Origin of the sequence: Nocardioides pymetrozini (assembly GCF_046058985.1) — a bacterium.
GTDB lineage: Bacteria > Actinomycetota > Actinomycetes > Propionibacteriales > Nocardioidaceae > Nocardioides.
Genome location: NZ_CP175556.1, coordinates 1725691 through 1780940, shown reverse-complemented (window position 1 = coordinate 1780940; position 55250 = coordinate 1725691). Strand labels below are relative to the sequence as shown.

At 73.6% G+C, this 55250-nt stretch carries 57 protein-coding genes (2 of these 57 only partly in view); 14 read left to right on the top strand and 43 right to left on the bottom strand.

The genetic code is table 11. The features are described 5' to 3' along the window. The 5 genes from priA to hisD form a co-directional block, all read right to left on the bottom strand. A protein-coding gene (priA, locus tag ACJ5H2_RS08700) for a bifunctional 1-(5-phosphoribosyl)-5-((5-phosphoribosylamino)methylideneamino)imidazole-4-carboxamide isomerase/phosphoribosylanthranilate isomerase PriA (RefSeq protein WP_408899172.1) crosses the window boundary here: on the bottom strand, positions 1 to 499 show its 5' portion. 239 nt of this gene lie to the left of the window's left edge; the window shows 499 of its 738 coding nt (coding positions 1-499); it begins with the start codon at positions 497 to 499; its stop codon lies beyond the left edge, outside the window. A gap of 26 nt (positions 500 to 525) precedes the next feature. Continuing rightward, positions 526 to 1176 carry an imidazole glycerol phosphate synthase subunit HisH gene (gene hisH, locus ACJ5H2_RS08695; RefSeq protein ID WP_408899171.1) on the bottom strand — a complete coding sequence of 217 codons (651 nt, stop codon included), beginning with the start codon at positions 1174 to 1176 and terminating at the stop codon, positions 526 to 528. Between the two features lie 117 nt (positions 1177 to 1293). Continuing rightward, entirely contained in the window at positions 1294 to 1908 is a 615-nt protein-coding gene (gene hisB, locus ACJ5H2_RS08690) for an imidazoleglycerol-phosphate dehydratase HisB (protein ID WP_408899170.1), read from the bottom strand. Continuing rightward, the gene (locus tag ACJ5H2_RS08685) at positions 1905 to 3035 is read right to left on the bottom strand and encodes a histidinol-phosphate transaminase (protein ID WP_408899169.1); all 1131 of its coding nucleotides are present in this window, start codon (positions 3033 to 3035) and stop codon (positions 1905 to 1907) included. The genes hisB and ACJ5H2_RS08685 overlap by 4 nt, the downstream gene beginning before the upstream one ends. Then, positions 3032 to 4354, bottom strand: a complete 1323-nt coding sequence (hisD, locus tag ACJ5H2_RS08680; protein WP_408899168.1) for a histidinol dehydrogenase — start codon at positions 4352 to 4354, stop codon at positions 3032 to 3034. Before hisD ends, ACJ5H2_RS08685 begins: the two co-directional genes overlap by 4 nt. A 48-nt stretch (positions 4355 to 4402) precedes the next feature. Between hisD and ACJ5H2_RS08675 the strand changes: the two genes are divergently transcribed. Further along, the gene (locus tag ACJ5H2_RS08675; RefSeq protein ID WP_408899167.1) at positions 4403 to 5068 is read left to right on the top strand and encodes an LON peptidase substrate-binding domain-containing protein; all 666 of its coding nucleotides are present in this window, start codon (positions 4403 to 4405) and stop codon (positions 5066 to 5068) included. Between the two features lie 10 nt (positions 5069 to 5078). Here ACJ5H2_RS08675 and bla (ACJ5H2_RS08670) read toward each other — a convergent pair whose 3' ends face one another. Continuing rightward, entirely contained in the window at positions 5079 to 5879 is an 801-nt protein-coding gene (bla, locus tag ACJ5H2_RS08670; protein WP_408899166.1) for a class A beta-lactamase, read from the bottom strand. Further along, entirely contained in the window at positions 5876 to 6865 is a 990-nt protein-coding gene (bla, locus tag ACJ5H2_RS08665; RefSeq protein WP_408899165.1) for a class A beta-lactamase, read from the bottom strand. Before bla (ACJ5H2_RS08665) ends, bla (ACJ5H2_RS08670) begins: the two co-directional genes overlap by 4 nt. An 81-nt stretch (positions 6866 to 6946) precedes the next feature. Between bla (ACJ5H2_RS08665) and ACJ5H2_RS08660 the strand changes: the two genes are divergently transcribed. From ACJ5H2_RS08660 to ybaK, 3 genes are read left to right on the top strand one after another with little or no spacing between them, the layout of a single operon-like run. After that, positions 6947 to 7825 (top strand): LysR family transcriptional regulator, encoded by an 879-nt coding sequence (locus ACJ5H2_RS08660; protein WP_408899164.1) that lies wholly within the window; start codon positions 6947 to 6949, stop codon positions 7823 to 7825. Beyond that, positions 7815 to 8729 (top strand): serine hydrolase, encoded by a 915-nt coding sequence (locus ACJ5H2_RS08655; protein WP_408899163.1) that lies wholly within the window; start codon positions 7815 to 7817, stop codon positions 8727 to 8729. Before ACJ5H2_RS08660 ends, ACJ5H2_RS08655 begins: the two co-directional genes overlap by 11 nt. Beyond that, a complete protein-coding gene (gene ybaK / locus ACJ5H2_RS08650) occupies positions 8729 to 9217 on the top strand; it encodes a Cys-tRNA(Pro) deacylase (RefSeq protein ID WP_408899162.1) in 489 nt (162 codons plus the stop codon). Before ACJ5H2_RS08655 ends, ybaK begins: the two co-directional genes overlap by 1 nt. Here ybaK and ACJ5H2_RS08645 read toward each other — a convergent pair. From ACJ5H2_RS08645 to mraZ, 25 genes are all read right to left on the bottom strand, one after another. Then, complete coding sequence (locus ACJ5H2_RS08645; RefSeq protein WP_408899161.1) at positions 9159 to 9731, bottom strand: hypothetical protein; 573 nt, start codon at positions 9729 to 9731, stop codon at positions 9159 to 9161. The genes ybaK and ACJ5H2_RS08645 overlap by 59 nt on opposite strands. Then, entirely contained in the window at positions 9728 to 13306 is a 3579-nt protein-coding gene (gene dnaE / locus ACJ5H2_RS08640; RefSeq protein ID WP_408899160.1) for a DNA polymerase III subunit alpha, read from the bottom strand. The genes ACJ5H2_RS08645 and dnaE overlap by 4 nt, the downstream gene beginning before the upstream one ends. A 93-nt stretch (positions 13307 to 13399) precedes the next feature. Continuing rightward, on the bottom strand, positions 13400 to 13864 hold the full coding sequence (locus ACJ5H2_RS08635; RefSeq protein WP_408899159.1) for an N-acetyltransferase family protein: 465 nt from the start codon (positions 13862 to 13864) through the stop codon (positions 13400 to 13402). A gap of 10 nt (positions 13865 to 13874) precedes the next feature. Continuing rightward, a complete protein-coding gene (locus ACJ5H2_RS08630) occupies positions 13875 to 14813 on the bottom strand; it encodes an RluA family pseudouridine synthase (RefSeq protein WP_408899158.1) in 939 nt (312 codons plus the stop codon). After that, positions 14810 to 15400, bottom strand: coding sequence for a signal peptidase II (gene lspA, locus ACJ5H2_RS08625; protein WP_408899157.1), 591 nt, complete (start codon positions 15398 to 15400; stop codon positions 14810 to 14812). The genes ACJ5H2_RS08630 and lspA overlap by 4 nt, the downstream gene beginning before the upstream one ends. Beyond that, positions 15373 to 16386, bottom strand: a complete 1014-nt coding sequence (locus ACJ5H2_RS08620; protein WP_408899156.1) for a TraR/DksA family transcriptional regulator — start codon at positions 16384 to 16386, stop codon at positions 15373 to 15375. The genes lspA and ACJ5H2_RS08620 overlap by 28 nt, the downstream gene beginning before the upstream one ends. A 180-nt stretch (positions 16387 to 16566) precedes the next feature. Further along, positions 16567 to 17343: a DivIVA domain-containing protein gene (locus ACJ5H2_RS08615; RefSeq protein WP_408899155.1), complete on the bottom strand. Its 777-nt coding sequence runs from the start codon at positions 17341 to 17343 to the stop codon at positions 16567 to 16569. A 147-nt stretch (positions 17344 to 17490) separates the two neighbouring features. Then, the gene (locus tag ACJ5H2_RS08610) at positions 17491 to 17784 is read right to left on the bottom strand and encodes a YggT family protein (protein ID WP_408899154.1); all 294 of its coding nucleotides are present in this window, start codon (positions 17782 to 17784) and stop codon (positions 17491 to 17493) included. Between the two features lie 391 nt (positions 17785 to 18175). Beyond that, entirely contained in the window at positions 18176 to 18685 is a 510-nt protein-coding gene (locus ACJ5H2_RS08605) for a cell division protein SepF (protein WP_408899153.1), read from the bottom strand. 61 nt (positions 18686 to 18746) lie between these two features. Beyond that, the gene (locus tag ACJ5H2_RS08600) at positions 18747 to 19457 is read right to left on the bottom strand and encodes a YggS family pyridoxal phosphate-dependent enzyme (protein WP_408899152.1); all 711 of its coding nucleotides are present in this window, start codon (positions 19455 to 19457) and stop codon (positions 18747 to 18749) included. Continuing rightward, positions 19454 to 20143: a polyphenol oxidase family protein gene (locus ACJ5H2_RS08595; protein WP_408899151.1), complete on the bottom strand. Its 690-nt coding sequence runs from the start codon at positions 20141 to 20143 to the stop codon at positions 19454 to 19456. Before ACJ5H2_RS08595 ends, ACJ5H2_RS08600 begins: the two co-directional genes overlap by 4 nt. 3 nt (positions 20144 to 20146) lie before the next feature. Beyond that, positions 20147 to 21337, bottom strand: a complete 1191-nt coding sequence (gene ftsZ, locus ACJ5H2_RS08590; RefSeq protein ID WP_408899150.1) for a cell division protein FtsZ — start codon at positions 21335 to 21337, stop codon at positions 20147 to 20149. A gap of 241 nt (positions 21338 to 21578) precedes the next feature. Beyond that, the gene (locus ACJ5H2_RS08585) at positions 21579 to 22337 is read right to left on the bottom strand and encodes a cell division protein FtsQ/DivIB (protein ID WP_408899149.1); all 759 of its coding nucleotides are present in this window, start codon (positions 22335 to 22337) and stop codon (positions 21579 to 21581) included. After that, positions 22324 to 23703 (bottom strand): UDP-N-acetylmuramate--L-alanine ligase, encoded by a 1380-nt coding sequence (gene murC / locus ACJ5H2_RS08580; protein ID WP_408899148.1) that lies wholly within the window; start codon positions 23701 to 23703, stop codon positions 22324 to 22326. Before murC ends, ACJ5H2_RS08585 begins: the two co-directional genes overlap by 14 nt. Then, positions 23700 to 24794, bottom strand: a complete 1095-nt coding sequence (gene murG, locus ACJ5H2_RS08575; RefSeq protein ID WP_408899147.1) for an undecaprenyldiphospho-muramoylpentapeptide beta-N-acetylglucosaminyltransferase — start codon at positions 24792 to 24794, stop codon at positions 23700 to 23702. Before murG ends, murC begins: the two co-directional genes overlap by 4 nt. A gap of 15 nt (positions 24795 to 24809) precedes the next feature. Next, on the bottom strand, positions 24810 to 26039 hold the full coding sequence (ftsW, locus tag ACJ5H2_RS08570; protein WP_408899146.1) for a putative lipid II flippase FtsW: 1230 nt from the start codon (positions 26037 to 26039) through the stop codon (positions 24810 to 24812). An 81-nt stretch (positions 26040 to 26120) separates the two neighbouring features. Beyond that, on the bottom strand, positions 26121 to 27602 hold the full coding sequence (gene murD / locus ACJ5H2_RS08565) for a UDP-N-acetylmuramoyl-L-alanine--D-glutamate ligase (RefSeq protein WP_408899145.1): 1482 nt from the start codon (positions 27600 to 27602) through the stop codon (positions 26121 to 26123). A gap of 10 nt (positions 27603 to 27612) precedes the next feature. Next, on the bottom strand, positions 27613 to 28683 hold the full coding sequence (mraY, locus tag ACJ5H2_RS08560; protein ID WP_408899144.1) for a phospho-N-acetylmuramoyl-pentapeptide-transferase: 1071 nt from the start codon (positions 28681 to 28683) through the stop codon (positions 27613 to 27615). Continuing rightward, on the bottom strand, positions 28680 to 30062 hold the full coding sequence (murF, locus tag ACJ5H2_RS08555) for a UDP-N-acetylmuramoyl-tripeptide--D-alanyl-D-alanine ligase (protein WP_408899143.1): 1383 nt from the start codon (positions 30060 to 30062) through the stop codon (positions 28680 to 28682). The genes mraY and murF overlap by 4 nt, the downstream gene beginning before the upstream one ends. Beyond that, complete coding sequence (locus ACJ5H2_RS08550) at positions 30059 to 31537, bottom strand: UDP-N-acetylmuramoyl-L-alanyl-D-glutamate--2,6-diaminopimelate ligase (RefSeq protein WP_408899607.1); 1479 nt, start codon at positions 31535 to 31537, stop codon at positions 30059 to 30061. The genes murF and ACJ5H2_RS08550 overlap by 4 nt, the downstream gene beginning before the upstream one ends. Before the next feature lie 47 nt (positions 31538 to 31584). Then, positions 31585 to 33399, bottom strand: a complete 1815-nt coding sequence (locus ACJ5H2_RS08545; protein WP_408899142.1) for a peptidoglycan D,D-transpeptidase FtsI family protein — start codon at positions 33397 to 33399, stop codon at positions 31585 to 31587. A gap of 50 nt (positions 33400 to 33449) precedes the next feature. Beyond that, positions 33450 to 33974, bottom strand: a complete 525-nt coding sequence (locus ACJ5H2_RS08540) for a hypothetical protein (RefSeq protein ID WP_408899141.1) — start codon at positions 33972 to 33974, stop codon at positions 33450 to 33452. Further along, positions 33974 to 34996, bottom strand: a complete 1023-nt coding sequence (rsmH, locus tag ACJ5H2_RS08535; RefSeq protein ID WP_408899140.1) for a 16S rRNA (cytosine(1402)-N(4))-methyltransferase RsmH — start codon at positions 34994 to 34996, stop codon at positions 33974 to 33976. Before rsmH ends, ACJ5H2_RS08540 begins: the two co-directional genes overlap by 1 nt. A 3-nt stretch (positions 34997 to 34999) precedes the next feature. Then, entirely contained in the window at positions 35000 to 35152 is a 153-nt protein-coding gene (locus tag ACJ5H2_RS08530; protein WP_408899139.1) for a hypothetical protein, read from the bottom strand. 310 nt (positions 35153 to 35462) lie between these two features. Continuing rightward, on the bottom strand, positions 35463 to 35885 hold the full coding sequence (gene mraZ, locus ACJ5H2_RS08525; protein ID WP_179730068.1) for a division/cell wall cluster transcriptional repressor MraZ: 423 nt from the start codon (positions 35883 to 35885) through the stop codon (positions 35463 to 35465). A 290-nt stretch (positions 35886 to 36175) separates the two neighbouring features. Here mraZ and ACJ5H2_RS08520 point away from each other — a divergent pair, with 290 nt between their 5' ends. From ACJ5H2_RS08520 to ACJ5H2_RS08510, 3 genes are read left to right on the top strand one after another with little or no spacing between them, the layout of a single operon-like run. Next, a complete protein-coding gene (locus ACJ5H2_RS08520; protein ID WP_408899138.1) occupies positions 36176 to 37141 on the top strand; it encodes an AAA family ATPase in 966 nt (321 codons plus the stop codon). Between the two features lie 10 nt (positions 37142 to 37151). Next, entirely contained in the window at positions 37152 to 38396 is a 1245-nt protein-coding gene (locus tag ACJ5H2_RS08515) for a DUF58 domain-containing protein (RefSeq protein ID WP_408899137.1), read from the top strand. After that, complete coding sequence (locus ACJ5H2_RS08510) at positions 38393 to 40750, top strand: transglutaminaseTgpA domain-containing protein (RefSeq protein ID WP_408899136.1); 2358 nt, start codon at positions 38393 to 38395, stop codon at positions 40748 to 40750. The genes ACJ5H2_RS08515 and ACJ5H2_RS08510 overlap by 4 nt, the downstream gene beginning before the upstream one ends. A 30-nt stretch (positions 40751 to 40780) precedes the next feature. Here the strand turns inward: ACJ5H2_RS08510 and ACJ5H2_RS08505 are convergent, their stop codons facing one another. The 5 genes from ACJ5H2_RS08505 to ACJ5H2_RS08485 all read right to left on the bottom strand — a co-directional run bounded on the left by ACJ5H2_RS08505 (position 40781) and on the right by ACJ5H2_RS08485 (position 44369). Then, positions 40781 to 41203: a DUF3040 domain-containing protein gene (locus tag ACJ5H2_RS08505; protein WP_408899135.1), complete on the bottom strand. Its 423-nt coding sequence runs from the start codon at positions 41201 to 41203 to the stop codon at positions 40781 to 40783. 119 nt (positions 41204 to 41322) lie between these two features. Beyond that, the gene (gene dinB, locus ACJ5H2_RS08500) at positions 41323 to 42528 is read right to left on the bottom strand and encodes a DNA polymerase IV (RefSeq protein WP_408899134.1); all 1206 of its coding nucleotides are present in this window, start codon (positions 42526 to 42528) and stop codon (positions 41323 to 41325) included. Positions 42529 to 42543: 15 nt separating this feature from the next. Further along, positions 42544 to 43260, bottom strand: a complete 717-nt coding sequence (locus tag ACJ5H2_RS08495; protein WP_408899133.1) for a methyltransferase domain-containing protein — start codon at positions 43258 to 43260, stop codon at positions 42544 to 42546. Between the two features lie 48 nt (positions 43261 to 43308). Further along, positions 43309 to 43767 carry an SAV_6107 family HEPN domain-containing protein gene (locus ACJ5H2_RS08490; RefSeq protein ID WP_408899132.1) on the bottom strand — a complete coding sequence of 153 codons (459 nt, stop codon included), beginning with the start codon at positions 43765 to 43767 and terminating at the stop codon, positions 43309 to 43311. A gap of 110 nt (positions 43768 to 43877) precedes the next feature. Next, positions 43878 to 44369, bottom strand: a complete 492-nt coding sequence (locus ACJ5H2_RS08485; protein ID WP_408899131.1) for a hypothetical protein — start codon at positions 44367 to 44369, stop codon at positions 43878 to 43880. Positions 44370 to 44433: 64 nt separating this feature from the next. Here ACJ5H2_RS08485 and ACJ5H2_RS08480 point away from each other — a divergent pair, with 64 nt between their 5' ends. Both ACJ5H2_RS08480 and ACJ5H2_RS08475 read left to right on the top strand, forming a co-directional pair. Next, the gene (locus ACJ5H2_RS08480) at positions 44434 to 44913 is read left to right on the top strand and encodes a YbaK/EbsC family protein (RefSeq protein ID WP_408899130.1); all 480 of its coding nucleotides are present in this window, start codon (positions 44434 to 44436) and stop codon (positions 44911 to 44913) included. Between the two features lie 4 nt (positions 44914 to 44917). Further along, positions 44918 to 46234 (top strand): phytoene desaturase family protein, encoded by a 1317-nt coding sequence (locus ACJ5H2_RS08475; protein ID WP_408899129.1) that lies wholly within the window; start codon positions 44918 to 44920, stop codon positions 46232 to 46234. Between the two features lie 10 nt (positions 46235 to 46244). Here ACJ5H2_RS08475 and metF read toward each other — a convergent pair whose 3' ends face one another. Beyond that, positions 46245 to 47135: a methylenetetrahydrofolate reductase [NAD(P)H] gene (gene metF, locus ACJ5H2_RS08470; protein ID WP_408899128.1), complete on the bottom strand. Its 891-nt coding sequence runs from the start codon at positions 47133 to 47135 to the stop codon at positions 46245 to 46247. Positions 47136 to 47211: 76 nt separating this feature from the next. Here metF and ACJ5H2_RS08465 point away from each other — a divergent pair, with 76 nt between their 5' ends. Next, positions 47212 to 48300, top strand: coding sequence for a polyprenyl synthetase family protein (locus ACJ5H2_RS08465; RefSeq protein ID WP_408899127.1), 1089 nt, complete (start codon positions 47212 to 47214; stop codon positions 48298 to 48300). A 12-nt stretch (positions 48301 to 48312) separates the two neighbouring features. Here the strand turns inward: ACJ5H2_RS08465 and ACJ5H2_RS08460 are convergent, their stop codons facing one another. The 5 genes from ACJ5H2_RS08460 to ACJ5H2_RS08440 all read right to left on the bottom strand — a co-directional run bounded on the left by ACJ5H2_RS08460 (position 48313) and on the right by ACJ5H2_RS08440 (position 51654). Beyond that, on the bottom strand, positions 48313 to 48801 hold the full coding sequence (locus ACJ5H2_RS08460) for a hypothetical protein (RefSeq protein WP_408899126.1): 489 nt from the start codon (positions 48799 to 48801) through the stop codon (positions 48313 to 48315). 39 nt (positions 48802 to 48840) lie between these two features. Beyond that, positions 48841 to 50268: a DUF222 domain-containing protein gene (locus tag ACJ5H2_RS08455; RefSeq protein ID WP_408899125.1), complete on the bottom strand. Its 1428-nt coding sequence runs from the start codon at positions 50266 to 50268 to the stop codon at positions 48841 to 48843. A 93-nt stretch (positions 50269 to 50361) separates the two neighbouring features. After that, a complete protein-coding gene (locus tag ACJ5H2_RS08450; protein WP_408899124.1) occupies positions 50362 to 50775 on the bottom strand; it encodes a barstar family protein in 414 nt (137 codons plus the stop codon). Then, positions 50772 to 51263, bottom strand: a complete 492-nt coding sequence (locus ACJ5H2_RS08445) for a ribonuclease domain-containing protein (RefSeq protein WP_408899123.1) — start codon at positions 51261 to 51263, stop codon at positions 50772 to 50774. The genes ACJ5H2_RS08450 and ACJ5H2_RS08445 overlap by 4 nt, the downstream gene beginning before the upstream one ends. Positions 51264 to 51282: 19 nt before the next feature. Continuing rightward, a complete protein-coding gene (locus ACJ5H2_RS08440) occupies positions 51283 to 51654 on the bottom strand; it encodes an Rv2175c family DNA-binding protein (RefSeq protein ID WP_408899122.1) in 372 nt (123 codons plus the stop codon). A 134-nt stretch (positions 51655 to 51788) separates the two neighbouring features. Here ACJ5H2_RS08440 and ACJ5H2_RS08435 point away from each other — a divergent pair, with 134 nt between their 5' ends. The 4 genes from ACJ5H2_RS08435 to ACJ5H2_RS08420 all read left to right on the top strand — a co-directional run. After that, positions 51789 to 52880 carry a protein kinase domain-containing protein gene (locus tag ACJ5H2_RS08435; RefSeq protein WP_408899121.1) on the top strand — a complete coding sequence of 364 codons (1092 nt, stop codon included), beginning with the start codon at positions 51789 to 51791 and terminating at the stop codon, positions 52878 to 52880. Then, positions 52880 to 53893, top strand: coding sequence for a PASTA domain-containing protein (locus ACJ5H2_RS08430; protein ID WP_408899606.1), 1014 nt, complete (start codon positions 52880 to 52882; stop codon positions 53891 to 53893). Before ACJ5H2_RS08435 ends, ACJ5H2_RS08430 begins: the two co-directional genes overlap by 1 nt. Before the next feature lie 83 nt (positions 53894 to 53976). Beyond that, positions 53977 to 54456 carry an SRPBCC family protein gene (locus ACJ5H2_RS08425; protein ID WP_408899120.1) on the top strand — a complete coding sequence of 160 codons (480 nt, stop codon included), beginning with the start codon at positions 53977 to 53979 and terminating at the stop codon, positions 54454 to 54456. A 65-nt stretch (positions 54457 to 54521) separates the two neighbouring features. Further along, on the top strand, positions 54522 to 55250 hold the 5' portion of the coding sequence (locus ACJ5H2_RS08420) for an NADase-type glycan-binding domain-containing protein (protein WP_408899119.1). 264 nt of this gene lie beyond the right edge of the window; 729 of the gene's 993 nt are visible here — the first part of the coding sequence; the start codon lies at positions 54522 to 54524; its stop codon lies off the right edge, out of view.

Below are 55250 nucleotides of genomic sequence, written 5' to 3'. Positions count from 1 at the left end.
TGACGACGTAGCGCGCACACCCCTCGGAGTCGAGGCGGGCAAGGGTCTCGTAGAGGTCACCGCCCTCCTTGGTCCAGCCGCGCGCGGCGAGCGTCCGGCCGCGGACGTCGAGGCCGACGGCCACCCGGTCGCCGTACGTCGCGATGGCCTTCGCGCACCACTCCGGCTGCTCCAGGGCGGCGGTGCCGATGTTGACCCGACGGCACCCGGTCGCCATGGCGGCCTCGAGCGACTCGTCATCACGGATGCCGCCGCTCATCTCCACCTGGATGTCGAGACGCCCGACGATCTCGGCCTGGAGCTCGCGGTTGTTGCCGTGCCCGAAGGCGGCGTCGAGGTCGACGAGGTGGATCCACTCCGCCCCGGCCTCCTGCCAGCGCAGCGCGGCCTCGATCGGGTCGCCGAACCGCTTCTCCGACCCGTCGACGCCCTGGACCAGCTGGACGGCCTGGCCTCCCTTGATGTCGACGGCAGGCAGCAGCTCGAGGTAGTCAGGCATGTCATCCTCCGAAGGGACGGGGGTGCTCACAGCGAGGTCACCCAGTTCCGCAGCAGTTGGGCGCCCGCGTCCCCCGACTTCTCCGGGTGGAACTGCGTGGCGCAGAGCGGTCCGTTCTCCACGGCCGCGACGAAGCGGTCACCGCCGTGCTCCGCCCAGGTCACGAGCGGCTGGTGGCTCTCGGGCGTGCGGTCGTTGGTGACCAGGGTCCAGTCCCGGACGCCGTAGGAGTGCACGAAGTAGAAGCGCTGGTCCTCCAGCCCGGCGAAGAGCCGGGTGCCCTCGGGAGCGGAGACGGTGTTCCAGCCCATGTGGGGGACGATCGGCGCCTGGAGGCGCTCGACGACGCCGGGCCACTCGCCGCAGCCGTCGGTCTCGACGCCGTGCTCGATGCCGCGCTCGAAGAGAATCTGCATGCCCACGCAGATCCCGAGGACCGGGCGGTTTCCGGCGAGACGGCGCGCGATGACGCGCTCGCCCCGGATCTCCCGCAGCCCGCGCATGCACGCCTCGTAGGCCCCGACGCCAGGGACGAGCAGGCCGTCGGCCTCCATCGCCGTGTCCAGGTCGCTGGTCAGGGTGACCGCCGCGCCGGCGCGCTCGACCGCGCGGACGGCGGAGCGCAGGTTCCCGGAGCCGTAGTCGAGGACGACGACGGAGGGGGTGGGGGCGGTCATCGGGCCGGGTGGGCGGCGGGGGTGGTTTCGAGGCTCGTCGCTAGCGCTCCTCGCACCTCAACCACCGGGTGGGCGGCGGGGGTGGTTTCGAGGCTCGTCGCTAGCGCTCCTCGCACCTCAACCACCGAGGCTTCCCTTCGTGGACGGGATGCCCGTCTCGCGCGGGTCGAGCGCCACCGCGTCGCGGAAGGCCCGGGCGAAGGCCTTGAACTGGGTCTCCACGATGTGGTGCGGCTCGCGGCCGGCCAGCACGCGCACGTGCAGCGCGAAGTGGCCGTGGAAGGCGATCGACTCGAAGACGTGCTGCGTGAGCGAGCCGAGATAGGAGACCCCCGACCCGCCCAGCTGGACGTACTGCTGGCCCTCGGGCTCACCGGTGTGGACGCAGTAGGGCCGTCCGGACACGTCGACGACGGCGTGCACGAGGGCCTCGTCCAACGGCACGGTCGCGTCGCCGAAGCGGCGGATGCCGACCTTGTCGCCGAGCGCCTGGCGCAGCGCCTGCCCCAGCGCGATCGCGGTGTCCTCGACGGTGTGGTGGGCGTCGATGTGGACGTCGCCGGCGGTCTGCACCGTCAGGTCGACCAGCGCGTGCCGGGCGAACGCGGTGAGCATGTGGTCGTAGAAGCCCACACCGGTGGAGATGTCGTGGCGGCCGGTGCCGTCGAGGCTCACCTCGACGACGACCTTGGACTCGCTGGTCTGCCGCTCGATCCGTGCAGTCCGGCTCATGCTCGTTCTCCGTTCACGTCGGTGAGTGCGGTCCGGAAGGCCGCCATCTCCTCGGGGGTGCCGACCGACACCCGCAGCCAGCCGTCCGGCCCGGTCTCCCGGATCAGGACTCCTCGCTCGAGGAGACCCTGCCAGACAGCATGGCGGTCGGCGAATCGTCCGAACAACACGAAGTTGGCGTCGGAGTCGGCGACGTCGTACCCCGCGCCGCGCAGCCAGTCCACGAGCGCGTCCCGCTCGCGGCGCAGCTCGTCGACCTTGCCGAGCAGCTCGGGCGCGTGGCCGAGCGCCGCCACCGCGACCGCCTGCGTGACGGCCGAGAGGTGGTAGGGCAGGCGGACGACCCGGATCGCGTCGCAGATCTCCGGCGCCGCGGCCAGATAGCCCAGGCGCAGGCCCGCTCCGGCGAAGGCCTTGCTCATCGTGCGGGTCACGACGAGGTTCCGGTACGACGGCAGCAGGTCGAGCGCGCTCGGCACGCCCTCGCGGCGGAACTCGCCGTACGCCTCGTCGACGACGACGATGCCGTTGACGTCGTCGTGCGCCGCGGCCTCGCACAGCGCGGCGACGGCCTCGGGCGGCAGGGCGGTCCCGGTCGGGTTGTTGGGGCTGGGCAGCAGGACCACGCTGGGGCGCTCGGCGCGGACCAGGGCCCGCGCGCCGTCGAGGTCGAGCGCGAAGTCCTCGGCACGACGGCCGGCGACCCAGCGGGTGTTGGTGTCGCGGGCGTACTCGGGGTACATCGAGTAGGTCGGTGCGAAGCTGACGGCCGTGCGGCCCGGGCCGCCGAAGGCCTGCAGCAGCTGCAGCATCACCTCGTTGGAGCCGTTGGCCGCCCAGACCTGCTCGGGCAGGACGCCGGCGGGGGTGTCCTTCGACAGGTACCAGGCGAGCGCCTGGCGCAAGGCGACGAACTCGCGGTCGGGATAGCGGTTGAGCGTCGCCGCCGCCTGCGCCGCGGCGGCGGCGATGTCGTCGATGCACGCCTGCGAGGGGCCGTAGGGGTTCTCGTTGACGTTGAGCTGGACCGGCACCTCGTCGATCGGCAGCTGGGGTGCGCCGTACGGCTCGATCCCCCGCAGCTCCTCGCGCAGGGGCGGCCAACCGGCGTCGGCCGGCGCGCTCATCGCGTCGACCGGACGGTGATGGCGGCACCGTGGCCGGGAAGGTCCTCCGCCTCCGCGAGCGTCACCACGTGGCCGGCCACCTCCGCGAGGGCCTGCGCCGAGTAGTCCACGACGTGGACCGACTTGGTGAACGCGCGCACCGAGAGCCCGGACGAGTGGCACGCGCAGCCCGCCGTGGGCAGCACGTGGTTGGACCCCGCGCAGTAGTCGCCCAGGCTGACCGGGGCGTGCGGTCCGACGAAGATCGCACCGGCGTTGCGGACCCGGGCCGCCCAGGCCGCGGCGTCCTCGGTGTGGATCTCGAGGTGCTCGGCGGCGTAGGCGTCGACGACCTCCAGACCCTGCTCCAGGTCCCGGACCAGCACGATGCCGGACTGGCGACCGCCGAGCGAGGTGGTGATCCGCTCGCTGTGCTTGGTCGCGGCGACCTGCTGCTCCAGCTCGCTCTCGACCTCGGCGGCGAGCCGCTCGGAGGTGGTGACGAGGACCGAGGCCGCGAGCGGGTCGTGCTCGGCCTGGCTGATCAGGTCCGCGGCGACATAGGCGGCGTTGCCGGTGTCGTCGGCGAGGATCGCGATCTCGGTCGGACCGGCCTCGGAGTCGATCCCGACCTGCCCCTTGAGGATCCGCTTCGCGGTGACGACCCAGATGTTGCCGGGGCCGGTGACCAGATCAACACGGGCGACCCGCCGGCAGGGATCTGTGTCGTTGAGGCCGTAGGCGAACATCGCGATCGCCTGGGCGCCGCCGACGGCGTACACCTCCTCGACGCCCAGCAGGGCGCACGCCGCCAGGATCGTCGGGTGGACCGAGCCGCCGAACTCCTTCTGGGGCGGGCTGGCCAGGGCGATCGACGCGACGCCGGCGGTCTGGGCGGGCACGACGTTCATCAGCACGCTCGAGACCAGCGGCGCGAGGCCGCCGGGGACGTAGAGGCCGACCCGTCCCACCGGCACCTTCCGGTGGGTGACCCGGGCTCCCGGGCCCAGGTCGGTGACGGCGTCCTGCTCGAGCTCGTTGGCACAGGTGGCGCGGAGTCGCCGGATCGACTCCTCCAGCCCGGCGCGGACGTCCGGGTCGAGCCGGTCCAGGGCCAGCTGCATCGCGGCGGGCGCGACCCGGATGTCGTCCACGCGGACGCCGTCGAACCGCTCGCCGAACTCGACGACCGCCTCGAGCCCGCGGGTGCGGACCTCCTCGCAGATCGCATGCACCGCCGGCACCGCGGCTTCGATGTCGAAGTCGGCACGGGGCACTGCCGCGCGGTAGTCGGTCTCGGGACCGGAGCCACGCAGGTCGATGCGGCGGATGAGGGACATACCCCCGATTCTACGGTCGCCGGCGGGGCCGCCCCGTAGGTTGGACACGTGACGGACCAGCTCCCGATGTTCCCGCTCAACGCGGTGCTCTATCCGGGGGTCAGCGTGCCGCTGCACGTCTTCGAGGACCGCTACCGCGCGCTCGTGCACCACCTCCTGCGCACCGACGACCCGGCGCAGCGCCTGTTCGGCTCGGTCGCGATCCGCGAGGGCTACGAGGTCGGCGACCACGGCAACCAGTCGCTCTACCGGGTCGGCGTCCGCCTCCAGCTGTCCGAGGTCGCGGCCCGCCCGGACGGCAGCTTCGACATCGTCGCCGTCGGCCGCGACCGGATCCAGCTCGACCGGCTGCTCACCACCGGCGACTACCCCGTCGGCGAGGTCACCGTGCTCACCGGCGGCGAGTCCGTCGTCCCCGACGACGTCGTCGAGCAGGCGCGGGCCACCTTCACCGCCTACCGGCACGTGCTGAGCTCCATCGCGGGCGACCCGCTGCAGGGCGCGCTGCCACGCGACCCGACCTACCTGTCGTGGACGCTCGCCGCCTGCACGCCACTGCCCATGGGCGAGCGCCAGCAGCTGCTGGAGACCGCGGAGACCGCCGAGCGCCTGTTGCTGGTCACCGACCTGCTCCGCGCGGAGCTCCGCGCGATCAACGTGATCACCTCGCTGCCGGCGACCGAGGTCGCCCGGACCCGCTGGTCTCCGAACTGACCGGTCGCCGTCAGCCCAGCACGCGCGCACACTCCGCCGCGACGGCCGCGAGCGGCTCGTTGCGTACGACGTCGTCGGGCCGATGGCCGTTGGTCAGACAGCTGATCAGCACCGGGGTGCCGGCGGGCGTCCACGCGAGGCCCACGTCGTTGCGCGCCGCGTAGTCGCCGGTGCCGGTCTTCTCCGCGATCCGCCAGCCCGCCGGGAGGCCCTTGCGCAGGGTCTGCCCACCCGTGCGGCTCGCCAGCATCCAGCCCGTGAGCCGGTCCCGGTCGGCGCGCGCCAGGGTCCGACCGAGGAGCAGGCGCGCGTAGCTGCGCCCGATCGCCCGCGGCGTGGTCGTGTCGCGGGTGGCGCCCGGCGCCCAGTGGTTCAGGTCCGGCTCCCACCGGGTCAGGCTCGTGACCCGGTCCCCGAGGTCGCGGGCCATCCGGGTGACCGCGTGCGGTCCGCCGACCAGGCCGAGCAGCCAGTTCCCGGCCGCGTTGTCGCTGTCGGCCACCGCGGCCTCGCACACCTCGGCGACGTCGGGCCGGTAGCCGGAGGCCTGCCACTGCACCATCCGGTCGGCGTACCCGACTCCGGTCACCAGCGACGGTGGCCAGTACGCCGGCCGCTCGAGCACGTCCGGGTCCGGGGTGAGCAGGCGGCCGTCGAGGACTGCGGCGGCGGCCAGCACCTTGAAGGTCGAGCACATCACGAAGCGCTCGTCCGCCCGGTGGGCCAGCGTCTGCCCGGTGGCGAGGTTCTTCGCGTACACGCCGACCCGACGGTCGTACCGCGCCTCGATGGCGGCGATCCGGGGGCTCATCGCAGGGCCTCGACGGCGACGGTGAAGGCTTCGGCCACGGGAGCGTCGAGCCGCTCCGCATCGGGCACCTCGGCCCGGGTCAGGCAGCTGACCAGGATCGGCACGTCCTGCGGCGTCCAGGCGATGCCCACGTCGTTCCTCGTGGCGTAGCCGCCGGCTCCGGTCTTGTCGGCGATGGTCCAGCCGGCGGGCAGGACCGACCGGAAGGGAGGGTCGGTGCGGTTGCCCCGCAGCCAGCCGAGCAGGAGCGAGCGCTCGGTCCGCCGCAGCTGTGTGCCGAGGGCGAGTGCGGCGAAGCTCGCCCCGAGCGCGCGCGGCGTGGTGGTGTCGAGCTCCTGGCCGGGCTGGTAGGTGCTGAGGTCCGGCTCCCAGCGGTCGAGGCGGCTGACCGGGTCGCCGAGGTCGCGGAACAGGCGGGTGACCGCCTCGGGTCCGCCGATGTGTTGGAGCACGAGGTTCGCGGCGCCGTTGTCGCTGTCGCGCACGGCGGCCTCGGCGACCTCCCGCCAGGTGGGCTGGTGGTCGTCGGCCAGCCAACGGCGCGTTGCGGGCGCCCAGATGTCACCGGCGACGAGCGACGGCGGGTAGCTCACCCGGCGCTCGAGCACCCGCGGGTCGGGAGTGACCAGGCGGCGGTCGAGGAGGGCGCCGACGGCGAAGGTCTTGAAGGTCGAGCACATCACGAAGCGCTCCTCCGCGCGGTGCGCGAGGGTGCGGCCGGTCTGCAGGTTCTGCGCGAAGACGCCCACCCTTCGGTCATGGCGCTGCTCGATCTCCCGGATGCCGGCCGGGTCGACGGTGGCGGCGCTGGGGGCCGCGCCGGGCGTCGAGGCGGGCGTCGGACCCGGGCGCGTCCCGCTCGGGGGACGCTCGGCGCCCGCGCAGGCGCCGGGCACGACGAGGCCGCCGGTCACGGCGAGGGCGGCGGCGCCGGCCAGCGCCGAGCGCCGGGTCAGGACGCGAGGAGGAGAGTGACGGTCGGTCATGACCGCGAGGATGGCAACCGGCGGACCGGCCGCACCAAGACGATCAGCCGCGGATCCATGCCCGATCGGTATGTTTCCCGCATGGATCTGGTCGAGGCGCTGCGCAGCTTCCGCGCCGTGGCGCACGAGCGCAGCTTCACCCGTGGTGCCGAGCGCTGCGGACAGCCGCAGCCCGTGGCCAGCCGCCGCATCGCCGCCCTGGAGCGCCGGCTCGGGGTCCGGCTGCTCGTGCGCACCTCCCGCCGGGTCGACCTCAGCCCGGAGGGAGAGCGGCTGCTGCCCCTCGCCGACGAGGTGCTGGCGGGCCTCGAGCGGATCGACCACCTCTTCGACGACGCGGGCCCGCGCCTCGTGATCGGCGTGCCCTGTGGCGTCGACCCGCGGGCGCGCGCCGCGGTCCGCCGCGGTCTCCCCCTGGTGCGGGTGGACTTCGTGGAGGGCGAGCCCGAGGAGCGGGCCGACGGACTGCGCACGGGCACCTGCCACCTCGCCCTGGTGGCGGCCGCGCCGGACGCCGGCGACCTCGTCGTGCCCCTCGGCCTGGCCCACGGGGACGGTGCGCCCGGCGAGCTGAGCCTCGAGGACCTGCGCCGCCCGGTCCGGCAGCGCGACCTGCCCGCGCGCGCCATCCACATCCGCGCCGAGGACGACGTGCCGGCGGTGCGCGACCCGCTGCGGGCCGGTGCGTTCGGCGCGGGCCTGCGTGCCGACCAGGTCCGCATCGCGACCCCGGACGCCGAGGCGTGGACCGGGCTCCACCAGTGGGACGACGTCGTGCTCGCCAGCGCCGCCGAGGCCCGGCGCGAGGGCGTCGCCTGGTCGGCGCTGCCGCGCCCCGGCCTCGTCCGCAGCTACCGCCTGACGGGCGAGCACGTCCTCGACGCCGCCGAGCGGCACGCCCTCGTCCGTCGACTCGCCGACGGGCTCGGCGGGACCTCCACCCGGCGCGATGTCGCCTGACCACGCCGCGCTCGTCGCCGAGATCCAGCGCGAGTGGGCCGCGGTGGGCCTCACCGGGTCGCTGCTCGCGCGGAACCTCGACACCGGAGCCGAGCTCGGCTTCGACGCGGACCTGGTCTGGCCGCTCGCCTCGGTCGTGAAGCTGCCGATCGCCCTGGTGGTGTACGACGCCTTCGAGCGCGGCGAGCTCGACCCCGCACGGGCCTTCGACCTCGACCCCGATGCGGCGACGAGCGGGCCCACCGGCGTCGCCCTCTTCCGCCACCCCAGCCGGGTCGCGGCGGAGGACCTGCTCCAGCTGGCACTCGCCGTCAGCGACAACGCCGCCACCGACGTCCTGCTCGACCACCTCGGAATCGACGAGGTGAACCGGCGCATCACCGCGCTCGGCTTCCCCGACATCGTGCTGCGCCACGCGATGCGCGCGATCTACGGAACCTCCGGGGCCGTCGCCGCTGTAGGGCTGGCGCTGACCGGAGGCGGCCGCACGCCGGGCGGTGGCCACGTCATCGACGAGCTCGACCCGAGCCGCGCCAACGTCGGCACGGCGCGGGTCCTCGTCGACCTCCTCGCCCGGGTGTGGTCGGACCAGGTGGCGAGCCCGCCCGCGTGCGCACGCCTGCGGTCCGCCCTGGGTCGCCAGCTCGTCCGGCACCGCTTGGCGGTGGAGCTGGTCAGCGACCAGGTGCGGGTCCACTCCAAGACCGGGACCTTCCTGGACCTGCGGCACGAGGTCGGCGTCGTCGAGATCGGCGGGGAGCAGCCGCAGCGGGTCGCGGTCGCCGTGCTCACCCGCTCCGCCATCCCGGCCGCGGTGCAGATGGAGGCGGAGCTCGCGATCGGGCACGCCGCCCGCCTGGCCGTCCAGGCGGTGCGCGCGCGCCGTACCCGAGGGGAGACCTGATGGCGAAGCGGAAGGCGTCCGCAGCGACACCCGCGACGGCCGCGCTGCGTGCGGCCGGCGTCGCGTTCACCGTGCACGAGTACGACCACGACGCACGCGCGGCCTCCTACGGCGAGGAGGCGGCCGCGGCGATGGGGGTCGACCCGGCCCGGGTGTTCAAGACGCTGTTCGCCGACGTCGACGGTGCGCTCGTCGTCGGCGTGGTGCCGGTGGCGGGCCAGCTCGACCTCAAGGCGCTGGCACGCGCCGTGGACGGCCGCCGGGCGGCGATGGCCAACCCGAGGGCGGCCGAGCGGGCCACCGGGTACGTCGTCGGCGGGATCTCCCCGCTCGGGCAGCGCAAGGCGCACCCCACCGTCGTCGACGACTCGGCGCTGGCCTACGACACCGTCTTCGTCTCGGCCGGGCGGCGCGGGCTGGAGGTCGAGCTCAGCCCTGGGGAGCTGGTGCGCCTGACCGCGGCGCGGACTGCTCCGATCCGGCGCTAGCGTCCTCTCCGGCGGGCGGCACCGGCAGCGAGACCATCAGCACGAGATAGCCGAGCAGGGCGCCCACGGGCCAGGCCAGGTAGGGCGTCCATCCCGCGACGGCGAGGCTGCCGGGGAGCCGGTCGCCGACCGCGTGCGAGGAGAGCAGGCTGGCGGGGTCGGGCGGGCTCAGCCACTCCCCCACGAGGGTCATCGCCAGGGCACCGAGTCCCGCGCCGACCACGACCGCGACCACCCCTGCGAGGGCGTGCTGCCGCGCGAACCACCCGCCGACGAGGCCGAGCAGCAGAGCGAGCGCGAAGCCCACCACGACGTAGGTCGCCGTACCGCTGAAGTCACGGGTGATGCCGGGGTCGAAGGGGTCGGGATACCACGCCTTGCCGGCCTTGGTCTCGTAGACCCGACCCTGGGTGGCGGGCCCCCACCAGACCCACCACAGCCACCCGCCGAGGGCGCCCAGGAGGCCGCCCAGGACGGCCGGCCCCGCGAGGGCCGCCCAGCGCCGGGCCGTCATCCGGCCAGGCACCCCGGGCCGAGGAGCTGCTTGAGGTCGGCGAAGAGCGCGGAGGAGGGAGTCACCCGCAGATTGTCCCCCAGGCGCATGACCTTGGTGGAGTCCCGGCTCAACAGCTGCAGGCGCACCTCGGTCAGCCCGGCGTGCGTGGTCAGCACCTCGCGCAGCTGCTGGACGACCGGGCCCGTGCACCGGGTCGAGGGCAGACTGATCACGACGGGGCCGTCGCTGCGCTTGTCGAGGTCGGGGACGGTCACCTCCTGGCCGCGCAGCTGCGCGGTGTCCCGCTCGGTGTCGAGCTGACCGCGGACGCGGATGATGGCGTCCTCGGTCAGGTAGGGCGCGGCCAGGCGGTAGCTGCTTGGGAACAGCAGGACGTCGATGGCGCCCTCGAGATCCTCGAGCGTGACGGTGGCCCAGGGGTCGCCGTTCTTGGTGATCTTGCGCTGGATCGAGGTGACCAGTCCGGCGACGGTGACCGTGGAGTTGTGCGGGCGGTCCTCGTCGGTGACCAGCTGGCCGATGGTGCAGTCGGTGCCCTGCGAGAGCACGTGCTCCAGGCCGAGCAGCGGGTGGTCGGACACGTAGAGCCCGAGCATCTCCCGCTCGTGGCCCAGCAGCGTCATCTTGTCCCACTCGTCGATCTCGGGGATCGCGACGCTGACGCCGAACCCGAGGCCCGCGCCGTCTTCGCCGTCGTCGCCGAGACCGGCGAAGAGCGAGTCCTGCCCGATCGCCTCGTTGCGCTTGATGTCGACGTACTGGTCGACCGCGGTCTCGTGGATCGCGACGAGCGCCCGCCGCAGGTGCTTCATGTCATCGAAGGCGCCGGCCTTGATCAGCGAGTCGATGACCCGCTTGTTGCACACCGTGACCGGCACCTTGGACAGGAAGTCGTTGAAGTCGGTGTAGCGACCCTCCTCGCGGCGGGCCGCGACGATGCCGTCGACGACGTTCGCGCCCACGTTGCGGATCGCGGTCAGGCCGAAGCGGATGTCGCGTCCGACGGCGGTGAAGTCGTGCGCCGACTCGTTGACGTCGGGTGGGAGCACCTGGATCTTCATCCTGCGGCACTCGTTGAGGTAGATCGCCATCTTGTCCTTGTCGTCCTTCACGGACGTCAGGAGGGCCGCCATGTACTCGGTCGGGTAGTTGGCCTTGAGATAGGCGGTCCAGTACGTGATGACGCCGTACGCCGCCGAGTGCGACTTGTTGAAGGCGTAGTCGGAGAACGGGAGCAGGATCTCCCAGAGGGTGTCGATCGCCTTCTGGGGATAGCCGCGCTCGAGCATGCCGGCCTGGAAGCCGGCGTACTGCTTGTCGAGCTCCTCCTTCTTCTTCTTGCCCATCGCGCGGCGGAGGTTGTCTGCGGCGCCCAGGGTGAAGCCGGCCAGGACCTGGGCGATCGCCATCACCTGCTCCTGGTAGACGATCAGGCCGTAGGTCTCCCCCAGGACCGGCTCGAGCGCCTCGGCGAGCGCGGGGTGGATCGGGTCGATGGGCTCCCGGCCGTTCTTGCGGCGGGCGTACTTGTTGTGGGAGTCCGCACCCATCGGCCCCGGTCGGTAGAGCGCGCTGACCGCGGTGATGTCGGCGAACTGGTCGGGCTGCATCGAGCGCAGCAGGGCGCGCATGCCGCCGCCATCGAGCTGGAAGACGCCGAGGGTGTCGCCGCGGCCCATCAGCTCGTAGGTCGCCCGGTCGTCGAAGGGCAGCTCCTCGAGGACGACGTCCTCGCCGCGGTTGGCCTTGATGTTGGCCAGCGCGTCCTCGAGGATGCGCAGGTTGGACAGGCCCAGGAAGTCCATCTTGACCAGGCCCAGCGACTCGCACATCGGGTAGTCGAACTGGGTGATCACCGCCCCGTCCTGGGGGCGGGCCATGATCGGCACGATGTCGATCAGCGGCTCGCTGGACATGATGACGCCGGCGGCATGCACGCCCCAGTTGCGGATCTGGCCCTCGAGACCCACCGCGGTCTGGTAGATCGTGCGGACGTCGGGGTCCTGCTCGTAGAGCGCGCGGAACTCGCCGCCGTCGTTGTAGCGCTTGTGCTCGGGGTTGAAGATCTCCTTCAGCGGGACGCCCTTGCCCATGACGTCGGGCGGCATGGCCTTGGTGATCTTGTCGCCGATCGCGAAGCCGTGGTCGAGCACGCGGGCGGCGTCCTTGATGGCGGCCTTGGCCTTGAGCCGGCCGAACGTGGCGATCTGCGCGACCCGGTCGGCGCCGTACTTCTCGGTGACGTACTGGATGACCTCGCCGCGGCGCGCGTCGTCGAAGTCGATGTCGAAGTCGGGCATCGAGGGGCGCTCGGGGTTGAGGAAGCGCTCGAAGAACAGGCCGTGCTCGAGCGGGCACAGGTCGGTGATCCTCAGCGCGTACGCCGCGATCGACCCCGCGCCCGAGCCGCGGCCGGGACCCACCCGGATGCCGTTGTCCTTGGACCAGTTGATGAAGTCCGCGACCACCAGGTAGTAGCCGCAGTAGCCCTTCTGGGAGATGACCGCGAGCTCCATCTCCACGCGGTCCCTGACTGCCTCGGTCAGCGCGTCGCCCGGGTAGCGCGCCTCGATCCCGCGCCAGACCTCCTTGCGGAACCAGGACTCCTCGGTCTCGCCGGCGGGCACGTCGGCGCGCGCCATGTAGCCGCCGGTGGACTCGGTGAACTCCACCGAGCAGCGCTCGGCGATCGCCAGGGTGTTGTCGCAGGCCTCCGGCATGCCGAAGCGGTCGGCCCACAGCTCGCGCATCTCGGCGGCGGACTTGATGTAGTAGCCGCCGCCGTCGAACTTGAGCCGGTTGGTGTCGGAGAGCCGCTTGCCCGAGGCGACGCAGATGAGCGCGTCGTGGGCCTCGGCGTCCTCGGGGTTGTTGTAGTGCGAGTCGTTGGTGGCGATCGGCGGGATGCCGAGCTCCTTGCCGAGGCGCAGCAGGTCGTCGCGGACGCGCTTCTCGATCGCGATGCCGTGGTCCATCAGCTCCAGGAAGACCGACTCCCGGCCGAAGATGTCCTGGAGCTCGGCGGCCTCGCGGACCGCCTCGTCCCACTGCCCGAGGCGCAGCCGGGTCTGGATCGCGCCGCTCGGGCATCCGGTGGAGACGATGATCCCCTTGCTGTGCTCGGCGAGGATCTCCTTGTCCATCCGCGGCTTGTAGAAATAGCCCTCCAGGCTCGAGCGGGAGGAGAGCCGGAACAGGTTGTGCATGCCCTCGGTCGACTCCGCCCACATCGTCATGTGGGTGTAGGCGCCGCCGCCCGCGACGTCGTTGCCGCCCTCCTCGGCGGCGTCCGCGGAGTTGCTCTGCCCCCAACGGACGCGGCGCCGCTCGCCGCGCGGCGTGCCGGGGGTGATGTAGGCCTCGATGCCGATGATCGGCTGGACGCCGTACTTCTTGGCCTTGGAGTAGAAGTCGTAGGCACCGTGGAGGTTGCCGTGGTCGGTCATCGCGATCGCCGGCATGCCGAGGTCGTTGACCCGGGTGAACAGGCCGTCGAGCAGCGACGCACCGTCGAGCATGGAGTACTCGGTGTGGACGTGCAGGTGGACGAAGTCCCCGGCGTCGGCAGCCATCGGCGGTTCGGCTCTCCTCAAGGGCTGTGCTGGCAAGCGGGAAGGCGGTCGCTCGGGGAAGAGGACCAAGCGTACGTGACGATCGCCGCGACTCTAGGGCGACCCTCCGACAGTTCGCGGGGACCACTCCATCCGCAGGTCGGGGGCTCGCTCCTCGTTCTCCGAGCCGTCGGTGTGCTCCCGCTCGAGCAGGCCGTGGGCGGCGTAGAAGGCGCGGGCAGCGGCGTTCTGCTCGAAGACCCAGAGGCTGAACCCGTCGGGATGGCGGGCCTTGACGACGTCCAGCAGGGCGCTGCCGACCCCCGTGCCCTCGTGCGTCGGGTCGACGTAGAGGTCGTCGAGCCAGGTCCGGGTGAACCGCGCGTACCCGACCACGACGCCGCCCGTCTCGGCGACCCAGCACTCGGAGTCGCGCAGGCGCGCGGCGAGGTGCGCGCGGACCTCGTCGGGCGGGTGCACGCCCGGCGGCATCGCGGCCTGCGCCCGGGCGGCGAGCTGGACGGCGGTGAGCGCGCTCACGTCGCCCGGAACCGCCGGGCGCAGCACCAGCTCGGGCACGGCGCCGGGGTCAGTGGGCGTCGCGGACGACGTCGAGGGCGTGCGCGAGGTCGTCGGGGTAGGTCGACTCGTACTCGACGTACTCACGGCTCTCCGGGTGCTCGAAGCCCAGCCTCACGGCGTGCAGCCACTGCCGCTCGAGCCCGACGCGACGGGTCAGGACCGGGTCGGCGCCGTACGTGATGTCGCCGACGCATGGGTGCTTGAGTGCGCTCATGTGGACCCGGATCTGGTGGGTGCGCCCGGTCTCGAGATGGATCTCGAGCAGGCTGGCGAAGCGATGGGCCTCGAGGGTCGCGTAGTGCGTGACGCTGTGGCGCCCGTCCTCCATCACCGCGAACTTGTAGTCGAAGCGCGGGTGCCGCCCGATCGGCGCGTCGATCGTCCCCTCGAGCGGGTCCGGGTGGCCCTGCACCAGCGCGTGGTAGGTCTTGTCGACGGTGCGCTGGCGGAAGGCGTTCTTGAGCACCGAGTACGCGTGCTCGGACTTGGCGATCACCATCACGCCCGACGTGCCGACGTCGAGGCGCTGGACGATCCCCTCCCGCTCCTTGGCCCCCGAGGTGGAGATCCGGAAGCCGGCGCCCGCGAGGTGGCCGACGACCGTCGGGCCGCGCCAGCCGGGCGAGGGGTGGACGGCGACGCCGACCGGCTTGTCGATCACCACGATGGCGTCGTCGTCGTGGATGATCTTGATCCCCTCGACCAGCTCCGGGACCACCTCGAGCGGGTCGGTCTCGGCCGGGATCGAGACGTCGAGCACGGATCCGGCCAGGACCCGCTCGCTCTTGCCGCCGACCGGGGTGCCGTCGAGGGAGACCAGCTCCTGGGCGATCAGGTCCGCGGCCCGCGTCCGCGAGACGCCGAACAGCTGCGCCATCACGACGTCGACCCGCTCGCCCTCGAGGCTGTCGGGGACCGCGAGACTGCGGTGGTCGGCGGAGGTCACGACTCCCCCTCCACGTCCGGTCGCTCGGCGGCCTGCACCCGGGTGCCGTCGAGGCTCACCCCGCGCAGGACCTGGACCAGGATGAGGCCGACGCCCACGTTGATGCAGATGTCGGCGACGTTGAAGACGGGCCAGTTCGGGAGCATGAGGAAGTCGACCACGTGGCCGCGGAACGGGCCGGGCTCGCGAACCATCCGGTCGATGAGGTTGCCGTCGATGCCGGCGAGCAGGAGGCCCAGGCCGACCGCCCACACCTTGCTGACGACCCGGCGGCTGGTCCACAGCACGACGAGGGTCGCGGCGCAGGCCAGGCAGGTGATCGCGACGGTGAACCGGGTCCCGAGGCTGAAGGCGGCGCCGGGGTTGTAGGTCAGATGCAGCTGCAGCAGCTCGCCGACGACCTCGACATCCGGCTGGCCCGCGAGCTCGCGGACCGCCAGCACCTTCGAGACCTGGTCGACGGCGACCATCACGACCACGACGGACGCAAAGAGCAGCCAGCTGCGCGGGTGGCTGAGGAGGCCCTCTCCGGTCCGGCCGGGCCCGTCGTCGCGGTGGTCTACCGGCGTTCCTCGCGCTGCTTGCATGTCATGCACAGTGTGGCACGCGGGAACGCCATCAACCGCATCTTGCCGATGGGGTTGCCGCAGGACTCGCACACGCCGTACGTACCGTCGTCGATGCGCGCCAGGGCCCGGTCGATCTGGGCCACCTTCTCCCGCTCGTGGTTGAGCACCGTGAGCTCGTGGTCGCGCTCGAAGCTCGTCGCGCCGAGGTCGGCCTGGTCCTGCCCGGCGCCGTCGCCGGAGTCGCGGAGCAGGCCGGTCAGGTCCGCCTCCTGCTCCTCCAGGATCCGGGCGCTCGCCTCGCGCTGCTCGTGGAGCTCGGCCATCAGCTCCGCGAGCTCCTCGGCCGACCACGCCTGCTCGTGGTCGAGGACGACCAGGGACGCGGGCGCCGCCTTCTTGGCGGATGCTGCCTTCTTCACCGAACCTGCCTTCTTCGCGGGGGCTGCCTTCGTGGCGGGAGTGGCCGTGGTGGCCGGTGCTGCTGTCTTCTTGGCCGGGGCCGCCTTCTTGGCCGGTGCCGCCTTCTTGGCCGGTGCCGCCTTCTTGGCCGGAGCCGCCTTCTTGGCCGGAGCCGCCTTCTTGGCCGGAGCCGCCTTCTTGGCCGGTGCCGCCTTCTTGGCCGGTGCCGCCTTCTTGGCCGGTGCCGCCTTCTTGGCCGGTGCCGCCTTCTTGGCCGGAGCCGCCTTCTTGGCCGGTGCCGCCTTCTTGGCCGGTGCCGCCTTCTTGGCCGGTGCCGCCTTCTTGGCCGGTGCCGCCTTCTTGGCCGGTGCCGCCTTCTTGGCCGGTGCCGCCTTCTTCGCCGGTGCCGCCTTCTTCGCCGGTGCCGCCTTCTTCGCCGGTGCCGCCTTCTTCGCCGGTGCCGCCTTCTTCGCCGGTGCCGCCTTCTTCGCGGGAGCCGCCTTCTTCGCCGGTGCCGCGGCGGCCGCTGCCTTCCGTGGGCGGATCATCTTCCGGGCGGCGGAAGCGGCCTGACCGGCCAACGACTTCTTCGTGCTGCGGGCCATGAAGGACTCCTCGGAGGCGGCGACCCACGCGCGAGCGAGCGGTGGGCGTGCTGCGGAGGGTAGCGGCTACGGCGGGCGGGTCCAAGCAGCCACACCGCCCGGCATGACGACGAGACCGGTCGGCCCGCGGTGCGGGCCGACCGGTCTCGGTCGGTCGGAGATCTCGGCTGAGCGGGTGGCTCAGGCCTCTTCCTCGCCGAGGATGGAGCGCAGCCGCTTCGGGGCCGGCGTCTCCTCCACGGGCGCCAGGGTGTCTCCCGGCGTCTGCAGCGCCTCGAGCTGCTGGGTGAAGTAGCTCTTGAGGCGGGAGCGGTACTCGCGCTCGAAGGAGCGCAGGGTCTCCACCTCCGCGGAGAGCTTGTCGCGCTCCTTCTCGAGGTCGCCGAACAGCTGGGCGCGACGCTCGGCGGTCTCCGCGTCGAGCATCTCGGCGCGGGTGCGGGCGTCGGACTCGAGCCGGTCGGCCTTGATCTTGGCCTCGGAGGCGAGCCGCTCGGACTTGGTCCGCGCCTCGCCGACGATCTTGTCGGCCTCGTTCTTGGCGTCCTCGACGAGCTCGTCGGCGTTGCGCGTGGCGATCTCGAGGAGTCGGGCGGCGGCGTTGGACGCCTCGGGCACGGTCTCGACCCGGATCGTCTCGACGCCACCGGCGACGGCAGGAGCCACGGGCGCGGCGGCGGGGACGGGCTCGACCGGAGCGGGCGGCTCGACGGCGGCCGGCGGCTCGGCCACGACCTCGGGCACCGGAGCCAGCTGGGTCGGCGCATCGAACGTCGCGGACGTCCCGGCCTGCGCCGCAGCGAGCTTCGCGCGGAGGTCGTCGTTCTCCTGGGTCAGGCGGGCGAGCTCGGCCTCCACCTCGTCAAGGAACTGGTCGACCTCGCCCATGTCGTAGCCCTCGCGCAGCCGAACCGGCGTAAAGCGCTTGTTGCTCACGTCCTCAGGCGTCAGGGGCATGACCTCACCAATCTATGCGGAAGAAAGACTTCGACAGGTATGTCTTCACGAACCATAGCGCTTGCCCTGATGAAGGCGGCATCCACGGTCCGAGGGTGACACTCCGGTCCGGCCAGCGTCGTGGCGACCACTGGCGTCACAGGAGTATCACAGGAGAAGAGTAGAGCGGTTCACCGAGAGCAGCACGTAGGCCAGGATCATCACCAGGATGAAGCTGATGTCGAGGGCGAAGTTGCCGATCCGGATCGGCTTGATCACCTTGCGCAGGCCGTTGATCGGCGGATCCGTGACGGTGTAGGCGAGCTCCAGGAAGACGAGCACCGGCCCCCGGGGCTCCCAGGCGCGAGCGAAGACCTGCACCCAGTCGGTGATGAAGCGGACCCACAGGAACGCGATGAAGGCGAACAGCACGCCCTCGATGATCCAGCCGACGATCGTCACGCCCGAAAACCTACCGGGTGGGGTGGGCGGGGCCGTGGGGTGGTTTCGAGGCTCGGCGCCGGGGCGCCTCGCACCTCAACCACCGGCGCGGCCTGGGCCGGGGTGCCGGAGGTTTCGAGGCTCGGCGCTGGGGCGCCTCGCACCTCAACCACCGGGGCGGGCCGGGACTGGGGGCCGGAGGTTTCGAGGCTCGGCGCCGGGGCGCCTCGCACCTCAACCACCGGCGGCGGCGAACGTCTGGCCGCCGAGCGACCCGGCACCGAGCGAGCCTCGACCGCGGGGCCGGCAGCGTGTCGGACGCGGCGAAGCCGCACCGGGGGAAGCCCGCGGTCCGAAGCGAAGCGAGGACCGTGCGGCGAGCCCGGTATCCGACACGCTCGGCCCTGAGGACTCAGCTCTGGTTGAAGAAGCCGTCCGCCGCGATCCGCTGCTTGTCCTCGGCCGCGACCGTCACGTTGGGCGGGGAGAGCAGGAAGACCTTGTTGGTGACGCGCTCGATGCTGCCGCGGGTGGCGAAGATGAGGCCGGCGGCGAAGTCGACGAGCCGCTTGGCGTCGGCGTCGTCCATCTCGGTGAGGTTCATGATCACCGGGATGCCCTCGCGGTACTCCTCACCGATCGAGCGGGCCTCGTTGTAGGTGGTGGGGTGCAGGGTCGTGATCCGGGAGAGCTCGGCGACCACCGGCTGCGGGGCGACCGCGACGGGGCGGCGGCGCTCCTCGAGGTCGGCGACGCTGCCCGCGGCCGTGCCGGACGGTACGGCGCGCACGGGGCGCTCGTGCCGGGACTCGCGCGTCTCGCGCGCGCGGGCCGGCTCGGTCACCTCGTCGTCGTACTCGTCATAGCCGGTGTCCTCCAGCAGGCCGAGGTACTCACCGATCCTGCGCATCGCACCGCTCATGACTTTGCCTCCGTGATCTGGCGCTCCCGGATCGCGGGAGCGTCTGGTGGTGTTGTGGACATTACTGGACTCCCACCCTCGAACCGAGGATGGCGGAGCCAACGCGTACGTGTGTCGCACCGACGGTGATCGCGGCCTCCAGGTCGCCGCTCATCCCTGCGGAGAGGATCGTCGCGTCGGGGTGCCGGGACAGGAAGTCGGCGCGGATCCCGGCGAGCCGGGCGAAGGCCAGGGCGGGGTCGTCGTCGAGGGGGGCGACGGCCATCAGGCCCCGCAGCCGCAGCTCGGGAGTGCGGGCGACCTCGTCCGCCAGCGCCGGCAGGCCGGTGGGGTCGGCACCGAAGCGGTGGTCGCGTCCCGGCGGGTCGAGGCTGACCTGGAGCAGGACCTCGACGACGCGACCGGCGTCGGCGGCACCCCGCGCCAGGCGCGGGACCAGCGCCGGGCGGTCCACCGACTCGACGACGTCGGCGTAGTGGGCGACGGCGGCGGCCTTGTTGGACTGGAGGCCCCCGATGAAGTGCCAGCGCAGGCCCAGGTCGGCGCACTGCGCGGCCTTGGCCTCCGCCTCCTGGTGCCGGTTCTCCCCCACGTCGGTGACGCCGAGCCCGGCGAGGAGCCGGACGTCGGAGGCCGGGAAGAACTTGGTGACGACGACGAGGGCGACGTCGTCAGGCGCCCGGCCGGCGTCGGTGGCGGCGCGGGCGATCCGGTCCCGGACCTCCGCCAGGCGGTTCCGCAGCTGCTCGGCGCGCTCGGGGCTCGCGGTCATGAGAGCCACACCAGCCCCGCGAAGCGGCCGGCCGCGTCGCCGTCGCGGCGGTAGGAGTGGAGACGCGGCTCCTCGCGGGTGCACCCGGGCACCGTCGTGACCGCCACGCCGGACGCGGCGAGCTGGGCCGTCACTCCGGCGCCGAGGTCGAGGGCGGGAGTCCCCCAGCTGGTCTCGGCGTACGTCGACGGCACGCGGGCGGCGACCTCCTCGCGCAGGGTGGCAGGAACTTCGTAGCACCGTCCGCAGATGTGAGGACCCACCCAGGCGGCGAGCTCGGTGGCGCCCAGCAGGCGCATCCGCTCCACGGTGCGGGTGACGACGTCCTCCTGGACGCCGCGGCGGCCGGCGTGCGCGACACCGATGACACCGGACGCGAGGTCGGCGAGGACGACCGGCACGCAGTCGGCGACGCGCACCATGAGGCCGAGCTCCCGCGCGGCGCTGACCTGGCCGTCGGCGGTGGGCACGCCGTCGGCGGCGCCCTCGCGATCGACCACGTCGGCCGCGTGGACCTGGTCCATCCGGGCGAACGGGACGCCGGTGGCGCTCCTCAGCGCCTCGAGGGCGGCGGGGAGTCCGGCGGCCTCGCGCAGGTCCAGCGAGGCGTCCGTGAACGCGACCTCGACCCGGCTCCCGCTGGCGCGGTCCGGGTCGAGGTCGGCGGTGTCACGGAAGAAGAACACGGCTCACTTGAGGAAGTCGGGCACGTCCAGGTCGTCGCCGTCGTCGAACTGCATCGGCGCCGGGTTCGTGCGGGCGCCGACCGGCTGGGGCTCGGACTGGGGGTCGGACTGGGGCGCCGCCTCGCGGGCGGGGGCCGCGGGCTCCTCCCGGCGCTGCTGCGCCGCCGGGGTGGCCGAGCGCGCCGGCGCCGGCGTGGCCGGCGCCTGCTGCGGACGGCGCACGGTGGACTCGTCGCGGCGCTTGGGCAGGCCGCCGTCGAAGCCGGCGGCGATGACCGTCACGCGCACCTCGTCGCCGAGAGCGTCGTCGATGATGGTGCCGAAGATGATGTTGGCGTCGGCGTGCACCGCGTCGGCCACCATGGCCGCGGCCTCGTTGATCTCGAAGATGCCGAGGTCCGAGCCGCCGGCGATGGAGAGCAGCACGCCGTGGGCGCCGTCGATGGACGCCTCGAGGAGCGGGCTGCTGATCGCCATCTCGGCGGCGGCCAGCGCGCGGTCCTCGCCCCGGGCCGAGCCGATCCCCATCAGGGCGGAGCCGGCGTTGCTCATCACGGCCTTGACGTCGGCGAAGTCGACGTTGATCAGGCCGGGGGTTGTGATGAGGTCGGTGATGCCGGAGACGCCCTGCAGCAGCACCTGGTCGGCCTGCTTGAACGCGTCCAGCATCGACACGTTGCGGTCCGAGATCTGCAGCAGCCGGTCGTTCGGGATCACGATGAGGGTGTCGACCTCCTCGCGGAGCCGCTCGATGCCCTCGTCGGCGGACTTCTTGCGGCGGGCGCCCTCGAAGGTGAACGGACGGGTCACCACACCGATGGTCAGCGCGCCGAGCGAGCGGGCGATCCGGGCCACGACGGGGGCGCCGCCGGTGCCGGTGCCGCCGCCCTCGCCGGCGGTCACGAAGACCATGTCGGCGCCCTTGAGCACCTCCTCGATCTCCTCTGCGTGGTCCTCGGCGGCCTTGCCGCCCACGTCGGGGTTCGCGCCCGCGCCGAGACCGCGCGTCAGCTCGCGGCCGATGTCGAGCTTGACGTCGGCGTCGCTCATCAGCAGCGCCTGGGCGTCGGTGTTGATGGCGATGAACTCGACGCCCTTGAGGCCGACCTCGATCATCCGGTTGACGGCGTTGACGCCGCCACCACCGATGCCGACGACCTTGATGATGGCCAGGTAGTTCTGTGCTGCTGCCACGGCGGCTCCACCTCTCCGGTGTTGTCCGAAAGTTTGAATGTGTGTCCGTTCACCGACGTTCGGCGGCCGGACCGCTTCCCCGTGGCCGACCGGCGTGTCGTCACAACCCTTACCCTCAACCTGAGGGTTATAGTTATGTCAACCTCGTCGTGGTCATGACAGTAGGGACGCGGCGGCACGCGATCGCGCAGACACGCCGCGCGGGAGGGCGACAAACCCGCTGGTTCGGAGAGCCGGCGCCTCAGCGGGTCGTCGGGGCGCCCGGGACGGAAACGTCGTACACCTTCGCGTCCACGTTGAGCAGCTCGAGGATCACCCGCGCCTTGTCCTCGGCCTGCTCCGCGCTCCCCCAGCGGACCAGCCGACCGTCGCGCAGGTGCAGGTCGATCTCGTCGACCGTGCGCACCTCGACGAAGTCGACCAGCTCGGCGACGGCGGGGTCGAGGGCCACGACGACGGCGGCGCCCTCGGCGAGCGCGTCCTCGTCCGCGCCCGGCCCGACCTTGACCCGCGGCAGCCCGGCGGGCGCCTTCGCCAGACGCCCGAAGGCGACCCCGCTGGCATCGAGGTTGGTCAGCCGGTCCCCCCGGTCGAGCACCGCCACCGGGGTGCGCTCGACGATCTCGATGCGGACGTCGTGGGGCCAGGTCCGTGACACGTCGACGGACCTGACCGTCGCCAGGGACTTCAGCCGGACCTCGACGGCGCGCAGGTCGACGCTCGCGAGCGGCCCGCCGAGGGGCACGTCCGCGGTCGCGAGCACCTGCTTCTCGGACAGCTGCGCGTTCCCGACCACCTGCACCCCCTCGGCCCGCAGCCAGCTCGAGAAGTAGACGGCGTAGACGCCGAAGCACACCGCGCCGACGAGCAGCACCGCAGCCAGCACGTAGCGCCAGGTGAGCCACCGCCGCGCGCGCTGCCGGCGCGCGAAGGCCCGCCGCATCCGGTCCTGCGGGCTGCGCGTCGTGTCGCGGGAGCCGCGCCGTCTAGGCCTCGCCATCGCCCCGCTCCGCCAGGGCGGTGAGGACCCGGGGCGCCAGCGCGGTGACGTCACCGGCGCCCAGGGTGAGCACGAGGTCGCCGGGCCGCGCCAGCGCCACCACGGCGGCGAGCGCGTCCTCCCGCTCGGGCACGAAGCGGACCTGCCCCCGCGGCAGCGGCACCGCGCCCGCCACCAGCGCGCCGGTGACCTCGGGGTCGGGGTCCTCGCGGGCGACATAGACGTCCATCACGACGACCTCGTCGGCGACTCCGAGCTCGCGGCCCATCTGCTCGCCGAGGAGACGGGTGCGCGAGACGAGGTGGGGCTGGAAGCACACGACGAGCCGCTGGTCGCCGGCGACCAGGGAGCGCGCGGCCTCGAGGTCGCCCCGGATCTCGGAGGGGTGGTGGGCGTAGGAGTCGTAGACGCGCACGCCGGCGGCCTCGCCGACCGGCTCCATGCGCCGCTTCGCGCCCTGGTGGCGCGCGAGCCCGCGGACCAGGGCCGCGGGGTCCTGCCCGAGCTCGAGGCCGACGGCCAGCGCCAGCAGCGCGTCCTGGGCGTAGTGACGGCCGGGCACCGCGAGCTCGACGGCGCCGAGGTCCTCGCCGTCACGGTCGACGCGGAAGCGCGTGCGTCCCGCCTCGATGACCAGGTCGTGCCCGCGCAGCCGCGCGCCGTCGCCGAAGCCGACCGTGCGGGAGGTCAGGTCGGGCCGCTCCGCGAGGGTCACGGGCGCGCGCCGCGCGAACTGCGCGAACGCCGCCTCGTAGGCCTCCTCGGTGCCCCAGTGGTCCAGGTGGTCGGCGTCGACGTTGGTGACCACGGCGATGCGCGGGGTGTAGACCAGGAAGGCGCCGTCCGACTCGTCCGCCTCCACGACCGCGACCCGCCCCGTGCCGAGGCGCGCGTTGGTGCCGAGGGTCTCGACCTCGGCGCCGATCGCGAAGGTGGGGTCGAGGCCTGCCTCCTGCAGCGCGACGACGGTCATCGCCGTCGTCGTGGTCTTGCCGTGGGTGCCGGCGACGGCGACCACGTCCTTGTCCAGGAGCACGGACTGGAGACCGGCCGAGCGCGGCCACAGGCGCAGGCCCCGCGCGAGAGCGGCCACGATCTCGGGGTTGTCCTCGCGGACGGCGGTGGTGGCGATCACGGTGTCGACGCCGTCGAGGTGCGCCGGGTCGTGCCCGACCTGGACCGCGATGCCCTCCTCGCGCAGCGCGCGCACGACGGCGGAGTCCGAGGCGTCGCTGCCGGCGACCGGGACGCCGGACTGGTGCATCAGCCGCGCGATCCCGGACAGGCCGGCGCCGCCGATGCCGACGAAGTGGACGCGCCCGAGCCGGTCGGCGGGGAGGATCTCGTCGGGGACCGGGATCTTCACCGGGCCGCTCCGGCGACGTCCAGGACGATCCGGGCGAGCCGCTCGTCGGCGTCGCGGGGAACGAGGTCGGACGCCGCGGCGGACATCCGGGCGAGCCGCTGGGCGTCGCGGGCGAGGGCGGGCACCGTGTCGGCGACGTAGTCAGCGCTGAACGCCGCGTCCTCGACCAGCAGCGCTCCCCCGGCCTCGACGACCGGCCGCGCGTTGAGCGCCTGCTCGCCGTTGCCGATGGGCAGCGGGACGAAGATCGCAGGGACGCCGGTCGCCGCGGCCTCGACCACGCTGGACGCACCCGCGCGACAGACCATGACGTCCGCAGCGGCCAGCGCGAGGTCCATCCGCTCCACGAAGGGCACGACGACATAGGGCGCGCCCGCCGCGGCGGGCTCGGACCAGCTGGGGTCGCTCGCGCCCCGGGGCCCGACGACGTGGAGCACCTGGACGCCGGCGGCGCCGAGCGCCCCGGCGGCACCGCTCACCGCCTGGTTCAGCCGCCGCGCGCCCTGCGAGCCGCCGGTGACGACGAGGGTGGGTCGGTCCGGGTCCAGGCCGAAGAAGGACCGGGCCTCCGCACGCAGGGCCGCACGGTCGAGGGTCGCGATCATCCGGCGGATCGGGAGGCCGACGTACTCCGCCCTGCGCAGCGGGGTGTCCGGGAAGCTCACCGCCACCCGGTCCGCGAGCCGGGCGCCCACCTTGTTGGCGATCCCGGGCAGGGCGTTCTGCTCGTGGACGACCAGCGGCAGCCTGCGGCGCCGCGCGGCGACGTACGCCGGCATGGAGACGTAGCCGCCGTAGCCGACGACGACGTCCGGCCGGACCTCGTCGACGACCTCGAGGGCCGCCTTGACCGCACGCCGCAGGCGCTGCGGGACGAGGGCGAGGTCTTTGCCGGGCCTGCGCGGCAGCGGCACCGGCGGGACCAGCCGGAGCGGGTAGCCCGCGGCGGGGACGACGGTGTTCTCCAGTCCACGCGGCGTGCCGAGACAGGTGATCTCGGCGTCCGGGTCGAGGCGGCGCAGGGCGTCGGCGGTGGCGAGCAGTGGCGAGGTGTGCCCCGCCGTCCCTCCGCCGGCCAGAAGAATCCTCACGCGGCAGAACCTACTTCAGGCACTCAGGCCCGCCGACCTGGCCCGGCGCCGCTGGGCGAGCGCGCGGGCCGCCGCCGGCTCGCGCCGGGCGAAGCCGATGACGAGGCCGAGCGCGGCCAGGGTCGGGAGCAGGCTGGAGCCGCCGTAGGACACCAGCGGCAGGGGGATGCCGATGACCGGGAGGAGGGCCAGCACCATGCCGACGTTGATCATCATCTGGCCGAGGAGCCAGACGACGATGCCGAAGGTGCAGTAGCGGACGAACGGCTGCTTGGTCTCGCGGGCGACCCGGATCGCGGCGTAGGCGAGGACGAGGAAGAGCCCGATCACGAGGAGGGTGCCGACCAGCCCGAGCTCCTCGCCGAGCACGGCGAAGATGAAGTCGGTGTGGGCCTCCGGAAGCTGGCCCCACTTCTGCTGGCTGGCCCCGATGCCCTCGCCGAAGACTCCCCCGCTGGCCATGGCGTACAGGCCGTGGGCGGGCTGCCAGCCCGTGCCGTGGTAGTCCTTGAACGGGTCGGCGAAGTTGTAGATGCGGGCCAGGCGCTCGGAGTCGGTCGCCGCGAGGCCGAGGGCGAGCACGCTGACGCCGAGCATCGCGAGCGCGAAGAGCTTGCCGGGCGCGCCGACCACCCACAGCATCGCGATCAGCAGCGCGAAGAAGATCAGCGCGGTGCCGAGGTCGCGGCCGACCACGACGAGGGTGGTCGCGAGCACCATGCCCGGCACCACCGGGACGAGCATCTGGTGCAGGCTGCCGAGCCGTCGCTCCTTGTTGGCGTAGATGTGGCTGGCCCAGATGATCAGCGAGAGCTTGGCGATCTCCGAGGGCTGGACCTGGATCGGTCCGAGCACCAGCCAGTTGGTGTTGCCGTTGACCTCGCGTCCCGCGAAGGCGGTCACCACGAGCAGGACGAGCGACACCGAGAACGCCGGATAGGCCAGCCCGCGCACCCAGCGCACCGAGACCCGGGAGGCGATGAAGGCGCAGGGCACGCCGATCACCACCCACATCAGCTGGCGGCGCACGATCGTGTACGAGTCGCCGGTCTGGCTGTAGGCGCGCACGCTGGAGGCGCTCAGCACCATGATCAGGCCGATGACCAGCAGCAGGGCGGTCGCGCCGAGCAACAGGTAGTACGTCGTCAGCGGCCGGTCCAACGCGTCCTTGAGGGCGCTGAGCCAGCCGGGCCTGCGGTCGGTGAGACGGCGATCGGCGAGACGGCGGGCGCTGAGGCGGCGCACGGGGAGACGGAGCCTCCCAGGGCCCGAGGTCTCAGGATTGGCGGTGGTGATGACGACCCCCTCGCTCCTGCTCGGCCCCTGCTACTCCCCGACGTGCTCCCTGACCGCGGCGGCGAACGCGTCTCCCCGCGCGGCGTAGTCGGTGAACTGGTCCATCGAGGCGCATCCCGGCGCCAGCAGCACGGTGTCGCCCGGCTGGGCGGCCTCGGCTGCAGCGGCGACCACGCGCCTCATCAGGTCGAGCTCTCCGACGGCACCAGTCTCGGGGAGGTCGACCTCGATCACCGGCACATCGGGCGCGTGTCGCGAAAGCGCCTCCGCGATCACGTGGCGGTCCCGGCCGATGAGGACCGCGGCCCGGAGCCGGGTCGCCGCGGTCCGCACCAGGTCGTCGAAGCTGGCGCCCTTGGCGAGTCCGCCGGCGACCCAGACGACCGGCTCGTAGGCGGCCAGCGAGGAGGCGGCCGCGTGCGGGTTGGTCGCCTTGGAGTCGTCGACCCAGGCCACCCCGTCGCGCTCGGCGACCAGCGCGATCCGGTGGCCGTCGGGACGGAAGGAGCGCAGCCCCTCGCGTACGGCGGCCTGGCTGATGCCGTGCGCCCGCGCCAGCGCCGCTGCGGCCAGGGCGTTGGCGACGAAGTGCGGCGCGCTGGAGGCCAGCTCGTCGAGGGTGCACAGCTCGGCGGCGCTCGTGGCGCGCTCCTCGATGAACGCGCGGTCGACCAGGATGTCCTCGACCACGCCGAGCATCCCGACACCGGGAGTGCCGAGCGTGAAGCCGATGGCGCGGGTGCCCTCGACGACGTCCGCCTCGCGCACCAGCCGCTCCGTCGCCGGGTCGGCCACGTTGTAGACGCAGGCGCGCTGGACTCCCTGGTAGATCCGTCCCTTGTCGCGGGCGTAGTCCTCCATCGCGGAGGGCCCGGCGTACCAGTCGAGGTGGTCCTCGGCGAGGTTGAGGACGGCGGCGCTCTCGGCGGCCATGGTCTCGGTGTAGTGCAGCTGGAAGCTCGAGAGCTCCACGGCGAGGACGTCGTAGGGCTCGGGGTCCATGACCGCCTCGGTGAGCGGCAGGCCGACGTTGCCGGCGGCGACGCTGCGCAGGCCGGCGGCGCGCAGGATGCTGTCGAGCATCTGCACGGTGGTGGTCTTGCCGTTGGTGCCGGTGACGCACAGCCAGGGCGCGGGGTGGGCGGGGTCGCGCAGCCTCCAGGCCAGCTCGACCTCGCCCCACACGGGGATGCCCGCCTCGCGGGCGGCCGCCACGATCGGCGCGTCGGGCCGGAAGCCCGGGGACACCACGAGCACGTCGATGTCCGCGGGCTCGGCGGGCAGGCCCGCCGTGGCGCCCTCCCGGATGTCGATGCGGGCGCCGAGGACCTCGAGCAGCTCGGCGCGCTCTCGGACGCTCGGGCTGGCGGCCTCCGCGACCGCGTGCACCGAGGCGCCGAGGTGGAGCAGGTTGTCGACCGCGGCCGCGCCGCTCGCGCCGAAGCCCGCGACCACGGCGCGGACCCCCTCCCAGGAGTCGGCGCGGCCCAGCGTGGAGACGTCGCGGCTCACCGCGTCGCGCTCACAGCCGGGAGACCCATTCGGCGTAGAAGATGCCGAGGCCGGTCGCGACGAACAGGCCGGTGATGATCCAGAACCGGATCACCACGGTGACCTGCTCCCAGCCGAGCATCTCGAAGTGGTGGTGGATCGGCGCCATCCGGAAGATCCGCCGGCCCTTGGTGAGCTTGAAGAAGCCGACCTGCATCATCACCGAGACCGTCTCCAGGACGAACAGGCCGCCCAGGATGACCAGCAGCAGCTCGGTCCGGGTGAGGATCGCGAACCCGGCGAGGGCGCTGCCGAGGGCCAGCGAGCCGGTGTCGCCCATGAAGATCTTGGCGGGCGAGGCGTTCCACCACAGGAAGCCGAAGCACGCACCGGTGATCGCCGCGGCGATGATCGCCAGGTCGAGCGGGTCGCGCACGTTGTAGCAGGTGGCGCTCGGGTCCTCCTGGCAGAACTGGTTGTTCTGCCAGATGTTCACCAGCGTGTAGGCACCGAAGACCATCACCGAGGCGCCGGCCGCGAGCCCGTCGAGGCCGTCGGTGAGGTTGACCGCGTTGCTGAAGCCGGCGACGAAGAGCCAGATCAGCAGGATCGCCAGGACCGTCGGCAGCACGAACCAGTCGAGCTCGCGCAGGAAGGAGACCTTCTCGCTGGCCGGCGTCCGGCCGTGCTCGTCCTCGAGCCACGGCGAGAGGGCGAGCCACCCGAAGACCAGCGCGATCACCGTCTGCCCGGCCATCTTGGCCTTGCTGCGCAGGCCGAGGCTGCGCTGCTTCGAGATCTTGATGAAGTCGTCGAGGAAGCCGACCAGGCCCATGCCGACGAACAGGAAGAGCAGCAGCATCGCCGAGGCGCTCGGCGTGGTGAGCGTGATCAGCTTCGCCGCGAAGTAGGCGATCACCGCGGCCAGGATGATGACGACGCCGCCCATGGTGGGGGTGCCGCGCTTGGTGTGGTGGCTGGTCGGGCCGTCGTCGCGGATCTCCTGGCCGTAGCCCAGCTTGGTGAACGCGTTGATCGCGACCCGGGTGCCGAGCAGCGAGATCAGCAGGGCGATGCCGCCACCGAGCAGGATCGCTCTCACGCCGTCGTCTCCTCGGAGCCATTCATCAAGATCGCCTCTGCCACCACTTCCAGGGCCGCTCCGCGCGACGCCTTGACGAGGACGACGTCCTCCGCCCCGGCATTCTGCCGCACCCAGGCCGTCGCTTCGTCACGGCCCGCCGTGACGATCACCTCACCGGCGCCGGCGCGGGCGCCGTCGGCGATGCCGGACGCCGCCTCGCCGACGACCACCACGACGTCGACGCCCAGCCGGGCCGCGTCGGCACCGACCGCCCGGTGGCCCGCCTCGTGCTCCTCGCCGAGCTCCTTCATCTCGCCGAGGACCGCGACCGTACGGCGACGGCGCGCGCCGTCGCCCCGGCCGATCGCGACCAGTGCCTCGAGGGCCGCGCGCATCGAGTCGGGGTTGGCGTTGTAGGCGTCGTTGACCACGATCAGGCCGTCGGAGCGCTCGTCGACCTCCATCCGCCAGCGCGACGCGGCCCGGGCCTCGCTCAGCGCGCGGGCGACGCCGTCGGCCGGCAGCCCGGCGGCGATCGCCATCGCGGCCGCGGCGACGGCGTTGGGGACCTGATGGATGCCGGTCTGGCGCAGCCGGACCGGGTGCCGGACGCCCTCGTGCTCGAGGTCGAAGGCGGGCCGGCCCAGCGCGTCGAGGCGCAGGTCGTGCCAGCGCAGGTGTCCCGCCTCGCCGAAGGTGACGACGCGGGCCCGGGTCCGCGGGGCCATGGCGGCGACGAGCGGGTCGTCGGCGTTCAGGACGGCGGTGCCCTCGGCCGGCAGCGCCTCGACGATCTCGCCCTTGGCCCGGGCGATCTGCTCCCGGCCACCGAACTCGCCGACGTGCGCCGTGCCGACGTTGAGCACCGCCGCGATCGACGGCGGCGCGATGTCGCACAGGTAGGAGATGTGCCCGACGCCGCGGGCGCCCATCTCCACGACGAGATGACGCGTGTCCGGGTCCGCGCGGAGGACGGTGAGCGGCACGCCGAGCTCGTTGTTGTTGTTGGCGGCCGTCGCCACCACGGCGTCCTCACCGGCCAGGCCGCGCAGGACGGCCGCGAGGTAGTCCTTCGTGCCGGTCTTGCCCTGCGAGCCGGTCATCGCGAGGACCGTCGCGTCGAGCCGGTCGACCACGTGCCGCGCGAGCCGGCCCAGCGCGGCCACCGGGTCGGCGACGACCACGGTGGGCGCAGCCGTGGGACGGCTGCCGAGGACGGCGTGGGCGCCGTCGGCGTAGGCGTGGCCGTCGACCCGCTCCCCCACGACCGCGACGAACAGCCCGCCGGCGAGGGGGGCTCGGCTGTCGACGTACGCCGGAGCGGAGAGCGTCACGTCCGTGCCGTGCAGGGTGCCGCCGACGACGTCGGCGACCACCGAGAGCGGGAGCGGGATCACGCCCCACCTCCGGCCGGGAGGTCCGCGATCAGCTCCCGCACGATCTCGCGGTCGTCGAAGGGGTGCACGACGCCGGCGACCTCCTGGCCCGTCTCGTGGCCCTTGCCGGCCACGAGGACGACGTCCCCGGGACCGGCGCCGCGGAGGGCGGTCGCGATCGCCGCACGGCGGTCACCGACCTCCAGCACCTCCGCCGGCCCGCTGCGGGCTCCGGCGAGCACCTCGGCGCGGATCGCGGCGGGGTCCTCGCTGCGCGGGTTGTCGTCGGTGACGATCACGAGGTCGGCGAGCTCCGCGGCGATGGCGCCCATCACGGGCCGCTTGCCGCGGTCGCGGTCGCCCCCAGCGCCGATCACGACGACCAGCCTGCCACGGGTGACGGGACGGAGGGTGCGCAGCACGGCGTCGACCGCGTCGGGCTTGTGGGCGTAGTCGACGACGACGGTCAGGTCCCGGCCGGTCTCGATCCGCTCCAGGCGCCCGGGCACTCCGCCGGCCCGGCCGATCCCGTCGGCGACCTCCTGCGGCGCGAAGCCCGCCTCGGCGGCCGCCGCGATCGCGGCCAGCGCGTTCGCCACGTTGAACTCCCCCGCCAGCGGGACCGTCGCCGCCACGGTGACCCCGCCGGGGCCGTGCACGGTGAACGCCGAGCCGTCGGCCCGCTGCTCGACCGCGGAGACCGACCAGTCGGCGTCGCGGCGCGCGACGGAGTAGGTGCGCACCGGGATGCCGGCCTCGCGGGCGAGCCGGCGCCCGTGCTCGTCGTCCACGCAGACCAGGCCGAGCCGGGCGCGCTCGGGGGTGAACAGGCTGGCCTTCGCGGCGAAGTAGTCCTCGACGTCGGCGTGGAAGTCGAGGTGGTCGCGTCCGAGGTTGGTGAAGACGGCGACGTCGAACACGACTCCGTCCACCCGGCCCATGACCAGGGCGTGGCTGGAGACCTCCATCGCGCACGCGGTGACGTCGAGCTCCCGCATCCGGGCGAACAGCCCGTGCAGGTCGGGCGCCTCGGGCGTGGTGAGGGCGGTCTTGACCTCCTCCCCCGCGATCCGGGTGCCGACGGTGCCGATGACGGCGCTGCGCACCCCGGCGGCGAGCAGGCCGCCGTCGAGCAGGCGGGTGACGGTGGTCTTGCCCTGGGTGCCCGTCACGCCGATGGTGCGCAGCGCCGCGGCCGGCCGGCCGTAGACGAGCGCGGCGACGGTGCCGAGGACTCGCCTCGGCTCGGCGACGACCACGGCGGGCAGGCCGGTGGCGGCCGCGAGGTCGGCGCCCTCGGCGTCGGTCAGCAGTGCGACCGCCCCCGCCGCGGCCGCCTGGGGCGCGAACGAGGCGCCGTGGGCACGCGAGCCCGGCAGGGCGGCGTACAGGTCTCCGGGCCGCACCCGTCGCGAGTCGAGGGTGACGCCGGTGACCTCCGGGGCGCCGGTCGGCCCGTCGTACGACGCGCCGACGGCGCGCGCGACCGCGTCCAGGGGCGTGGCCGGTGGACGCGCGGGCCGCGTGGTCAGGACGTCGCCGCTCACCACGCGACCGGCGTCTGGTTGGGCTTCGCGCCGGTGGGCGCGACGCCGTAGCGGCGCAGGGTGTGGCTCATCAGCTTGGCGAACGCGGGACCCGCGACGCTGCCGCCGCCGCTGCCCTCGCGCGGGTCGTGCACCACGACGTAGATGGTGAACCGGGGCTCGTCGGCCGGGGCGAAGCCCGCGAAGGACACCGTGAGGCTGCCGTCGTAGCGGCCGTCCACCACGCGCTGGGCGGTGCCGGTCTTGCCGGCGACGCGGTAGCCGGGCACCTGCGCGCCCGGCGCGACGCCGATCGGCGACGGCTGCACCACGCGCTCCATCATCAGCATCGTCTCGTGGGCGGCGTCGGCGCTGACCACGCGACGACTGGTCACCGCGTCGGTGCCGACCACGGTCCCGTCGTCGGTCCGGGCCGCCCCCTTGACCAGGCTCGGGGCGACACGCACGCCGCCGTTGGCGATGGTGTTGACGGCGGCGATCATCTGCACGGCGTTGACCGACAGCGACTGGCCGAAGGCGATGCGGTCCCCGACCTGCGAGGTCCACGCCGCGCCCTGGGGCAGGATGCCGCGGCTCTCGCCGCCCAGGCCCAGCCCGGTGCGGGCGCCGAGGCCGAACTCGCTCAGGTAGCCGCGCAGCTGGCCGGGCTTGAACTGGTCGGCGGCCAGCACGGTGCCGATGTTCGAGGACTTGGCGAGGATCCCGGCCAGCGTGAGCCGGATGGTGCCGTGGTCCCAGTAGTCGCCGATCGGGCGGTCCTGGCGGTGCAGCTTGCCCGGCACCTTGAACCGCTGCTCCTTGAACGCCAGGCCCGCGTCGACCAGCGAGCTGACGGTCAGCACCTTCTCGACCGAGCCGGGCTCGTAGACGTCGGTGAGCGCGGAGGACTTGTACAGCTCCTTGGCGTAGCTGTACGGGTCGGAGGCGTCGTAGGTCGGGTAGTCGGCCAGGGCCAGCAGCTCGCCGGTACGGGTGTCCATGACCAGCGCCATGCCGGACGTGCCGCCCGCCTTCACCACGGTCTGCTGGAGCACGCGCTGGGCGTAGTACTGCAGGTCGCGGTCGATGGTGAGGGTCAGGTCCTTGCCGTCGACCGCCGGCGTGACGGTGTTGTCCCCCAGCGGGATCTTGTTGCCGGCACCGACCTGGTAGCGAGCCTCGCCGTCCTTGCCGGACAGGTAGGTGTTGAAGGAGTCCTCGAGCCCGGCGAGGGCCTGGGCGGACCCGTCGTTGCGGGGGGTGCCGAGGAAGCCGAGCAGGTTGGCGGCGACGGTGCGGTTCGGGTAGGTGCGCAGCGGGTCGCGCTCGGTCATCAGGCCGGCGAACGGGCGGCCCTCGTCGTCCTCGAACCGCTCTTGGATGTCGGCGACGACCTTCTCCGCCTTGCTCGCCGGGACCTGGCGCGCGATGTACTGGAACCGGCTGTCCTCGACCCGCAGCCGTTCCAGCGTCTCGAAGTAGTCGACGCCGAGGCGGTCGGCGAGGATCGTCGCCAGCTCGGGAGCCACCCGGGCGGTGACCTTCGGGTCGGCCACGATCATCCGGCCGTCGACGGTCTCGGCCATCGGCTCGCCGTTGCGGTCCAGGATCTCGCCGCGGGTCGCCGGCAGCACCACCGGCACCTGGCCCTCGGCCGCGGCCATCTGGGCATAGGAGCGCGGGTCGATCCCCTGGAGCTGGACCAGACGGGCCGCGAAGACCGACAGCACGATCGCGATGATCAGGAACCCGACCTGCATCCGGCGGTGCGGGGAGCCCCGCAGGACGTCTCCGGTCCGGCGCCGCAGGCGGCTGGTGGTGGGTCGCGTCAACGCTCTCGTCCTGGTCGGTGGGGTGGGGCCTCCAAACTACGACCCGTCACTCACTGAACCGTGGCGGGCGCGCCGTCGGCGAGCTGTGCCTTCACCCTCACCGGCGGCGGGTCGAGCTCGGCCGGCCGCTGCGGGCCGGGCTGCTCGAGAGGCAGCCGGTCCGCGCCCGACGCGGGCTGCGGGTCCCCGCTGACCTTCCCGGAGCCGAGGTGGAGGACGCCGGCGCCGGTGGTCGGCATCACCATGCCCAGCTTCTCCGCGGCCGCCGCGACGCGCGCGGGGTCGTTGAGGGCCTGCAGGTCCATCTCCAGGGCCTCCTGCTGCGCCCCGAGGTCGGTGGCCTGCTTCTGCAGGGCGGTCTCGCGGAAGGACGCCTGCTGCATCGAGGTGTTGAACATCAGGAGCCCGATCACGCCTCCGAGGAGGATCACGCTGACGAAGGTCACGAACGGCACGCGGGGCGCGCGGGTGCGGCGCCGCGGCACGACGGTCAGGCGCGCCCGCTCCAGGGCCGCCTGCGCGATCCGCGGGGCGACGTACGGGAGCCGGTTGCGCAGAGGTGAGGTGGAGGACATCAGACGGCTCCCTTGCCAGTGGATGTGCTGAACGGAGGCTTGTTCGCGCGGATGCGCTCGATCGCGCGCAGCCGCACCGAGGCGGCGCGGGGGTTCTCCTCGATCTCGGACGGCGTGGCCTGCTCGGCGCCGCGCGTGACGAGCCGGTACGACGGCTGGGCCCCCTCGGGGACGAACGGGAGGTCGTCCGGGACGTCGAGCCGGGTGGCGGCGGTGAAGACCCGCTTGACGAGGCGGTCCTCCAGCGAGTGGTACGACTCGACGACGACGCGCCCGCCCACGCCGACCGCCGCGACGGCGGCGGGGATGGCGCGCTGCAGCACGCGCAGCTCGTCGTTGACCTCCATCCGCAGCGCCTGGAAGGTGCGCTTCGCCGGGTGCCCGCCGGTGCGTCGCGCGGGTGCCGGGATGACGTCGTACAGCAGCTCGACGAGACGCGCGGAGCTGGTGAACGGCTCCCGCTGCCGCTCGCGGACCACGGCGTCGGCGATGCGCCGCGCCATCTTCTCCTCGCCGTACTCCCGCAGCACCCGGGCCAGCTCGGCGGCGGTGTAGCTGTTGAGGACGTCGGCGGCGGTCGGGCCGGTGTCGCCCATCCTCATGTCGAGCGGAGCGTCGACGGCGTAGGCGAACCCGCGCTCGGGCAGGTCGAGCTGCATCGAGGACACGCCGAGGTCGAAGAGGACGGCGTCCACCCCGCCGTCGGCCGGCAGGCCCTGGTCGGCGAGCACGTCTGCGATCTCGTCGTACACCGCCTGCACGGCGGTGAACCGCTCGCCGTACGGCGCGAGGCGCTCGCGGCTCAGGGCGAGGGCCTGGGGGTCACGGTCGATGCCGATGACGCGTGCCCGGGGGCAGCGCTGCAGGACGGCCTCGCTGTGGCCCCCGAGCCCGAGGGTGCAGTCGACCAGGATGGTGTGGCCGGGCTCGCCGGGGCCGTCCGCGACGTCGCGCTCGAGGGCGGGCGCGAGGAGGGAGACGACCCGGTCCAGCAGGACGGGGACGTGGCGGGGGCCGGTCATGCCTCAGCGCCCCGCGAGGTGGGTCAGGACGAGCAGGAGCGCGCAGCCGACGGAGAGGGACGCGGAGAACGCCATCAGGGCGAGCGCGTCGCGTGCCTGCTCGCGGACGCGGCGCTCACCGGAGACCTCCGGTGGCTGCGTGCGAACGACGCTCATGCTCTCGACCCCTCGACCCTGGGACTGGACGAACCTGGCTGGATGTACCTGGCTGGATGTACCTGGTGCGGATCCGCAGGGCCAGGTCCCGGCCCGCTCCCGTTCGGTGTTCGGGTGCCGTCTGGTGCCGGGGAAGGTGCCCCAGAAGGCGGTGTGTCCCGGTGCCGGCCGCCTGTGGCCGGGGAAGGTGCTACAGGTGGCGTGACGCCGAGACGTCGGGAGCGGGAGCGGGCTGAGACCTCGTCCTGCGGATCCGCTGTTGTGTTGTCGGTGGTGCTGCGCCCCGTGCTGAGGGCCCCGTGGCGAGGGACTAGTCGTCGTCCTCGTCGAGGTCGGCGAACTCCTCGAGGGCCTCGAGCTGGAACTCGCGCCACGCGGCGGGGTTCCAGATCTCCAGGCGGTCCCGGACCCCGATCACGACGACGTCGCGCTCGAGTCCGGCGTACTCGCGCAGGTGAGCCGGGATGCCGATCCGGCCCTGCTTGTCGGGGGTGCTCTCGTCGCCGCCGGCGAAGAGCACCCGGGCGTAGCGCCGGGCGGCGCGGTTGGTCATCGGCCGGGCGGCCTGCCGCTCGGCCTCCTCGGCGAAGACGTCGGTGGGCCAGACGACGAGGCACTTGTCCTGTCCCTGTGTGACCACGAGGCCCTCCGCCAGCCGATCCCTGAACTTCGCCGGGAGGAAGAGGCGGCCCTTGTCGTCCAGCTTCGGGGTGTACGTGCCCATGAAGAGCATCGGGCACCCCCCGGCTGGTCGGCGTGGACCGCTTCCTCCACTTTCCCCCACAGTACTCCACTTTCCCCCACCGTCAACCACCGGCACCCCACTTCTTGCGACGTCCGGCTCCCCCGGGCAGCCCGAAGGCGCAGGTCAGGCCCCGCGGAGCCCGGGTGGAGCGAAGTGGAGGAGAAGTGGAGGAGAAGTGGAGCGGACACGGCGAGGACCTGAGTGCTCCCGCGCTTCCCACCAGCGCCGTAGGCTCTCTCCACCGCAGCGAGGTGGCTGCTGAGAGAGGGAGAACAGCCGTGGAGTCGCCGAGCACCGATGTCGACACCGTGGCGCGCGTCGCCGGACGGATCCAGGCCAACGTGGAGAAGGTGATCGAGGGCAAGGGAGAGGTCGTCTCCTCGGCGATCGTCGTGCTGCTCGCGGAGGGCCACCTGCTCCTGGAGGACGTGCCCGGCGTCGGCAAGACCATGCTGAGCAAGGCCCTCGCACGCAGCATCGACTCGACCGTGCGCCGCATCCAGTTCACGCCGGACCTGCTGCCGTCCGACATCACCGGCGTCTCGGTCTACAACCAGTCCACGCGCGAGTTCGAGTTCCGGCCCGGCGGCGTCTTCGCCAACATCGTGATCGGCGACGAGATCAACCGGGCCTCGCCCAAGACCCAGTCGGCGCTGCTGGAGTGCATGGCGGAGCGGCAGGTCACGGTCGACAACGCCACCTACCACCTCGAGTCGCCGTTCATGGTGATCGCGACCCAGAACCCGGTCGAGATGGAGGGCACCTATCCCCTGCCCGAGGCACAGCGCGACCGCTTCCTCGCACGTGTCTCGATCGGCTACCCCGTCCCGGCCGCCGAGATCGCCATGTTGGCCAACCACGGCGCGGTCAGCCCGCTGGACGACCTCGAGCCGGTGACCGACAGCGCGGAGATCCGCAAGATGTGCGCGATCGTCAGCCAGGTCCACGTGGCCGACGCCGTGCAGCGCTACGCCGTCGCGCTCACCTCCGCCACCCGCCACAGCCCCGAGCTGGTCCTCGGCGCGTCGCCGCGCGCCACCCTCCACCTGGTCCGCGCGGCCCGGGCGCGAGCCGCCCTGCACCGGCGGGACTACGTGCTGCCCGACGACCTGCGCGCCCTGGTGCAGCCGGTCCTCGCGCACCGCCTGCTCCCCAGCGCCGAGGCCGCGATCGGCGGGCGCACCGTGGCGACCATCCTGGAGGGCATCGCCGCACAGGTGCCGGTGCCCGAGCCGTCGACCTGACCGCACCGCCATGCGCCGACTCCTCTCCCTCCTCACGCTGCGCGGCCGCGCGTTCGTCGCCGCCGGCGCGACGGCGGTGGTGTGCGCGCTCGCCTTCGGCCAGCCGGCACTGACCCGGGTCGGCATCCTCGTGATGGCCCTGCCGCTCCTGGCGGCGCTCGTCGTGAGCCGACGCAAGCACGACCCCACGGTGACCCGGGTCGTGTGGCCGCGGCTGCTGCGCGCGGGCGAGACCGCCCGCATCGACCTGACCATCGCGAGCGACCGCAAGCAGTCCGACGGTGCGCTGCTCGTCGAGGACACCCTCCCCTACGCCCTCGGCGGACGTGCGCGGTTCGTACTGCAGGGTCTCGGCGGCGCCTGGGAGCGGACGGTCTCCTATCCCGTCCGCTCCGACATCCGCGGCCGGTACGTCGTCGGGCCGGTCGTCGCCCGCCTGGCCGACCCCTTCGGCCTCGTCGAGCGACGCCGCGCGATCGGCGGCACGGCCCAGCTCACCGTCACCCCCCGGGTGGTCGCCCTGCCCGCGATCCCCCTCAGCGGCGGATGGCAGGGCGCCGGCGAGCACCGGCCCCAGGCGTTCGCGGCCGGCTCGGCCGAGGACGCCAGCGTCCGCGAGTACCGCCGTGGCGACGACCTGCGCCGGGTCCACTGGCGCAGCTCCGCGCGGATCGGCGAGCTGATGGTGCGCCGCGAGGAGCAGCCCTGGGAGGCCCACGCCACGGTGCTGCTGGACAACCGGCGCCTCGCTCACCGCGGCCAGGGTGCCGCGTCGAGCCTCGAGACGGCGGTCGTCGCGGCGGCCTCCGTCGCCGTGCACCTCGAGCAGCACGGGTACGCCGTCCAGCTGTGCACCGCCGACGGGCTGGGAGGCACGCCCGGCGACCCCACCCTCGGCGCCGAGCGGACCCTGGAGCACCTGGCCGTGCTGGAGATGTCGCCGCGCGGCACCCTCGACGTCGGCTGGTCCGGAGACCAGGCCCGCGGCGGCGTGGTCGTCGCGGTGCTGGGCGGCTTCCTTCCCGACGACAACGCCGCGCTGCGCCGGATCCGCCACGACGCCGGTGCCGCGCTCGCCCTGGTGCTGGACGTCGAGCAGTGGTCGCCCAGCCGGGCGGGCCTGGGCACCGCCGCCGCGGCCGCGCCCGCGAGCTCCCTGGCGTGGCGCGCCACCGGCCTCGGGCCGCGCGACCACCTCGACGCGGCGTGGCGCGAGCTCGGCCGCGCGCCGGTGCGAGGAGGTGCCCGCGCATGAGTGCGCCGTCCTCCGGCTCCGGCCGCGGTCCCCTGGGCCCGGCCTTGCTCTACGCCACCGTCGCGGCCGTGACGACCTGGATCGCGCTCACCGCCTGGCGGGGCTTCGTCGAGCAGCCGGGCACCTACCTGCGCCCGCTGGCCGTCCTCGCCGGCATCCTCGCGGTGAGCGGCGGGGTGCTGCGCTGGAGCGGCACGCCGCGGTGGGCCGTCGCGCTCGTCCAGACGGTGCTGAGCATCCTCGTCGTCGTACGCCAGATCACCGGCTCCCTCGTACCGGACGGCGACGCCGCGGTGACGGTCTGGCACTCCCTGGAGACCGCGACGACCAGCGCCCGCCAGTACGCGGCCCCGATCGCCGACCATCTCCCGCCGGTGTGGCCGCTGCTCCTGGTGGCGGGCGCGACGGTGCTCCTGCTCGCCGACACCCTGGCCTGCACCCTGCGCCGGGTCCCGGCCGCCGGGCTGGTCCTGCTCGCGGTCTACGCGCTGCCCAGCGGCGTCCTCGAAGGAGGCCCGGACGCGGCCAGCTTCGTGGGCGCGGCAGCCGGCTTCCTGGCACTGCTGCACCTCGACTCGCGCGAGCACCTGCTCCGCTGGGGCCGGACGGTCGGTCCCCAGCAGGACGCCCTGTGGCGCGGCAACCCGCTGCGCGAGGCCATGCGCGCGGGCGCCGGCCGGATCGGGGTCGGGGCAACGGCACTGGCCCTCGTCGTCCCCCTGTTCCTGCCGACGTTCGGTGTCGGCGTGCTCGACCTCGGCGCCGGGAGCGGCAACGGCGACATCCGGATCCGCAAGCCCGTCACCGACATGCGCCGCGACCTCCAGCGCGACCAGGACGTGCCGCTCGTGCGCGTGCGCACCGACGACCCCGACCCGTCCTATCTGCGGATCTCGGTGCTGAACCGCTTCACGGGCGACGAGTGGAGCAGCGGCGACCGTGATGTCGCCCGGGACGACCGCGCCGACGGCACCGTCCCGCTGCCTGCCGGCCTGTCGGCCGACGTGCCGCGCACGACGCACGACTACGACGTCTCCGTCACCGACGCCCTGGACTCCACCTGGCTGCCGACGCAGTTCCCGGTCGCCGCCGTCCGAGCCGAGGGCGACTGGCGCTTCGACCCCTCGACGCTCGACTTCCTGGCCGCGGACGACGACCTCGACACCGGTGGCCTCGACTACTCGATGAAGGCCGTGGACCTGGACTTCGGGACCCGTCGCGAGTTCTTCCGCGACTCCTCCTCCAGCGACGTCGACGAGGAGGTCCTCGACTTCCCGGCGACGGTCCCGGCGCTGGTGCGCAACCTGGCCCGCGACGTCACCACCGGGGCCACCGGCGACTATGAGCGGGCACTGCTCCTCCAGCGATGGTTCCGTGAGGACGGCGGCTTCACCTACGACCTGCGCAGGGCACCCAAGGGCACAGGCAACCAGACCTTGGAGGGCTTCCTCTCCCGCGACGGTCGGGTCGGCTACTGCGAGCAGTTCGCCTCCGCGATGGCGGTGATGGCGCGCGTGCTCGGCATTCCCGCCCGGGTGGCCGTCGGCTTCCTGCGCCCCGAGCGGATCGGCGACGACACCTGGGAGTACAGCAGCCACGACCTGCACGCCTGGCCCGAGCTCTACTTCGCCGGCTCGGGCTGGGTGCGCTTCGAGCCCACCCCGGCGGGCCGGTCCGGAGCCGAGGAGGTCCCCGCCTACACCCGGGTGGCGGTGGACGGCGGCACCGGCGACCCGCGTGACGGCGCCAGCGGTACGACGTCCGCCGCCCCCGGCGCGACCTCGTCGGTCGCCCCCAGCGCCGGCGCCAACCAGCGCCCTGAGATCGAGCGCGAGGGCGGCGAGCTCGCGTCCGAGAACGACGGCGGCCCGCCGCTCGTGGTCGTCGCCGGCGCCCTGGTCGCGCTCGCGCTGCTCCTGGTCGCGGCCGCGGCCCTGCTCGGCCCGCCTGCCGTGCGCGCCCGCCGCCGGCGCGCACGGCTCGCCGGCCCGCCCGACGAGGTCTGGCGCGAGGTGCGCGACACCGCGGTCGACCTCGCCCTGCCGTGGCCCGAGGCCCGCTCGCCCCGCGAAGCCGGCGGCCGCATGCTCGACCACCTCGGGTCGCCGAGCGACGCCCCCGCGGAGCGCCCGCGCACCGGTCCCGAGGCCGCGCCGGAGGCGGCCCAGGGCCTGGAGCGTCTGGTCCTCGCCGTCGAGCGGGCGCGCTACGCCCGCCCCGGCGCCCTCGCGACCCTGGAGCGGGCCGGTGTCGGCACGGACGGCGCCCTGGTGGTCGCCGCGCTGGAGGCGGGGGTCACTCCCCGCGTCCGGCGCCGAGCGCGCTGGATCCCGCGGTCGATCTGGCGGCGCTAGGACCGCGGACGGGCCTGCGGAGCGAGCGGCCTAGAAGCCGCGGTCGCGGCGGCGGCGCCAACGCGCCTGCAGGGTGTCCATGAAGCCGGAGGACCGGCCGTGTCCGTGGCCGTGGCCGCGACGGCCGCCGTCGATGACGCCGAAGCCGGACGGATGGGCCGTGACGTCGGGCGCGGAACCACCACGCTGGCCGCGCAGGGCACCGAGGAGCAAGGTCGCCGAGCCGAGCATGATCACGAAGCCCACGACGCCGATCGGCCAGTAGCCGCTGACGGCCCCGCCCATCATCACCGCGACGCCGGCCGCGAACACCACGCCGGCCAGGACGGCACGGCGGCGCGCGGCCTGCCGGAGGGTCGTGCCTCGCAGGGTGGACGCGAACTTGGGGTCCTCCTCGCTGAGGGCGCGCTCCATCTGCTCCAGCAGTCGCAGCTCCTCTTCCGAGAGTGGCACCGAATCCTCCGACACGTGTGAGGCGGTCGCCCGCCCGATGACTTCCTTCAAGTGTAGGCAGCCATCTCCAGCGGTGGTAGGGCGTCCCCCGAAATTGTGCCCCGGGAGAGGGCGCGCGCTCACAGCAGGCTCGCCCGGCGCACGGCCGCCTGGCCGAAGCGCCCGACGGCCCGGTCGACCGCGCGGTCGGCGTCGGGCCAGCCCGGGTCCCGCTCCCCCAGGGCGAGCTGGCGCCCGTCCCCCGAGCGCAGGCGCCGCAGCCCCTCGACCCGCACGCCCACGAGGCGCACGGCCAGCGGCCGCGGTCGCCGGGCGTCGAGGAGACCGTCGAGCAGGACCACCGCGACGGCGTACACCTCTTGGGTGACGTCGGTGGGCTCGGGCAGCGTGCGGGAGCGCTGGACGGTGGTGAAGTCCGCGAAGCGGACGGTGACCGTGACGGTGCGGCCCGTGCGACCTGCCCCGCGGACCCGGGCCGTCACGCGGGCGGTGAGCCGGAGCAGCTCGCGACGCAGCGCCTCCCGGTCGCGCACGTCGACGGCGAGGGTGTGCTGGGCACCCATGCTGCCCTCGGGCTCGCCCTCGCCGAAGCCGAAGACGCCCGCACCGCCCGGGACCAGCTCGGTGCGGTCGGCACCCCACGCCAGGGCGTGCAGGTGGCCACCGAGGTGGTGGCCGAGCATCCGGCGCAGCAGGTCGACCGGCAGCGCCGCCACGTCGCCCACCGTGACCAGACCCAGCCGGCGCAGCCGCTGGCGGGTGGCCTCTCCCACGCCGTACAGGTCGCCGACGTCGAGCGGATGCACCTCCTCGACGAAGCGCTCCGGCGTGATCACCCGGACGCCGTCGGGCTTGGCCTGCCGGCTGGCGAGCTTGGCGACCGAGACCGACGCGGCGATGCCGACCGAGCAGGTGATGCCGTGCTCGGCACGGATCCGCGACCGCAGCCGCTCGGCGATCGCCTCGGGCGGCCCGAACAGGCGCTCCGCTCCGCGCACGTCGAGGAATGCCTCGTCGAGCGAGGTCACCTCGACCACCGGCGTGACCGTCCGGAAGGTCTCCATGATCGCCTTCGACACCGGCGTGAGCAGGCCGAAGTCGGGCGCCATCGTGACGGCATGAGGGCACAGCCGGGCGGCCTCGGCGCCCGGCATGCCGGAGCGGATGCCGTAGCGGCGGGCGGGATAGTTGGCGGAGAGCACGACCCCGCGGTGACCGCCGCCGACGACCACCGGGACGTCGTGGAGCTCGGGCCTGTCGCGGATCATCACCGACGCGTAGAAAGCGTCCATGTCCACGTGGAGGATCGGGCAGCGGACCGTCACGGCCCGCCTCCGAGGTCAGCCCGACGCGCGTGCCAGGACGTGCAGCTGGGTGGCCAGCGGGAGGTACTCGGGGCGCTCCGCCACGGCCCGCTCCAGGTCCACCAGGGCCGCGGCCGCGCCGGGCTCCTGGTCGACGAGGGCGGCGGGGACGAGGTCGGCGAAGACGCGGACGGCGTGCACCGCGACCGGGTCGAACCCGCGGTCGGCGAGCAGCGCGCGCACCTCGTCGGCGGTGAACCGACGGCCGGTGCGGGCGTCGAGCGGAGTGGGATCGTCGAGCAGGCTGCGCGCCTGCTGGAAGTGACCCGCCATCGCCCGGGCGATGACGGCGGCGTGGCGCTGTCCGACGACGAGGCTGAGCAGCCCGCCGGGGCGCAGCACCTCACCGATCCGCTGCAGGGCGAGTGCGGGATCGACCACCTCGAGCACCCCGTGGCACAAGACCACGTCCGCGCTGCCGGCACCCACCACGTCGACGAGGTCGGTGACGTCCCCCTGCAGGCCGGACACCTCGAGATCCGCCTCCCGGGCGCGGCGCGCGAGCGCCGCCAGCGCATCGGGGCTCGGGTCGACGACCCGGACGCGGTGACCGGACTCGGCGAGCCGCACGGCGAAGCCGCCCGTGCCTCCCCCGAGGTCCACGACGTCGCGCGGTCCACCCGCGAGCGCGGACTCGAGGGCATCCCACACGGCCGCGGTGCGGACCGATCCACGCTGCTCGCGAGAGGCCATGCGAGGAACATTAGTGCGCCCGGGGCGGAAGCTCAGCAGGCGCCTCGGTCAGCCGACCGCGCGGCCGGCGAGCTGCTCACCCAGGGGGACGTGCGGCGTCAGCCCGAGGGCCTGCTCGACCAGGGCCAGGAAGCGGTCGGCGTCGCGCACCAGGTCGTCGGCCTCGCGCTCGGTCACGGCGCGGACCGAGCCCGCCTCGGCGGCGGCACGCTTGGCGGCGCCAGCGGCGAAGAAGGTCGCCCACTCCGCGAGCTCAGGAGCGACCTCGGCCAGCAGCACCCACGCGTTGCGCTGAGCCCGCCGTCGCCCGGCCACGGGACGAGCGCGCGCCGCCAGCAGCGCCGCCGCGGCCCGCAGCGCGGCGACGTGGGCACAGGCGTAGCGGGTGGGCACGTCGCGCGCCGCCACCGCCTCGCTGAGCGACTCCGCCGACCGGATCAGGTAGTTGTGGGTGGTCGCCGGCAGGGCGTGCGGGCTGACCGTGAGAGGGGCGAACTGCTGGGCCACGGCGTCTTCTCCTCGAAATCTGTTCGAACACGTGTTCGAACGACTCGAAGGTACACCCGCCCTCCGACACAGCTCAAGGGGCGGCGCGAGAGCGGCGGAGCCGCACCGGCTCAGCCGTCGGCGGGCTCCCACCGGCTGGCCTCGCGGACGTAGCGGGCGCTCTGTGGGTGCCACAGGAAGACCAGGGTCACCGCCCCGATCACCGCGGCGGCGATGGCCATGCCGTCGACCATCGTCGGCGGGTCCGTGCGCACCGTGGCGACCGCGACCAGGATCACCCCGACGACGATGGCGGCCAGCGAGTGCCGAGCCCAGTCGTGCCCGGTCCGGAAGAGCGCGATCAGGGTCGCCGCGAGCACGGCGGTGACGCCGTACAGGACGAGGATGACGGGGACGAACTCCACCGGCTGGACCGTGCTGTCGCCGACCTGCATCGGCGACCAGACGCTCCCGAGGTCCTCGCGCTGGGCGACGACCAGCACGCACACGAGCAGCCCCGCGGCGACCAGGAACCACAGCAACCAGCAGGCGATCACCACGGCGGGCGGTCGCTCCGGCCGGGACTCCTGCTCGGTCCGCTGCCGCTGCTCGGTGTCGGGCATGCTTCCTCCAGTCGGTGGGGGGAATCTCGGGGGTGGGATGCCTGCGCTCGATAGGGTCACCCCCATGTCGGCCGAGCATCCCTCGATCACCCGGTTCCGCGACGAGCACCAGCGCCGGGGCGGAACCGGCGAGATCGTCATTCTGCCCGACTCGGTCCACACTGCCGCACTGGCCGCCGAGGCGCTCGGCTGCGAGGCCGGGGCGATCGCCAACAGTCTGCTCTTCGACGCCGACGGACGTCCGGTGCTCATCCTCACCTCGGGAGCGCACCGCGTGGACACCGCACTGGTCCGCGCCACGATCGGCGGGCCCCCGCTGCGCCGCGCCACGCCCGACTTCGTCCGCGAGCACACGGGTCAGGTGATCGGCGGCGTCTCCCCCATCGGTCATCCGGCGCCGGTGCCGACGTACGTCGACAGCTGGCTCCAGCGGCACGACACCGTGTGGGCCGCGGCCGGGCATCCCGCGGCGGTCTTCTCGACCACCTACGCCGAGCTCCTCGACCTGACCGGCGCCGCGCCGATCGACGTCGCGAAGGACTAGTCGGGTGGCTCGCATCGTCGTCGTCGGCGGCGGCCTCGGCGGCATGGCCACCGCAGCACGGCTCGCCAAGCTGGGCCACGAGGTTGCCCTCCTCGAGGCCTCGCACCGCCTCGGCGGGGCCCTCGCGCGCGTCGAGCGCGAGGGCTACGCCTGGGACGCCGGCCCCACCTCCACGCTGCTGCCGGCGGCGCTGCGCGACCTCTTCCGCAAGTCCGGGCGGCCGCTCGAGAAGGAGCTGGGCGTCGAGCTCGAGCCGTTGCCCGTCCTGCGCGAGCACCGGTTCGCCGACGGGACGTCGGTCCGGCTCCCCGGCGGCTCGCGGGCCGACCAGATGGCCGCGTTCGACGAGCTCGGCGCAGGCCTCGGCGAGAAGTGGGCGGCCCACGTCGACGTCTACGGCCCGGTCTGGGACGTGCTGCGCCGCAACTACGTCGAGGTCCCGTGGGACCCGCGCACCAAGGGCGCGGTCCCCAAGGAGCTCGGCGCGATGTTCGCCATCCGCGAGACCCTCCACAAGCGGCTGCGGCACATGTTCCGCGACGAGCGCCTGGCCCTCGTGGCGGGGCACCCGGCCGTGGCCGAGGGCCACGACCTGCGCAACGTCCCGTCCTGGGTGGGGGTCACCGCCTTCCTCGAGCAGCGCTTCGGCGGCTGGCGGGTGCCGGGCGGGATGGCGCGGGTCGCCGACCTCCTCGCCGCCCGTCTCGAGACGCGCGGCGTGCGGGTGCGCACCGGTGTCGAGGTGCGCGACCTGGTGGTGCGGGAGGGGCGCGTGGCCGCCGTACGCACCGATGCGGGCGACGCCGACGCCGACGTCGTTGTGGTGGCGGTGGACCCCCGCCGCCTGCCGGCCCTGGCAGCCCACGTCGAGCGGACGATGCCCGCGATCCCACCGGTCGTCAGCCACATCGGCCTGACGGGCGAGGTCCCGGAGCTCCCGCACGAGCTGGTCATCCACGAGGAGCCGCTGCTCACCGTGCGTCCGGGAGGCACCGCCCCGGAGGGCGGGACCGCCTGGACGGTGCACGGACGGGGCAAGATCGCCGAGGACCTGCTCGACGCCCTGGCCCGGCACAAGATCGACGTCCGGGACCAGGTCGTCACCCGCGTCGACCTGTCGCCGCGCGAGCTCGTCGAGCAGTGGCGGGGATCGCCCCTCGGGGTGCTGTGGCAGGGCCGCGGCACGGTCCGCCACCGGCTCGGCCCGGCCACCCCGCTGGCGGGCGTGTACGCCGCCGGGGCACACGCCGCCCCGGGCGCGGGCGTGCCCTTCGTGACCCAGTCCGCAGCGCTGGTCGCGCAGCTGGTCGGCCCGGCGTAGGGCCGGGCGGTCAGACCGTGATCTGGAGGGCTTCGAAGATCTCGAGCGTCGCCTTCGACCGGTTGAGCGTGTAGAAGTGCAGGCCCGGGGCGCCGCCGGCGAGGAGCTCGTCGCACAGCTCGGCGGCGAGCCGGATGCCCTCGGCACGCACCGCCACGGGGTCGCCGTCGTACGCGCTGATCCGGGCCACGATGTCCTCGGGGACGCTGGTGCCGATCAGCTCGCCCTGGCGGCGGATCGCGGCGAGGTTCAGGATCGGCATGATGCCGGGCAGGATCGGGATGTCGACACCGCGGTCGCGGACGCGCTCGACCAGGCCGAAGTAGTCCGAGGCGCGGAAGAACATCTGCGTGACGGCGAACTCCGCTCCAGCCCGCGCCTTGGCGACGAGGACGTCGGCGTCGGCGTCGAGCGACTCGGCGGACGGGTGGCCCTCGGGGAAGGCGGCGATGCCGACGCGGAAGGCGCCACGCGCGCGCACCAGCTCGACGAGCTCGACGGCGTAGTTGAGGCCGCCCTCGGTCGGCGTCCAGTCCGCCCGGGGTCCCTCCTGCGGGTCGCCCCGCAGCGCCATCACGTGGCGCACGCCCTCGGCCTCGTAGGAGTCGAGGATCCCCTCGATCTCCTCGCGGGTGTGGCCGACGCAGGTCAGGTGCGCCATCGGGACCAGGGAGGTCTCGCGGGCGATCCGCCCGGTGATCGCGACTGTCTTGTCGCGGGTGCTGCCGCCGGCGCCGTACGTCACGGACACGAAGGTCGGCTCGTAGGGCTCGAGCGCACGGATCGCGTCCCACAGCTGCGCCTCACCCGCGTCGTCCTTGGGAGGGAAGAACTCGAAGGAGAACGAACGGCCGCCCTCACGGATGATCTCGCCGAGGGAGCGCCCAGCACCGGTGGTCATGGGCCGCAGTCTAGGTGGCGCGTCGGGCCCGGGGTCGGGGATCTCGCCAAACACAGGTGTCACTAGGCTCACGTGGGTGACTCAGCAGGCGTGGGACCCCACCGCATTCCGCACCGAGGTCCAGGCCACCCTCGACGCCTTCCTGGCCGACCAGGCCACCCGGCTGGCCCCGCTCGCCGGAGACGCCGCGCGACTGCTGTCGGAGGCGCGCGTCACCGTCACCGGCGGCAAGCGCTTCCGCGCGGCCTTCTGCCACTGGGGATACGCCGCGATCGCCGGCGCGCCGGCCGGGGCCGACGCCGCCGCGGTGCACCGGGCCGCGGCGGCCCTCGAGCTGCTCCACGCCAGCGCGCTCGTCCACGACGACCTCATGGACGCCTCCGACACCCGCCGCGGCCGCTCCGCGACCCACCGCACCTTCGAGCGCGCGCACCGCGCCGACGGCTGGCGCGGGGACCCGGAGCAGTACGGCGCCGCGGCCGCGATCCTCCTCGGCGACCTGCTGCTGTCCTGGGCCGACGAGCTGCTGCGCCGCTGCGGGCTGGGCTGGGACCGGGTCGGCCCCGCCCTCGACGTGTTCGACCTGTGCCGCTCGGAGGTCATCGCCGGCCAGTTCCTCGACGTGTCGGTCCAGGCCCGCGGGCGCGCCGACGTCGCCCAGGCGATGACGGTCCTGCGCTACAAGTCCGCGAAGTACTCCATCGAGCGGCCGCTGCACGTCGGCGCGGCTCTCGCCGGCGCCGACGCGGCCACCCTCGGCCTGCTCACCGCCTTCGGGCTGCCCCTCGGCGAGGCGTTCCAGCTGCGCGACGACCTGCTCGGCGTGTTCGGCGACCCGGCGACCACCGGGAAGCCGGCCGGGGACGACCTCATCGAGGGCAAGCGCACCGTCCTCGTGGCACACGCCCTGGCCGGCGCCTCCCCCGCCGACGCCGAGCGGCTCGACGCCGCGCTCGGGACGGCGCTCTCCGAGGCGGAGGTCGCGGACCTCCGCACGATCATCGACGCCAGCGGCGCCCGCGCCGCGGTCGAGTCGATGATCGAGGACCTCGCGCGCCAGGCCGTGGACGCCCTGCACCGGGGCCAGGCCGAGGCGGACTGGGACCCCGAGGCGTGCCGGGTGCTGGAGCAGCTGGCCGCCGCGGCCACCCGTCGTACGCGCTGAGTCAGCCCGCTCTCACTCCCGCCCGCCCCGGGCGGAGGCCCGGGCGAGGGCGGCCCCGGTCCAGCGCTCGTCGGCGCTGACGTCCGCGAGGACCTCGAGCCAGGCGGGCGGCTCGGCGACCGGCGCGTCACCGTCGTCGATCTCGGCGAGCAGGGTGCCGTCCTCCAGCTCGTCGACCACCACATGCCAGCCGTCGCGACGGACGTGGTGGCGACGCTTGCGCAGCGGGGTCCCGGGGAGCCGCGACACCGGCAGCGCCCACTCCGCGTCGTCGAGGTAGAGCGAGGTGCACGCCACCTCGGCCGGGCCTTCCGAGAGCCGCACCTTGTGCCCGACCTTGCGCTGCACCGAGCCGTCCGGCTTGCGGACCTCCCGCAGCCGCAGCCTCGCCCCGTCGACGTAGCGGTCGTCGATCTCCCAGGTCTCGCTCACGCCCTCGGGCACCGACGCCACGAGGAAGCGGCGCTCGCGCTCGACCACTGCGTACTTCAGGGACACCATGCGCCCATTCTGGTACGTCGGCGTGGTGCGTCGGGCGAGTCAGGCGGCGTGGGGCGGGGCGGTCCCGGGTGGTCGGGCGGGGTGGTAGGTGATCCCGGCGTCTTGACTCTGGTCCAGCGTGACCCTCGGGGGCGGCACCCAGGCCGGTCGTCGGGTCGCGGGGTCGAGGTGGACGGCCCAGGGGGTCCGGTGGATGAGGGTGTGGTGGTGGCGGCAGAGCATGACGAGGTTGTCGAGGTCGGTGGGTCCGCCGTCGGCCCAGTGGGTGATGTGGTGGGCGTCGCAGGCCAGGGGCATGCGGGTGCAGCCGGGGAAGGCGCAGTGCCGGTCGCGGGCGATGAGCGCGGTCCACAGGGCGGGGGTGACGAGGCGTTGGGTGCGGCCGACGTCGAGGACCTGACCCTCGCCGCCGAGGACGGCGGGCAGGATGTCGGCGTCGCAGGCGAGGCGTCGTACGGCGGTGGCCGAGAGCCGCGCCCCGGTGGTCGTCACCCCGGGACCGGCGAGTCCGGCGTCGAGGACCTTCTGGCGCAGCGAGTCGTGGTCGATGAGCACCATCACGCGGGGGCGGGTGCCGTGGTCGCGGGGCAGGTCGGGAAGGGTGGTGAGCCGTTCACACGCCTCGACGAGGGCGTCCCACAGGCGGGCTCCGGCGTCGCGGGGGTCGCGGCCGTCGTGCCCGCAGCCGGGGGTCAGGCACGCGACCTGGGTGGAGTCGCCGTGCTCGTCGAACATCGCCTCACCCGGGGCGCGGTTGACCCCGCCGCATGACCCGGGCTCGGTGGTGAGGGGTGCGGCGAGGGGGTGCAGGACGGAGGTGATCCTCTCGACGTCCTCGACGCTGCCGTAGCCCTTGACCCTCACCCCGCCGAGCCCGTCGGTGGTGAAGGAGAGGTGGCGGGCGTGGTGGGCGGCCCGTTCGGTCTTGGCCTTCTCCTTCTCGGCGTTGAGGAGGGCGGCGTCGGGGTCGAGCTCGCGCACGATGTCGGTGAACGCGGTCTGCAGGTCGGAGGCGTCGTGACCGTGCGTGTGGACGAGGTCGAGTATCGCGGTGGCGACCTGGGTGCGGAACTCGGGCACCCGGGGCAGGGTGTGCACCTTGCCCGCGATCGCGCGGGCCTGGGGCAGCGTGACCCGACCCTCCTCGAGTGCGGCCTGCACGGCGGGCAGCTCGCGCAGCTGGTCGGCCGCGCGGACGAGTCCGCCGCCGCTGCCCTTGTGGCCGCCGGTGAGGTGGGTCAGGAAGTCCTTGGTCGAGGCCCAGCCCAGCTCGCGCAGCGCATCGGTGTCCTCGAGGCGGGCGATGCCCCGCAGCAGTGCGGCGTCGAGGAACGCCCGCGCCGCGGTGACCGCCTGCACCCCGGCCACGGTCGCGGGTCCGTCGAGGGCGTCCCAGTCGCTGCCGGCCAGCTCCGCGGCGCCCTCGCACACGGCGGTGGCCGTCTCGAGCGCCCCGGGAGAAGTCATGCGCTCATCCTATCGAACACATGTTCGAATAGCAAGGGTCTCGGGTGACGAGTGCGTGTGGTCCGCGGCCACACGTCGGCCCACGCGGCCGAGCTAGTCCAGTAGCGCGACGACTTCCTCCGGCCCGGGGCCGCGCAGCAGCACCTCGACCGCCGGGTCCGCGTCGCCCCGCTCCCCCACCACGTCCACGAGCACCGCGAACCAGCGCGGCTCGGCGCGGGCGACACCGCCCCAGGCGTCCCACAGCACGACGGTGCGCTCGGGCAGGTCTCGCAGGCAGTCGTGGAGCGCGTCGAGGTTGGCCCCGTAGTGGTCGGGGAAGGCAAGCGCCTCGCCGAGCGCGCGCAGCACGTCGGCGCGCGACTCGAGGCCGGCCCCGTCGACGTACCCGAAGCGCCAGCCGGCCTGCTCGACGGCGTGCCGCACCGCGTCGACGTCGAGGGCCGAGTGCCAGCGGTGGACGCCGGGGGCGTGCCGCCCGGCGAGGACGGCGGCGAGACCGCTCATCGGGAGTCCTTCCTGATCCGCTCGAAGGAGGCGTAGTGGTCCGCGGTCCAGTACAGCTCGCCGCCGTCGCCGGCGATGATGCGCCGCGCCCCGCGGTGGTCCACGCCGGGCGTCTCGACGGTGTACTCCGCGTAGTAGCCGCGCGGTCGGTCCGGCAACAGGCCCTCGAAGTTGCCGAACGTCGAGCCGTCCTTGCCCGGGTACGCGAAGGGCCCACCGGCCTCGATGAGGTCGACGACCTCGGCCGCCTCGGGCGGGAGATCGGCCAGGTCCACGTACGGGATCCCGTCCTCGTCGTGCGTCTGCCTCGAGGACGACGAGGACGGTGACGAGGACGGTGAGACCGACGACGCCGAGGGCGCGTCCACCGCCCGCCCGGCCCGGTCCTCCGGTGCTCCGCGCGACTGGAGCCACCACACCCCGAGCAGCAGGACGACGGTGACGAGGGTCGAGACGACCTGGGTCGTCCTGCGGCTCAGCCGCGGCACGGCGGGCCCGGTCTCCCGCTCAGAGCGCGAGCGCCTGCGCGCGGCGCTTGACCTCGGCGCCGCGGTTCTCGCGCAGCGCGTCGATCGGGCGGCCCGGCAGGTCGGCGTCGAGGAAGATCCACGCGATGCACTCGCGGTCGTCGAAGCCGTTGTCGTGGAGCAGGGTCAGCAGGCCCGGCAGGCCCTTGACCGGCTCCCCGTCGACGAGGAAGAGCGCCGGGATGCCCTGCCGGCGGCCCTCGCCGGGCACCGCGGCGGCGAGCTCGTGGTTGCGCACCATCGTGCGGACCTTGGCGGGCGTGACGCCGATCAGCGCCGCGGCCTCGTCCCAGTCCAGCCACTCCTCGACGAGGGCGCCGAGGTCGCGGTCGGCCAGTCGCGGTTCGTTCATAGGTCCATCCTCCCTCACCGGCACCCCGATCCGCGCGTCGGCGTGGCTGCGCGTGCGTGAGGACGCGGCCCGTACGATGGTCGCTCCGGTCACTTCCCCGGCCGGACGAGAAGAGCCTGCACAGGAGGGTCGCTGTGCACGACGACCAGCGCGCCCGCGGCGGCACCGCCGCGCACCCTGGCGACCCCTCCTTCCGACCTCCTGCCCGCATCGAGGACCACCAGTTCGGCCGCCTCCTCGACGGGCGCTACCGCATCGGCATCCGGATCGCGCGCGGTGGGATGGCCAGCGTCTACGAGGCCGTCGACACCCGGCTGGACCGCACGGTCGCGGTCAAGATCATGCACCCGGGGCTCGGAGACGCGACGACCCAGGACGACGACTCCTTCGCCCGTCGGTTCGTCAGCGAGGCCAAGGCCGCGGCGCGGCTGTCCCATCCCAACGTCGTCGCCGTCTACGACCAGGGTCGCGACGCGACCGACGGCACCGTGTACCTCGTCATGGAGTACGTCCCCGGCCACACCCTGCGCGACACGATCGGCAAGGACGCGCCGATGACGCCCGAGCGGGCGCTGGCCCTCCTCGACCCCGTCCTGTCCGCGCTCGGCGCCGCGCACCGCGCGCACCTGATCCATCGCGACGTGAAGCCGGAGAACGTCCTCATCGCGACCGACCCGCACTCGGGCACGAGCCGGGTGAAGGTCGCCGACTTCGGCCTCGCCAAGGCCGTCAGCGCCGACACCCAGCACACCGCCACGAACGGCGTGCTGATCGGCACCGTCTCCTATCTCGCTCCCGAGCTGGTGATCGAGCAGCGCGCCGACGCCCGGGCCGACGTGTACGCCGCCGGCGTGATCCTGTTCGAGCTGCTCACCGGCACCAAGCCCCACACCGGGGAGACGCCGATCGCGGTCGCGTACCGCCACGTCCACGAGGACGTGCCGCGACCCTCGAGCGTCGTCCCCGCATCCCCGACTACGTGGACGCCCTCGTGCTGCGCGCGACCACCCGCGACCCCAGCCTCCGCCCGGCGGACGCGACGGTGCTGCTGCACCATGTGCGCCGCGTCGCGCAGGCGGTCCGTGACGGCGTGCGCACCGACCCCGAGCTCGTGGCGGACCTGCTGCCCGCTCCCCGCGTCGTCGAGCAGGACCCGCCGCGCGGCGGGACGACGGACACCACGCCGGAGCCGGTCAGCTCGCTGTGGGACGGGCTCCCCGACCTGATGGGCGCCGACCGCGGGGCGGGACGCACGACCTCGCGCGCCGCCGTACCTCCGCCTGCGCACGAGCCGACCTCGCTGATCGCGGAGCCGCCGGCGCCCCGGCCGCGCCGGCAGCGACGCCGCGGCAAGGGGATCGCCGTCGCGCTCGTCCTGGCCCTGGTCGCCGCGGCGCTCGGCACCGGGGCCTGGTGGGTGGGCTGGGGCCGCTACACCACCACGCCCGGCGTGATCGGCCTGGAGCAGGCCGCCGCCGAGGCGAAGCTCACCGAGGCCGGGCTGGTGCCCGCAGTGGACGAGGTCTACTCCGAGAGCGTCGCCAAGGGCATCGTCATCACGACCGACCCCCGGCCCGGCTCCCGGATCCTGCCGGACGGCGAGGTCACCGTGAAGGTGTCGCTCGGCAAGGAGCGCTACGACGTCCCCGACGTGACCGGGAAGTCCGTCGACGAGGCGGAGGCCGCGCTCGCGGCGGTCAAGTTCGTGCCCGGCCAGCCCGTCGAGGAGTGGTCGGAGACCGTCGAGGCCGGCCGCGTCATCGGCACGCGACCGGCGTTCGGTACGCCGGAGTCGCTCGCGCTCCCGGTCGGGACGGCCGTCACGCTCGTGGTGTCGAAGGGCCGCAAGCCCCTCAAGGTGCGCAGCTTCGTCGGGAAGGACGCGGACCGAGCCACCGAGGCCCTCGAGGGCAAGGGCCTGAAGGTGAAGGTCGTCGAGGAGAAGTACAGCGACGACGTCGACGAGGGCGATGTCATCAGCCAGGCTCCGGACTCGGGCACCCTCTTCAAGGGCGACACGGTGGAGCTGGTCGTCTCCAAGGGCCCCGAGCTCGTCGCCGTCCCGTCGGTGCGCTATCTCTCCACCGACGCGGCGGTGGAGAAGCTCGAGGAGCTCGGGTTCGTCGTGAAGAAGGAGCGGGCGACGATCTATCTCACCGGCTCGGTCGCCTGGGACACCGACCCCCGTTCGGGGACGAAGGTCAAGAAGGGCAGCACGATCGTCCTCTACGTCGTCTGAGCAGGACGGTCGCCCCCGGGGTGGTCATCCGGCGCGGAGAGGCGCACCATGGAGGAGAGGGAGCCCAGCCCACGGAGAACAACATGGCCGGTCACATCATCCACGTGCACGCCACCATCCCTGCTCCGCCGGAGCAGGTCTGGGACGTCATCACCGATGTCGCCCACGCGGACGACGTCCTGCGCAGCGTCAGCGACAGCGAGCTCCTGACCGAGGGCGGGTACGACGTCGGGACGACCTGGCGCGAGCGGCGCACGCTGTTCGGCCATCACGGACCCGAGGAGCTCCACGTGGTCGAGTCGGAGCCCGTGCGTCGTACCGTCGTCGAGGCGGAGGTCGGCAACGACGTCATCCGCACCGCGTACCGGCTCACCCCCTCCGGCCCGGAGGCGACGGGCACCCGGCTCGCGATGACGACCACCGTCGAGATGAGCCACCGCTCCGCGCTGTCCCGCGCGATGTGGGCGATGTTCGGCGGGTTCAGCTACGACCGCAGCCGCAAGGTGCTCGAGCACGACCTGGAGGACATCGAGGCCGAGGCCTGCCGGCGCGCGGCCGGCTGAGGCCGAGGCCGTGATCTCGTCGTTCTGAGACGGCGCGCGGCCGTCAAGGTACGGTGAGCCCCGCCATGACCACGCCGACGCACTGCTCCAACTGCGGGCACGAGCTCGGTGTCGGCCGGTTCTGCACGAACTGCGGGCAGCCCGTACCCGGCCGGCACCCCGAGGCCGCGCCCGCCGCGAGCGCGCCCGCGGTCCCGCCGCCGACGGGCCAGCTGCCGCCGGCAGCACGCTATCCGCTGTACGCCGACAGCCCTCCCCCGCCCGACCCGCGACGCGACCCGCCCGACTCCGAGCCGTTCGCGGCGGCGAGCGCTCTCCCACCGGCCCGTGCGCGGCGCGCGGGGCGGTGGCTTCCGTGGGTGGCCGGCGTGGCGGTCCTCGCCCTCGTCGCCGGCATCGGGGCCTTCCTGCTGCTGGGCTCCGGCGACGACTCCGCCGACAGTGGCGTGGACGGGTCCTCGGCGGGCGAGCCGCGCACCGCGGACGCCGAGCCCGCGACCCCGGGGCAGTCCGACGGCCCCGACGCGGCCCGTCCCGACCGCGCCGGGACCGACGGCCCGGTCGAGGCACCGCCGCCCGGCGAGCTGGGCGACCTCGCCGCCTCGGCCCGCGCCCGGGTCCCGGCGACCGCGCCCGCCTCACGAGACCGGCAGGGCAACCCGGTGACCTACGTCGCGGAGAACATGCTCGACGGCCGCCCGCGGACCGCCTGGCGGATGCCGGGCGACGGCACGGGCCGGAGCATCGTGTTCGACCTCGGCGCCGAGGTGGTCCTCACCGAGGTCGGCCTGGTC

Coding starts and splice junctions, on each gene's coding strand:
- ybaK (WP_408899162.1), top strand. CDS start 8,729: ATGGCGAAGCGGAAGGCGTCCGCAGCGACACCCGCGACGGCCGCGCTG.
- ACJ5H2_RS08430 (WP_408899606.1), top strand. CDS start 52,880: ATGGGCGCCGACCGCGGGGCGGGACGCACGACCTCGCGCGCCGCCGTA.
- bla (WP_408899165.1), bottom strand. CDS start 6,865: ATGACCGACCGTCACTCTCCTCCTCGCGTCCTGACCCGGCGCTCGGCG.
- ACJ5H2_RS08425 (WP_408899120.1), top strand. CDS start 53,977: ATGGCCGGTCACATCATCCACGTGCACGCCACCATCCCTGCTCCGCCG.
- ACJ5H2_RS08515 (WP_408899137.1), top strand. CDS start 37,152: ATGCGCCGACTCCTCTCCCTCCTCACGCTGCGCGGCCGCGCGTTCGTC.
- ACJ5H2_RS08685 (WP_408899169.1), bottom strand. CDS start 3,035: ATGAGCGCGCCGGCCGACGCCGGTTGGCCGCCCCTGCGCGAGGAGCTG.
- metF (WP_408899128.1), bottom strand. CDS start 47,135: ATGACCACCGGTGCTGGGCGCTCCCTCGGCGAGATCATCCGTGAGGGC.
- ACJ5H2_RS08480 (WP_408899130.1), top strand. CDS start 44,434: ATGTCGGCCGAGCATCCCTCGATCACCCGGTTCCGCGACGAGCACCAG.
- ACJ5H2_RS08600 (WP_408899152.1), bottom strand. CDS start 19,457: ATGACCGCGAGCCCCGAGCGCGCCGAGCAGCTGCGGAACCGCCTGGCG.
- ACJ5H2_RS08460 (WP_408899126.1), bottom strand. CDS start 48,801: ATGGTGTCCCTGAAGTACGCAGTGGTCGAGCGCGAGCGCCGCTTCCTC.
- lspA (WP_408899157.1), bottom strand. CDS start 15,400: ATGCAAGCAGCGCGAGGAACGCCGGTAGACCACCGCGACGACGGGCCC.
- ACJ5H2_RS08540 (WP_408899141.1), bottom strand. CDS start 33,974: ATGTCCTCCACCTCACCTCTGCGCAACCGGCTCCCGTACGTCGCCCCG.
- ACJ5H2_RS08585 (WP_408899149.1), bottom strand. CDS start 22,337: ATGGCGAGGCCTAGACGGCGCGGCTCCCGCGACACGACGCGCAGCCCG.
- ACJ5H2_RS08645 (WP_408899161.1), bottom strand. CDS start 9,731: ATGACGGCCCGGCGCTGGGCGGCCCTCGCGGGGCCGGCCGTCCTGGGC.
- hisB (WP_408899170.1), bottom strand. CDS start 1,908: ATGAGCCGGACTGCACGGATCGAGCGGCAGACCAGCGAGTCCAAGGTC.
- ACJ5H2_RS08485 (WP_408899131.1), bottom strand. CDS start 44,369: ATGCCCGACACCGAGCAGCGGCAGCGGACCGAGCAGGAGTCCCGGCCG.
- ACJ5H2_RS08660 (WP_408899164.1), top strand. CDS start 6,947: ATGGATCTGGTCGAGGCGCTGCGCAGCTTCCGCGCCGTGGCGCACGAG.
- ACJ5H2_RS08620 (WP_408899156.1), bottom strand. CDS start 16,386: ATGGCCCGCAGCACGAAGAAGTCGTTGGCCGGTCAGGCCGCTTCCGCC.
- rsmH (WP_408899140.1), bottom strand. CDS start 34,996: ATGACCGGCCCCCGCCACGTCCCCGTCCTGCTGGACCGGGTCGTCTCC.
- mraZ (WP_179730068.1), bottom strand. CDS start 35,885: ATGCTCTTCATGGGCACGTACACCCCGAAGCTGGACGACAAGGGCCGC.
- ACJ5H2_RS08605 (WP_408899153.1), bottom strand. CDS start 18,685: ATGAGCGGTGCGATGCGCAGGATCGGTGAGTACCTCGGCCTGCTGGAG.
- ACJ5H2_RS08450 (WP_408899124.1), bottom strand. CDS start 50,775: ATGAGCGGTCTCGCCGCCGTCCTCGCCGGGCGGCACGCCCCCGGCGTC.
- ACJ5H2_RS08530 (WP_408899139.1), bottom strand. CDS start 35,152: ATGAGCGTCGTTCGCACGCAGCCACCGGAGGTCTCCGGTGAGCGCCGC.
- ACJ5H2_RS08615 (WP_408899155.1), bottom strand. CDS start 17,343: ATGCCCCTGACGCCTGAGGACGTGAGCAACAAGCGCTTTACGCCGGTT.
- ACJ5H2_RS08440 (WP_408899122.1), bottom strand. CDS start 51,654: ATGAACGAACCGCGACTGGCCGACCGCGACCTCGGCGCCCTCGTCGAG.
- ACJ5H2_RS08655 (WP_408899163.1), top strand. CDS start 7,815: ATGTCGCCTGACCACGCCGCGCTCGTCGCCGAGATCCAGCGCGAGTGG.
- hisD (WP_408899168.1), bottom strand. CDS start 4,354: ATGTCCCTCATCCGCCGCATCGACCTGCGTGGCTCCGGTCCCGAGACC.
- dnaE (WP_408899160.1), bottom strand. CDS start 13,306: ATGGCTGCCGACGCCGGGGACTTCGTCCACCTGCACGTCCACACCGAG.
- ACJ5H2_RS08455 (WP_408899125.1), bottom strand. CDS start 50,268: ATGACTTCTCCCGGGGCGCTCGAGACGGCCACCGCCGTGTGCGAGGGC.
- ACJ5H2_RS08510 (WP_408899136.1), top strand. CDS start 38,393: ATGAGTGCGCCGTCCTCCGGCTCCGGCCGCGGTCCCCTGGGCCCGGCC.
- bla (WP_408899166.1), bottom strand. CDS start 5,879: ATGAGCCCCCGGATCGCCGCCATCGAGGCGCGGTACGACCGTCGGGTC.
- ACJ5H2_RS08495 (WP_408899133.1), bottom strand. CDS start 43,260: ATGGCCTCTCGCGAGCAGCGTGGATCGGTCCGCACCGCGGCCGTGTGG.
- hisH (WP_408899171.1), bottom strand. CDS start 1,176: ATGACCGCCCCCACCCCCTCCGTCGTCGTCCTCGACTACGGCTCCGGG.